This is a genomic window from Streptomyces sp. NPDC048664, from assembly GCF_040650555.1.
Classification (GTDB): domain Bacteria; phylum Actinomycetota; class Actinomycetes; order Streptomycetales; family Streptomycetaceae; genus Streptomyces.
Genome location: NZ_JBEZHK010000034.1, coordinates 1 through 54252, shown reverse-complemented (window position 1 = coordinate 54252; position 54252 = coordinate 1). Strand labels below are relative to the sequence as shown.

The window sequence follows — 54252 nt, the reverse complement described above, 5'->3', positions numbered from 1 at the left end:
CTGACGACCGGGCGGACGATCCCGTTCAGCCCGCCGGGCCGGCCTGTCGGGCGTGCTCCGCCAGCCGGTCGAGGAACTCCCGCTGCGCCGTCACGATCAGCTCGCGGGCCCGGCCCAGGCCGAACCACCCGACCCGGTCCAGTTCGGGGAACTCCCGCGTCCGCCCCGACCTCGGGGGCCACTCCATGGTGAAGGTGCCCGGCACGACCGCGGCCGGGTCGAGGTCCGCCTCGACGGCCCAGGCCGTGACCGTCTTGCCGCCCGTCTGCCGCACCTCGCCGAGCGCGACGGCCCGGCCCGGGGGCGGCGGCAGCCCCAGCTCCTCCCGGAACTCACGGCGCGCGGCGTCCCAGGGTGTCTCCTCGGCGCCGTACTCGCCCTTGGGCACGGTCCACGCCCCGCTGTCGCGCCCGGCGAAGAACGGACCGCCCATGTGCCCGAGCAGGACCTCCGGGCCGTGACCGGTGCGCCGGAACAGCAGCAGACCGGCGCTGCGCCGGCTCCGCCCGCTCACGGCGAGATTCCGGGGTGCGCGGCCAGCAGCGCCTCCACGGTGTCGGCCTCCCGCGGAGTCTTGTCCTCCCGGTAGCGCACGACCCGGGCGAACCTCAGCGTCACACCCGCCGGGTAGCGGGTCGAGCGTTGCAGCCCGTCGTAGGCGATCTCGACGACGAGTTCGGGGCGTACGGTCACCACATGGCCGTCGTCGTGCACGGCCAGCGCGGTGAGCCGCTCGGTCTGCCACGCGAGCATCGCGTCCGTCATGCCCTTGAACGTCTTGCCGAGCATCGCGAGGGACCCGTCCGCCGCCGGCGCGCCCAGATGCAGGTTGGACAGCCTGCCGCTGCGGCGCCCATGGCCCCACTCGGCCGCCAGCACCACCAGGTCCAGGGTGTGCACGGGCTTGACCTTGAGCCAGCCGGCGCCGCGCCGGCCCGCGCTGTAGGGGGCGTCGAGGGCCTTGACCACCACACCCTCATGGCCCCGCTCCAGGGTCCGGGCCAGAAAGTCCTCCGCGGCGGCCACCTGCGCCGGACCGTCCACGACCAGGCGCCGTACCCGCATCGGTTCCGGGACCAGCCGGGCCAGCTCGGCGTGGCGGTCCGCGAAGGCCAGATCGAGCAGGTCGCGGCCGTCCACGGACAGCGCGTCGAAGAACACGGGGGACACGGGGACGGCCGCGGCGGCCGTCGGCACGTCCAGGCGGGAACCGACACGCCCGGCGGTCTCCTGGAACGAGCGCGGGCGCCCCCGCTCGTCCAGGGCGATGACCTCGCCGTCCAGGATGAACCGCTCGCCCGCCAGAGCCAGGGCGGCCGAGGCCACCTCCGGCAGCCGCCCGGTGATGTCGTCCAGGGTGCGGGTGTGCACGCGCACCTCGTCGCCGTCCCGGTGCACCTGGACCCGGACGCCGTCGAGCTTCTCCTCCACGGCGCAGGCGCCCAGCCGTTCGACCGCCTCGGGGACCGAGGACGCGCTCCGGGCGAGCATCGGCTGGACCGGGCGGCCCACCGTGAGCCGGAACTCCGCGAGGGCCGCGGGGCCGTCGCGGAGCAGGGCCCGCGCCACCGCCTGGAGCGAGCCCGCGAGCATCACGGCCCGCCGTACGTGCCCGGGGTCGGCGCCCGTCGCCTCGGCCAGCCCCTCGGCGGCGAGGGCGTCGAGGGCGCCCTGGCGCACCTCGCCGGTGAGCAGGCCCGTCAGGTAGCGCTGCTCGTCCTCGGTGGCCGCCGCCATGAGCGCTTCCACCAGCCGTCCCCGTTCGGCCTGGGAGCCGGTTCCGGTGACGGCGCCGATCCGGGTGAGCAGGGCGTCGACCTCGCGCACCGTGAGGGCGGGCTCGTCCGCGGGTTCCACCCGCCGGCCGAGCAGCTTCCAGCCGAGGCCGAGGCGTCCCTGCGGCAACCGCCCGGCCAGGTAGGGGATGACGACGGGGACGTCGTCCGCCTCGGCGGCCCGGAACAGCTCGGCGAGCAGCGTGATCTTCCTGGATCGCGCCGACGTGGCGGCGACCTCCCGGGACACTCGGGCGAGCCGGCTCAGCAGCATGCCCTCCACGCTACGACGGTGGTCCGTACCGTGCGAGATTGACAAAGCGGGTTGCCGGATCTGCAATGCGGTCATGAGTGCGGACAGCGGTGTCGACAGCGGCACGGACGAGGTGCTGGCAGGTGTGGGCCCCCGGCTGCGCCGCCTGCGCAAGGAGCGGGAGGTGACGCTCGCCGGGCTGTCCGAGGCCACCGGCATCTCCGTCAGCACCCTCTCGCGCCTGGAGTCCGGCCTGCGCAGACCGAGCCTGGAACTGCTGCTGCCGATCGCGCGCGCCCACCAGGTGCCGCTTGACGAACTGGTCGGCGCCCCGCCGGTCGGCGACCCGCGGGTGCGTGCCGAACCGGTGGTGCGCGAGGGGCGCACGCACTGGCCGCTCACCCGTCAGCCCGGTGGGCTGCAGGCCTTCAAGGTCCTCGAACCGAGGCGCAGGCTGGAGCCGGATCCCCGCACGCACGAGGGCTACGAATGGCTGTACGTCCTGTCCGGGCGGCTGCGGCTGGTGCTGGGCGAGCACGACGTGGTGCTGGGCGCGGGGGAGGCGGCCGAGTTCGACACCCGTGTCCCGCACTGGTTCGGCTCGACGGGTGAGGGGCCGGTGGAGTTCCTCAGCCTGTTCGGACCCCAGGGCGAACGGATGCACGTGCGGGCGCGACCCCGCCCGCGACACGCGTGACGGCCCCGGCGGGTCCCGCCTGTTCCCTGATGAGCAAGCGACCGCTTAGTATGCGAGGGATTCCGGTCTGACGACGCCTGGAGGGCCCCCGCGATGCAGGCATGGCAAGTGCACGAGAACGGCGAGCCGAACGACGTGATGCGGCTGAGGGAGGTGGACCGGCCCACGCCCGCGGCGGGTCAGGTCCTGCTCAGGGTGCGCGCCGCGAACATCAACTTCCCCGACGCCCTGCTGTGCCGCGGCCAGTACCAGATCCGGCCCCCGCTGCCCTTCACCCCCGGTGTGGAGGTCTGCGGCGAGACCGAGGACGGACGCCGGGTCATCGCCAACCCCGCACTGCCGTACGGCGGTTTCGCCGAGTACACCGTCGCCGACGCCGCGGCCGTGCTGCCGGCGCCGGACTCGCTGGACGACGCCGAGGCCGCCGCCCTGCACATCGGCTACCAGACCGGCTGGTTCGGCCTGCACCGGCGAGCCGGACTCCAGGCGGGCGAGACGCTGCTCGTGCACGCCGCCGCCGGTGGCGTGGGCAGCGCGGCCGTCCAGCTGGGCAAGGCGGCGGGCGCCGCCGTCATCGGCGTCGTCGGCGGCGCCGAGAAGGCCGCCGTGGCACGCAGGCTCGGCTGCGACGTCGTGGTCGACCGGCGGGCGCAGGACGTCGTCGCCACCGTGAAGGAGGCCACCGGCGGCCGGGGAGTGGACGTCGTGTACGACCCGGTCGGCGGTGAGGCGTACACCCAGTCCACGAAGGTCGTCGCCTTCGAGGGCCGGATCGTCGTGGTCGGCTTCGCCGGCGGCACCATCCCCAGCCCGGCGCTCAACCACGCCCTCGTCAAGAACTACTCGATCCTCGGTCTGCACTGGGGCCTGTACAACACCAGGAACCCGAAGCTGATCGAGCACTGCCACGAGCAGCTCACCGCACTCGCGGCCACGGGCGCCGTCAAGCCCCTCGTCAGCGAGCGCGTGCCGCTCGACGAGGCCGCCGCAGCGGTCCAGCGCGTGGCCGACGGCAGGAGCACCGGCAGGATCGCGATCGTCCCCCAGGACGGAGCCAGGGCATGACCGACACCACCGAACTCCTCCGACTCACACGCGAGTTGCTGGCGGCGCACCCGCCCGCCACCACCGAGCGCCAGGACTTCCTGCGCGCCCGCTTCGACGCCGGGCTCGCCTGGGTGCACTACCCGCCCGGCCTCGGCGGCCTCGGCGCCCCCCGCTCGCTCCAGGCGGTCGTGGACGCGGAACTCCAGGCCGCGGGCGCCCCGGACAACGATCCGCGGCGTATCGGCATCGGCCTGGGCATGGCCGCGCCGACGATCCTCCAGTACGGCACCCAGGAGCAGAAGGAGCGCTATCTCAGGCCCCTGTGGCTGGGCGAGGAGGTGTGGTGCCAGCTGTTCAGCGAGCCGGGCGCGGGCTCCGACCTCGCCGCCCTGCGCACCCGCGCCGTGCGCGACGAGACGGGCGACTGGGTGGTCGACGGCCAGAAGGTGTGGACCTCCAGCGCCCATGTCGCCCGCTGGGCCATCCTCATCGCCCGCACCGACCCGGACGTGCCCAAGCACCAGGGCATCACCTACTTCATCTGCGACATGACCGACCCCGGCGTCGAGGTGCGGCCCCTGCGGCAGATCACCGGGGAGGCGGAGTTCAACGAGGTCTTCCTCACCGGTGTCCGCGTCCCCGACTCCCGCCGCCTCGGCGAGGTCGGCGACGGCTGGCGCGTCGCGCAGACCACCCTGATGAACGAGCGCGTGTCCATCGGCGGCATGCGCCTGCCGCGCGAAGGCGGCATGATCGGCCCGGTCGCCAGGACCTGGCGCGAACGCCCCGACCTGCGCACGCACGAACTGCACCAGCGGCTGCTGACGTTGTGGGTCGAGGCCGAGGTCGCCCGGCTCACCGGCGAGCGGCTGCGCCAGCAGCTGGTGGCCGGCCAGCCGGGTCCTGAGGGCTCCGGTGCGAAGCTCGCCTTCGCCCGTCTCAACCAGGAGATCAGCGGCCTCGAGGTCGAACTCCTCGCCGAGGAGGGGCTGTCGTACGACGACTGGACGATGCGCCGACCCGAACTCGTCGACTTCACCGGCCGTGACGCCGGATACCGCTACCTGCGCTCCAAGGGCAACAGCATCGAGGGCGGGACCAGCGAGGTCCTGCTGAACATCGTCGCCGAACGCGTCCTCGGGCTGCCCGCCGAGCCGCGCACCGACAAGGACGTCGCCTGGAAGGACCTGGCCCGATGACCGATCTGCTCTACTCGCCGGAGGAGGAGGCGCTGCGCACGGCGGTCCGGGGGCTCCTCGCCGACCACTGCGGTCCCGCGGACGTCCTCGCCCGCGTCGAGTCGGACACCCCGCGGGACCCCTCGCTGTGGAAGACACTCGCCACCGACATGGGACTCGCCGGACTCCTCGTGCCCGAGGCCCTCGGCGGTCAGGGCGCCTCGCATCGTGAAGCGGCCGTCGTCCTGGAGGAGCTGGGGCGAGCGGTCGCGCCGGTGCCGTATCTGACCAGCGCCGTCGTGGCGACCGAGGCCCTGCTCGCCTGCCCGGGCGAGGAGGCGGCGGCGCTGCTGGGCGAACTCGCCGCCGGCCGGACGGTCGCCGCGCTCGCGGTCGGCCTGGCGGACCGGCCCGACGGGCCGCACACGCTCGTACGGTCGCGGCAGGGCACCCTGCACGGCCGGGTGACCGCCGTGGCGGACGCCGCCCACGCCGACGTGCTGCTGGTCCCCGCCGAGGACGGCGGGCTGTACGCCGTGTCCACCTCCGACACGGACACGGTGACCCTCACCCCGCAGACCTCCCTCGACCTGACCCGGCCGCTGGCCACGGTCGATCTGGACGGGGCGACCGGGCGCCGCCTCACCGACGACGCGCCGACCGCCGTACGACGCGCCCTGCGCGCGGGGGCCGGGCTGCTGGCCTCCGAGCAACTCGGCGTCGCCGACTGGTGCCTGACCGAGACGGTGCGCTATCTGAAGGAGCGCAGGCAGTTCAACCGGCCCGTCGGCGGGTTCCAGGCGCTCAAGCACCGGCTGGCCCAACTGTGGCTCGAGGTGGTCAACCTGCGGGCCGCGGCTCGCAACGCCGCCGACGCGCTCGCCACCGGCAGCGAGGACACGGACGTCGCGGTCGCGGTGGCCGAGGCGTACGCGGCGCCCGTCGCCGTCCATGTCGCCGAGGAGTGCCTCCAGTTGCACGGCGGGATCGGCATGACCTGGGAGCACCCGGTCCACCTGTACCTGAAGCGGGCGAAGGCGGACTCGATCGCGTACGGGACCGCGGGCGCCCACCGCGAGGCCCTGAGCACGCTCGTCGGTCTGGAACCACCCGCCTGATCCGGGAACAAGCTCAGAACCACTCGTTCGGCGGACACGTCATCCGCCCGGACGAACCCTCCACTGCGCCACACTTGCCGCCGGAAGCCGCGAAAGTGGGCGCGGTGGAGGAGGTTCACGATGGCCGTTTCCGTCTCAGTGGTGCTGTTGCTCCTGTTCATCGCGGTGATCTTCATGCGCAACGGCGCGTTGAAGGTCTCGCACGCCATCATCTGCATGATGCTCGGCTTCTTCCTGGCGAGTTCGAGCATGGCCCCGACGATCCACCAGGGCCTCGCGGCCACGGCCCAACTGGTCAGCGGTCTGCACCCCTGACCTCCCTCACCCCGAGAACACCCCGATCCCGTCGGGCACCGCCCGTTCCACCCCGGTGCTGGGGTGATTGCGCACGACGACCCGGCCGGTGCCGGGCGACCGGGTGACCATCGTCGAGGAACCCCCGCCATCGAGGTTGAACCCCTGCGCCGCTCCCAACCCCCGCAGAACGGCCGCCAGTTCCGCGACGGAGAGCCCCTGCCGGTAGGCGCGCGCACCGTCCAGCGCGAGAAGCATCAGACGGTGCCCGCCGTCCGCGACACCCACCGCCGTGCGCACCGCGGGCGCGGACCCGTCGAGCCCGCCCACCGGCACGCCGTCGCGCAGCACGGGGAAACCGCCGATCGCGAACAGGTACGGCACGCCGGACGACGCGGCGACCAGGCGGGCCGCCACGCGCACCGGGTCCCCCCGCCGCAGCCCCCGCAGCCGCCGCGCTCCTGCCTCGCGGCCCACCAGGACCGTCGTACCGGCCGCGACGGGGCCCCTGCCGGGAGTGCCGGCCGTGGCGACGACCCGGCCGTGCCGGAGCGTCACCTCGTAGGTGTCCCGGTCGCAGGGCGCGCCCCGGTCCTCGTCGGTGCCGCACGCGGCCCGCAGCCGGGAGGCCCTGCCCCAGGCCGAGGTGTACGCCCCGATCGCGTTCCGCGGCAGCGCGTACTGGTTGAGCCCGCGCAGCGTGAGACCGCCTCGTGGCGTGGCGACCGAACCCGCCAGGGACAGCCGGTCGAGGCGGGCGACACGGTCGGTGCCCACCCCCAGCACGTCCTCGGTGGACGCGCCCGACGGCAGCGCGGGCCCGAACCGCTGCCCGCGCGGCACGGCCGACTTGAGCGCGTGCCCGTCCGCGATCGCCGGACCGACGGGGGAGCCGGTCGCCTCGACCCCCGGGTGCTGGATCTCGGAGATGTCGAAGAAGTCGCCGTTGACCCCGGCCACCGCGCGCTGGGCCGCGACCAGCCAGGACACCCTGGCGCGGGCCGCGACGGTCCGCGGGTGCAGCAGGCCGATCCGCACCCGCGGGTCGCGAAGGTCGACGGTGAGCAGATGCGCGCGGGCGACGCCGTGCGCCCCCCGCACGTCGAACTCGCTGTATCTGACGCCCGGCGCGATCGCACGGGCCTCGGGAGTCGAACTGGCCGGTCCGGCCCCGGTGAGGGCCGCGCCGGTCAGCGCGCTCCAGGCTGTCAGGACTGTCAGTGCCGTTCTCAACCGCCGGGCGCGAGATGTCACCGTTCTCCCTGATGTCTCGTCAGCTGTGAGCAGGACTCAGGGAAGTGCAGCAGACCGGGATGTCAGGTTGCGGTCTTCAGCCGTCCACTACGCGAGATCGGATGAGAAATCGCACTCCTTCGGGTGCTTCCAGGGAGAACCCGCTGCCACGGCCGGGCACGACGTCCACGATCAGCCGGGTGTGGCGCCAGGCCTCGTGCTGGGCGCGGGACATCCAGAAGCCCACCGGCTCCTGGACCCCGGTCACGGCGAGCTCCGCGAGCAGCACGTCCGAGCCGCCGGTGCGGAACTCGCCCGCCGGATAGCACATGGGGGCGCTGCCGTCGCAGCAGCCGCCGGACTGGTGGAACATCAGCGGCCCGTGGGCCGCCCGCAGTCGCCGCACCAGCTCGGCGGCCGCGGGCGTCAGCTCCACGCGCGGGTTCGTGTCCATGGTCACGGTCCCCATCCCAGCGCGGTGCACGTTGCAACCACGTTGCGTAGGATCGAAGGCATATAAGATCAAAGGGACATTTTTCCCTGTGTACGAGATGCGCGCCAGGAGTACGAGAGGCGCGCCGCAGCCGAGCGGGGGTGCAGTGGTAGGTGCCATGCCTCGTCCGACCACCGGCGGCCACCCGGACCCGCCCTCGGAGGCCTTCGCCCCGAACGGGGACCCCGTCCTCGCCGCACGGTTCAGCGTGCCCGGGCTGCCGCAGACATTCGTTCGAAGACCCCGGCTGACCGAGCGGCTCACCCAGGGGGTGCGCGGCCCCCTGACGCTGGTCAACGGCCCCGCCGGAGCGGGCAAGACCCTGCTCGTCGCCGACTGGATCGCCCAGGGGCACGCACCCGGCCCGCCCGCCTGGCTCACGGTGGCGGCCGAGGACAACGGCCCCGGGGTGTTCTGGACCTACGTCCTGGAGTCCCTGCGGCGGCACGGGCTCGCCGCACGCGGCGACATCGGCAGCCCGGCCCAGCCGGGCGAGGTGGACCACTCGCTGCTGACCAGGCTCGCCGCGGAGCTGAGCGCACGGGCCGAGCCCGTGGTGCTCGTCCTGGACGAGTTCGACCGGGTCGGCACCTCGGCCGCGGTCGCCGGGGAACTGCAGTTCGTGCTCCGCCACGCCGGGGACGGACTACGCCTGCTGATCATCAGCCGCACCGAGCCGCTGCTGCCGCTGCACCGTTACCGGGCCGCCGGAGAGGCCACCGACATCCGCGGCGCCGACCTGGCCTTCCGCCCCGAGGAGACCGCCGAGCTGCTCGACCGGCACGGCATGCACCTGTCCGACGACGGCACCCGCGCCCTGACCGAGCGCACCGCGGGCTGGGCCGCCGGGCTGCGGCTGTGCACCCTGGCGGCGCAGGGCAGCGACGACCCCGAGGCCTTCCTCAAGGACTTCGAGGCCGGCCGGAGCACGCTCGCGGACTTCCTGCTCGCGGAGGTCCTGGACACCCAGCCCGCCGAGACGCAGAACCTCCTGCTGCGCACCAGCGTGCTGGAACAGATCCACCCCGGCCTCGCGAACGCCCTCACCGGGGGCGACGACGCCGAGGCGATCCTCGCCGGACTGGAACGCGCGAACGCCTTCGTGGAGTCCATCGGCCACTCCTGGTACCGGCTGCACCCCCTGTTCGCCGAGATCCTCCGGGTCCATCTGCGCGTACGCGACCCGGGCCTCGAAGCCGAACTGCACCGCCGGGCCGCACGCTGGCTGAGCCGGGCGGGGCAGCTGGCCGAGGCCCTCCCGCACGCGGCGGACGCGGGCGACTGGGAGCAGGCCGCCACCTGGTTCGTCGACGGCCTGGCCATCGGCCGACTGCTGACCGGGCTGGACTCCGAGCACCTCGACGCGCTCTTCTCCCGGATGCCCCCCGACGCCTCGGGACCGGCCGCGGACCTGGTCCGCGCCGCCCGCGAGCTGGCACATCACGACCTCGAACGGGGCCTGGGCCACCTCGACCGCGCCGAGCGGGCCGTCCCCGAGGGCGACGGCCCCGGCACGCCCGCCCTCCGGCTCAGCTGCGCCCTGCTCAGGGTGCTGGCCGCCCGGATGACCGGCTCCGCCGACCGGGCCGAGGCCGCCGCCGACGACGTGACGGCCGCCGGCCACGGCATCCCCGCCGAGAACCTGGCCCGGCACCCGGAACTGCCCGCCCTCGTGCTCACCGACCTCGGCTCGGCACAGCTGTGGGCGGGACGGCTCGACGCCGCGCGGTCCTCGCTGGCCGACGCGGTGAAGGCGGACGGCGGCCCGGACACCGCCCTGCCCCGGCACGAGTGCCTCAGCCGGCTGGCCCTCATCGACTTCCTGAACGGCTGGCCGGGCCGCGCCGAGTCGCACGCCCGCGAGGCCCTCGCCGAGGCCGAACGCTCGGGACTGCCGCCCGACGCCAGTACCGGTACCGCGCAGCTCGTCCTGGCCGCGGTCGCCATCGACCACGACGACCTGGAGGCCGCGCGCACGCGCCTGGACCACGCGGCCTCCGCCACCCTCCCGCGCGACCCGCTGGTCAGCGCGGGGCTGACACTCCTGAGGTCCCGGCTGCTGCTCGCCCGCGGCCACCCCCGGGCGGCACTGCGGCTCCTGGAGGAGCAGCGGCGGTGCCCGACGCCCGGCGAGCCCTCGCCCTGGGTGAACGACCGCACGGCCCTGACCATGGCCGCGGCCTACCTCGCCGACGGCAGGGCGCAGGCCGCGCGCGAGGTCCTCCAGGAGGCTATGGGGACACCGGGCCCGGAGAACGTGATCGCCGCGGCCCGCGCCCATCTCGCCACCGGGGACGGCGAAGCCGCGCAGGACCTCCTCGACACGCTCCCCGTCGGGCAGGGCGAGGGTCCGGCCATCACGGTCAGGGCGCTGCTGGCGCGGGCCCAGACCGCCGACGCGCTGGGCGACCCTGCCGAGGCCCAGCGGCTGGTCGCCCGGGCCCTCGCCGTGGCCCGTCCGGAGCGGCTCAGACGGCCGTTCCTGGAGTCCGGCCCCTGGCTCAGGCGGCTGACCCGCCGCCGACCCGAACTGACCCGGGGACACGACTGGCTGCCGGAGTGGTTGGCCGGCCACACCCCGGCGGAGCACACGGCCGAGGCCTCGCCGGCGCCGGTGACCGAACCTCTCAGCAGGCGCGAGCAGGAGGTGCTGGAACGGCTCGCGCAGATGATGTCGACCGAGGAGATCGCCGCCGACCTGTACCTGTCGGTGAACACGGTCAAGACGCATCTGAAGAGCCTCTACCGCAAGCTGTCCGCGAGCCGGCGGGGCGAGGCGGTGCGCCGGGCCAGGGAACTGCACCTGCTGTGACGGGTCACTCGGGCAGGCGCCGCATCTCGACGACGTGCAGCCCGAGCGACTGGCAGCGCGCCAGCAGGCCGTACAGATGGGCCTCGTCGACGACCTGCCCGGACAGCACGGTCTGGTCGGGCACGACGACGCTCTCCAGTTCCGGGAACGCCCTGGTCAGCGTCTTCGACATCTGCCCGTCCACACGGATCTCGTATCGCATGAGAACGCTTCCCTCGCGGTCGTGCCGTGCCCGGCGCCGAGCCACCCGCCGCCTACCGCGCGGCGGTGTCCGAGGTGTCCCGCGGAGCCACGCACAGGGCCCAGATGGTGAACCCGAACAGGGCGATGAGGGTGAGGGACCAGACCGGGGAGTACGGGATGGACAGGAAGTTGGTGATGATCAGCAGGGCCGCGATCGCCACGCCGAGGACCCGCGCCCAGGTGGTTCCCATGAACAACCCGATGCTCACGATCACCGCGAGCGCCCCGAGGACCAGGTGGATGATGCCCCAGCCCGACAGGTCGAACTTGAAGACGTAGTTCGGGGTGGCGACGAAGACGTTGTCGCGGGCGACCGCCATGATGCCCCGGAAGACGGCGAGTACGCCGGAGATGAACAGCATCACGGCGGCGAACAGGGTCAGACCGGTCGCGGCCGCCATGGTGCCGGCCGAGCGGTGGTGCGTCGGGGTGGTGGTCATGGGGGGCCTCCGTTCGTTGCGCGGCCGCTGTGCACAGCCGCTCACCTGCGAGCGTGCGCCTCATGAGCCCGGTGTTCCTCACCCGGGAAGGGTGAGGAGGTGGCATTCGCACACCTGCTCGACCAAAGTCCCGGCAGCGGCGCGGGAGTGAGCCCCGTCGGAACTGTGCGGTAGGGTTGACCTGCGTGATCGCGCGTACAGCCCGCGACATGCATCGGGACGTGGCGCAGCTTGGTAGCGCACTTGACTGGGGGTCAAGGGGTCGCAGGTTCAAATCCTGTCGTCCCGACAGATGAGGTCGGAGGTCAGTGGCCGGTTTCGGAGATGTCCGAAACCGGCCCTTGATCATTTTCTGGGGCCCGTGGGGGCCTTCTCGGTGGCCACGTCCCCTTTGAGGTGTTGCCGCGCGCGACGTGCCGTCCGATCGGGCGATATCGACCCCTTTCGCGGGTAGGTCGGGGTGAGCGGGTTTATTCCGCCCTCTCAGGGTCACGCGGCCTGTGGGTACAAGGTGCGTCTTGGCGGTCTCCGCCGACTCCGCGGGTGCGCGGCGAGCGGAGAAGGCGGCAGCCACACCCCACCGATCGGACGTCGGCGCCCGGGGCGCCACGACGTCGCTGCTGACCTGAGCACGAAGGACAGACTCATGACGGAGATCCGACCCGCCACCACGACCGATTCCGGCGCGCCGGTGGAGAGTGACGAACACTCGCTCACCGTGGGCCCCGGCGGTCCGATCCTGCTCCAGGACGCCTATCTGATCGAGCAGATGGCGCAGTTCAACCGGGAGCGGATCCCCGAGCGTCAGCCGCACGCCAAGGGCAGCGGCGCGTTCGGCTACTTCGAGGTGACTCACGATGTCAGCGCCTACACGAAGGCGGCCGTGTTCCAGCCTGGCACCCGAACCGACCTGGTCGTCCGCTTCTCGACCGTCGCCGGGGAGCGCGGCAGCCCGGACACCTGGCGTGACCCGCGCGGCTTCGCGGTGAAGTTCTACACCAGCGAAGGCAACTACGACATGGTCGGCAACAACACGCCGGTGTTCTTCGTGAAGGATCCGATGAAGTTCCAGCACTTCATCCGGTCCCAGAAACGCCGAGCGGACAACAACCTGCGTGATCACGACATGCAATGGGACTTCTGGACCCTGTCCCCGGAGTCCGCCCACCAGGTCACCTGGCTGATGGGAGATCGCGGCATCCCGCGGACCTGGCGGCACATGAACGGGTACACCTCCCACACCTACATGTGGATCAACGCCGACGGCGAGCGGTTCTGGGTGAAGTACCACTTCAAGACCGACCAGGGCGTCGAGTTCTTCACCCAGGACGAGGCCGACCAGATGGCCGCGGTCGACACGGATTACCACACCAGGGATCTGTTCGAGCACATCCGGGACGGCGACTGTCCGAGCTGGACCCTGTACGTCCAGGTGATGCCGTACGCGGAGGCCGCGGGATACCGGTTCAACCCGTTCGACCTCACCAAGGTGTGGCCGCACGGCGACTACCCGCTCATCCCGGTCGGCCGCATGACCCTCGACAGGAACCCCACCGACAACCACGCGCAGATCGAGCAGGCGGCGTTCCAGCCCAACAACTTCGTTCCCGGCATCGGCCCGAGTCCGGACCGCATGCTGCTGGCCCGACTGTTCTCCTACGCGGACGCCCACCGCCACCGTATCGGCGCCAACTACCAGCAGCTGCCGGTGAACGCCCCCGTCGTCGACGTCCACACGTACTCCAAGGACGGCGCGATGGCCTACCGGAACACGAGCGACCCCGTGTACGCCCCGAACTCCAAGGGCGGTCCCGCGGCCGACACCGAGCGCTACGGATCCCCGCCCAGCTGGACCGCCGACGGCGAGATCACCCGCGCCGCCTATGTGTCCCACCCGGAGGACGACGACTGGGGACAGCCCGGCACCCTGGTGCGCGAGGTGATGGACGACGACGCACGTGACCGCCTGGTCGACAACGTCGTCGGACACCTCCTGAACGGGGTGAGCCGGCCGGTGCTCGAGCGGGCCTTCACCTACTGGTCCAACATCGACGAGGAGATCGGTAAGCGTATCGCCGACGGCGTCCGGGCCAAGGCCGACGAGAAGGACCCGAAGGCCGCCCAGCAGGGCAACCCCGCACGGCGCTCCATGCAGCACAAGGCATGAACGAGTCCCAGGACCGGCGCTTGGAACAGACGATCCTGGAGCTGCTGGGCCGTCGTGCCCCGACCGCGTCGATCTGCCCCTCGGACGCCGCGCGGGAGGTGTACGAGGGAGAGGATGACGGATGGCGCGCCCTCATGGAACCGGCCCGCCAAGCTGCCCTGCGGCTGGTCGCGGCGGGCAAGGTGGACATCACGCAGGCAGGGCGCGCCATCCAGCCGGCAGAGGCTCGCGGCCCGATCCGTATCCGCCGCTCCCGCTGACGCACCGCGTGCGCCCCTTGCGGTCCGGGAGACCAGGGGACCGCGAAGGCGCCCGTGGGGAAATGCCTCTGATGCACGTGCTGTGACGCCTCCGGAGACCGCCCCGCACGACCACCGCAAGCTCGGCCGTGAACGGGCCTGTTCGGCGCCGACCCACTCGTCGGCACCGGCCTGCCGCACCGACTGCCCGACCGTACATCCGCAGGGGGACGCAGGCCGGCCCGGCGGCCCCGGGTGCGGTGCCGGGCCGGGCTCGCAGGTCAGGACAGGCAGCCGACGTGGGCCAGGGCCTGCTTGAGCAGGACGCCCTGGCCGCCCGGCATCTCGCCTCGGACCACCTCGGAGGCCGCCTCCTGCGGGCTGAACCACACCAGGTCGAGTGCGTCCTGACGGGGACGGCAGTCACCGGCCACGGGGACGATGTAGGCGAGGGACACCGCGTGCTGACGGGGATCGTGGAACGGCGTGATCCCCAGTGTCGGGAAGTACTCGGCCACGGTGAAGGGCTGGAGGGAGGGCGGCACTCGGGGGAGTGCCACCGGCCCGAGATCCTTCTCCAGGTGGCGCAGCAGGGCGTCCCGGACCCGTTCGTGATGCAGGACCCGCCCCGAGACGAGCGTCCGGCTCACGGTCCCGTCGGGCCCTATCCGCAACAGCAGTCCGATGCTGGTGACTTCACCGCTGTCGTCGACCCGGACGGGCACCGCCTCCACGTACAGGATGGGCATGCGGGCGCGTGCCATCTCCAGTTCGTCGGAAGTCAGCCAGCCGGGCGTGGTTTCGGTCGTGTCAGGCATTGCCTGATCGTACGGTCAACACCTCGCATTGTCCGCGTGTCACTCCAGGTCAGACGCAAGTCACACGGATGGCAGCCCGGCCGGGCGCGCGGGAGGGGGCGGTGGAGAGGATCCGGCCACCCTCCGGAACGGCTCCTCGCGGCCCGGCGCGCGGTCCGCATCCACCCGAACGGAGGGGAGCATTCGGGTCGTGACGATCGCACACTCGTCTGCTGGGTGCGGGGTGTCCGCGGCCCTTCGGACCTCCCGGGCACGTGGGGCCCATCGGCCTGAAGAGCCTTCCCCCGCACGGTCGTCGAGTCGTTCCGAGAGGGAGGATCCACTGTGCCGAGGAGAACACGACGCAAGGGAGCCGGACGCGTACCGGCGCTGGGCGCCGCCGTGGTCGGCTGCGTGCTCGCGCTGACGGGAGCCACGGCGGTACCGGCGAGCGCCGAACCGGCCGGGGCGCGGCACCACCTGGACTACGTCGCTCTGGGCGACTCGTACGCCTCCGCGCCCGGAGTCCCCGACCAGGTGGACACCGCCTGCGCCAGGTCGAGTCACAACTACCCCTCGCTGGTGGCCGCCCGGCAGGGGGCGCGGCTGACGGACGTCACCTGTTCCGGCGCGACCACCGTCGAGATGACCAGCCCGCAGGGCACCGCCCCCGCCCAGTTCGACGCCCTGAGCCGGGGAACGGACCTCGTCACCGTCAGCATCGGCGGCAACGACGCCGGGTTCAGCGCTGTGCTCGGCACCTGCGCCCGGCTGACGCCCACCGACCCCACCGGGGCCCCGTGCCGCGCGCACTTCACCGGCGGCGGCCACGACCAGCTGGAGGAGGCCATCGAGAAGACCGCCGCGAAGGTCGCCCGGGTGGTGCGTGGTGTCCATCAGCGGTCCCCGCACGCCCGGGTGCTGGTGGTCGGCTATCCGGACCTGCTCCCGGACGACGGAGCCGGCTGCACGAGCGCTTCGGTGCCGTTCGCGGCGGGGGACTTCGCGTATCTGCGGGACACCGAGAAGGAACTCGACGCGATGATGGCGAGGGTGGCCCACCGGAGAGGCGCCGGCTTCGTCGACACCTACGGTCCGACCGTCGGCCACGACGTCTGCCGGCCGGCCGGTACGCGCTGGCTGGAGTCCCTCGCCCCGAGCATGCCCGCCGCGCCGTTCCATCCCAACGCGCTCGGCGAGCGGGCCATGGCCGCGGCCGTGGAGCGCGCCCTGGCCTGCCACCGGCCGCCGCGCCGGTGACGCACGGCCCCGGCACGGCGACGCCGGCCTCTGCCCGCGGCCGCCGCCGGACCGCCGGGGCCCGAGTCGGGGCGTCCGGCTGCGTACGCCGCCTGCCCGCCGGGGGCCGGAGTCCGGCGGGCAGGCGGCTTCGCGGCGATCGCCGATCCGCGGATCAGGCCTCCGAGGCCGCCCGTACCGGGTGCTTGCTCATGATCGAGACACGGTTGAACGCGTTGATCGTGATCGCCGCCCAGATCACCGCGGATATCTGGTCGTCCGAGAACACCGCGCGCGCCGCCTCGTAGGCGTACTCCTGGGCGGTCGCGTCGGACGGCGCCGTCACCGCCTCCGCCAGGGCGAGGGCGGCGCGCTCCTCGGGCGAGAACACCTCGGTGTCCCGCCAGGCGGCGAGGACGCCCAGCCGCTGCGTGGTGTCGCCGGCGCGCAGCGCGGCCCTGGTGTGGACGTCGAGGCAGAAGGCGCAGCGGTTGATCTGCGACACCCGGAGGTTGACCAGTTCGACCAGGGTGCGGTCCAGTCCCGCCTCGGTGGCCGTCGCGCGGACCGCCTCGGACGTCTGGAGCAGCGCGTGATAGGCCTTGGGACTCTGCTTGTCGATGAAGATCCGCCGGGCCGTGGACTGCGTCGTACCGGTGCTCAACCTGGGCTCCTTCGAAAGATGTCGTGCGGTGCGCACAACGCGGTGTGCACAACGCGGAGACAGCGGGCGTGATTCCGGGCCGGGCGCACCGCCGGACGTGTCCCCGGTCACCGTCCCCGGAACACGGTTCTCACGATAGAATGGTTGAATATAAAACTACTATCGGAGGTTCAGGTGTCGGAGATCGAGGTCCTCTCCCCGCGTGACGTCCCGCTCGGCGGCCCCCGGGCGATGACCGTCCGGCGCACTCTGCCGCAGCGGGCCCGGACCATGATCGGAGCATGGTGCTTCGCGGACCACTACGGCCCGGACGACGTCGCCGAGAGCGGCGGCATGGTGGTCGCCCCGCATCCGCACACCGGTCTGCAGACGGTGAGCTGGCTGTTCAGCGGAGAGATCGAGCACCGGGACAGCCTGGGCAGCCACGCCCTCGTACGGCCCGGCGAGCTGAACCTCATGACGAGCGGGCACGGCATCAGCCACTCCGAGGTCTCCACCGAGCGGACCACGGTCCTGCACGGTGTCCAGCTCTGGGTGGCGCTGCCCGCCGAACACCGCGACACCGCACGCGACTTCCGGCACCACGTCCCCGAGCCCGTGCGGGTCGACGGGGCCGTGACACGGGTCTTCCTCGGCTCCCTGGCCGGCAGCGACTCCCCGGTGCGGACCTTCACACCGCTGCTGGGCGCCGAGATCCTCCTCGAACCGGGGGCCTCGCTCACGCTCGACGTCGACCCGTCCTTCGAACACGGCCTGCTCGTCGACCACGGCGACGTCCATCTCGCCGGCACCCTGCTGCACCCTGCTGCACCCGGCCGACCTCGGCTACGCACCCCCCGGCACGGGCACCCTGACCCTGGTGAACGAGTCGGCGGTCCCGGCCCGGACGGTCCTGCTCGGCGGAACCCCGTTCGAGGAGGAGATCGTCATGTGGTGGAACTTCGTCGCCCGCACCGGCGAGGAGATCGCCGAGGCCCGCAGGGGCTGGATGGAGGGCACCCGCTTCGGCGAGGTCCACGGCTACGACGGCGCCCCCCTGCCCGCACCGGAACTGCCGAACCTGGCGCTGAAGCCACGAGGAAGGGTGCGTTGACCTGACGGGATGAACAGGGGATCTCTTCGGACGGCACCTGCCTGGGCACTGTGCGATCGGCCGCCCGGGCCCTGATGCTCCTTCAGGGGCGGAAGGTACGGCGGTAGGTGTCGGGTGGGACGCCGACGCTGCGGTGGAAGTGGCGGCGCAGAGTGGTGGCGGTGCCCATGCCGGTGGCCGCGGCGATGGCGTCCACGGTGGCGCCGGTGGTCTCCAGCAGTTCCTGGGCGTGGCGAATGCGCTGGGTGTGGAGCCATTGCAGGGGCGTGGTGCCGGTGAGGTGCTTGAAGTGGCGGCCGAGGTGACGTGAGCTCATGCGGGCCTGGCGGGCCAGGTCCTCCACGGTCAGCGGCTTGTCCAACCGCTCCAGTACCCAGGGGAAGAGCTCGCCCAGCGGGTGGTTGCCCGGGGCGGGGAGGGGCGTGGCGATGAACTGGGCCTGGCCGCCGTCGCGGTGCGGTGGGGTGACCAGGCGTCGGGCGATCTTGTTGGCGTTGGCCGAGCCGTGGTCGAGGCGGACCAGGTGCAGGCACAGGTCCATGGCCGCGGCTTTGCCCGCGGAGGTGAGGACGTCGCCGTTGTCGACGTAGAGGACGTCCGGATCCACCGCGGCCGCCGGGTGGCGCCGGGCCAGTTCCCGCGTGTGGGCCCAGTGCGTGGTGGCGCGCCTCCCGTCGAGCAGTCCTGCCGCGCCCAGGACGAAGGCGCCCGTGCACAGTGAGGCCACGCGGGCACCGGCCGCGTGGGCCGCACGCACCGCCTCGACCAGCTCGGCGGGCGGGTCGCGGTCGGTGTCGGCCCACCCGGGGACGATCACCGTGTCCGCGTGCGCGAGGTGGTCGAGTCCGTGGTCGGGGTCCAGACGGAAGCGGCCGATGTGCACGGGCCCGCTCCCGCAGAGGGAGAAGTCGTACCAGGGATCCACGATGTGGGTCAGGTCGGCTCCGAAGACCTCGACGGCCACGGACAGTTCGTAGGGGAGCATGCCGTCGGTGGCGGCCAGTGCAACAGAAGACATGTCCGAAACTGTACGCGGCATGTCGTTTCCGACGCTCGTGCGGGGCCCTGCCGGAGGGACAGGATGTGGATGTCAGGCCGCGGCGGATCGACCTCGCGGCGGGCGTTCGCGTACAGGGGAGAGTCTCATGGGGTCAGGTCAGCTGGTGACGGTGTTCGGCGCCTACGGTCACACCGGGCGGTTCGTGGTCGCGGAGCTGGCCGCACGCGGGTTCGTCCCGGTGCTCTCCGGGCGCAACGCACAGTCCCTGGAGGAGATGGCCCACGCACACGGGCTGGAGGCCCGGGTGGCGTCGGTCGAGGACCCGGCTTCGCTGGACCGGGCCCTGGCGGGCACGGCGGCGGTCATCAACTGCGCCGGCCCCTTCGCGTCGACCACCGGCCCCGTCATCGAGGCCGCGCTCCGCGCGAAGATCCCCTACCTCGACGTGGCCGCCGAGCTCGAGGCCAACCTCGACACGTTCGCCCACTACCGCGAGCGGGCCCAGGACGCGGGAGCGGTGATCGTCCCGGCCATGGCCTTCTTCGGCGGCCTCGGCGACCTGCTGGCCACCGCGGCGATGGGCGACTGGACCGAAGCCGACGAGGCACACATCGCCTACGCGCTCAGCAACTGGCACCCCACCGCCGGTACCCGGCTCTCGGGCGCGGTCTCCCGCGAGCGACGCGGCGACCACCGCCTGCGCTACAGCGGCGGACGGTGGGAGCGCCGCACCGACGCCGCCCCCACCCTGGAGTGGGCCTTCCCGGAACCGATGGGACCCCGGCCGGTGATCGGGGAGTTCACGATGGCGGACTGCGTCACCGTCCCCCAGCACCTCTCCATCCCCGAGGTGACCACCTACATGAGCGCCGAGGCGGCCCGAGACGTCGCCGCCCCGCACACGCCGGCCCCGACCGCCGCCGACGAGAGCGGGCGCTCGAACCAGACCTTCCTCGTCGACGTCGTCGTCCGCTCCGGCGGAACCGAGCGCCGGGCCACTGCCGTCGGCCAGGACATCTACGCCGTCACCGCGCCCCTCGTCACCGAGGCCCTCGAGCGCGTCCTGACCGGCCGCACCAAGAGCGTCGGCGTCGTCTCCGCCGGCGAGATCTTCGACGCCCCCGACTTCCTGCACGCGCTCGACCCGCACATCGCAGTCGAGCTGCACCCGCAGAAGCGGAACGCCTGACCCGAGCCGTCCGCCCGGCCGTCGGCCGCGTGCCCTCGGTGGCGCGCACCGGTTTCAGAGGAACCTGAGAGGTCCCCGTGCGAGGCTGGCGCCCCCCACCTCCCTCAGGAGCCTCTCGATGAGTCTGATCAACGGTTTGCCCGCCCATGTCCTGCTGGTCCATGTGGTCGTCGTGCTGGTACCGCTCACGGCGGTGGCCCTGGTGGCGGCAGCGCTGTGGCCGCGTGCCGCCCGGCGGCTCGGGCCGTTGCTGCCGCTGCTGGCCCTGGTCGCCCTGGTCAGTGTGCCCTTGACCACGCAGGCGGGCGAGTGGCTGGAACGGCATGTGGACGACGACCCCCTGGTGCGGCGCCACACCGAGCTGGGTGACGGGCTGCTGCCGTGGGTCCTGGGCCTGTTCGCGCTGGCCGTCGTCGTGTGGTGGGCAGGCAGGCGGGCTTCGGCGGGGCCCGAGCGGGACGGCGCCCGGCCGGTCGCCCTGACCGTGCGGATCGTCGTGGGCGTCCTGTCGCTGGCTGTCGCGGCGGGCGCGGTGGTCCAGGTGTATCGGATCGGTGACTCCGGAGCGCGGGCCGCCTGGCATGACGCCTACTCGAAGACGCCGACGCGGTCGGCTCGGCAGCACTGATCCGGCGGGTCCCGCGGTCCGTACCCCCATGAGCTCCCGACGCACCGGAGCCCCTCGCGCGATCCGAGGGGCTCCGGTGCGTCGGGAGCCGAGGTGCGTGGGCGCCGGGGCCGGCGCGCCCGCGCGTGCTCATCGGCCCGCGGAGTCGAGCGCGGACTGGAGCGACTGCCGGTAACCGGTGCTGGTGTACGTGGCTCCCGACACCATGTCGATGTCCGCGCTCTGGGCGGCCAGCGCCTCACGTCGCAGCGCGGGGAGCGCGTAGCCGTCGATCTCCTGGTCGTGAGGATTGTCTCGGGGGTAGTCGACGGCCGTCACGTCGGTGAGCCTGCCGTTCTCGATCGTCACCCGCACTTGTACCGGACCCCAGCGCGTCTGGACGGCGTCGCCGGTGACGGACCGGGAGGCGGCGGTGTGGGTGCCCGAAGCCGCACCGGTCCGGCCGCCCGACGGGCTCGGCTCGGCGGTGGCCGAACCGCGTGACGCGGAAGAAGGGGACTTGGGGGCCGCGAGCGCCGGCAGGGGAGCCGTGTGCGGCTTCAGGGACAGCAGGAGCACCGTGGCGCCGACCGCGGCCGCACTCGCCAGTACGGTCCGCCGGAGGGCGTGGTTCTTCTTCAACGGATGCATGGGTGCTGCCTCACAGCTCGAACGACTCGTGGTGGATACGGCGGTCGGGGACTCCGGCCGCACGCAGCTCGGCGTACACGTCCCGGGCGAAACCGTGGGGGCCGCAGAGATAGACGTCGTGTGCGCGCAGCCCCGGAACGGCGGCACGCAGCGACCGCGCGCCGAGGTCCGGCCGTTCGCCGCCGGGCCCGTCGAGGGCGTACAGCACCCTGGCCCCGCGTCGGCGGGCTATCGCCTCCAGCTCCCCGCCCAGCGCCAGGTCCTCGGCACCACGCGCCCTGTACAGCAGCGTGACCTCGCCGGGCAGGGTCTCGAACAGCGCGCGCAGCGGCGTGATGCCGACCCCGGCGGCGATCAGCAGGGACTGGCGGCCGGTGGCGCGGTCGGCGGTCAGGGAGCCGTACGGGCCCTCTGCCCACACCGGTGTGCCGGGCTGGAGCAGCGCCACCGCCGCGCTGTGGTCGCCGAGTGCCTTGACCGTGATGCGCAGCAGGTCCGCTCGCGGCGGAGCCGACAGGGAGTAGGGCGTCGAGGTCCAGGCCAGGCCGGAGTGGAGGAACCGCCAGCGGAAGAACTGCCCCGGCCGCGCGTTCAGCTCGTCCAGACGGCTGCCGTGGATGACGACCGAGTACACGCCCGGCGCCTCGCGGTGGACCGAGTGCACGCGCAGCCGGTGGCGCCGGTTGAGCCGGACCGGGGTGAGCACGCGGAACCACAGCACCAAGGCCATGACCCCCAGGTACAGCACGTACCAGAGGGCGGTCGCCACCTGCCTGCCGTGGAACTGGTCGCCCAGCGCGAGCTGGTGGAAGAAGGCCAGGAAGACGGCCGCGTAGGTCAGCAGGTGGAGGTGGTACCAGATCTCGTGGCTGATCCGACGCCGCGCCGCTCGGGCGGAGCTGACGCCGACCACGAGGAGCGTCACCGTACCCGCGGTGGCCTTGAGCATGTCCGGGTAGTCCAGGACGACGGTCACCGTCTCGTGCCACAGGGACGCACCGTCCTGCGCCGCGTACCCGGCGAGGATCAGCGCCACGTGCGCGAGAAGGAGGCAGAGCGTGGAGCGGCCGGCCATCGCGTGCCAGCGCGCCACCCGGTCGGAGCCGACCCGGGTCTCCAGCAGCGGCACCCGCGCCATCAGGCCGACCAGCACCGCGCAGGCGTATCCGCACAGCAGACCGGCGATCCGGCCGGCGCCGGTCAGCCAGCCGGCCGTGCCGACCACGGAGGCGGTGTCCGCCCACCAGAGGGCGACCACGGCCGCGGCCCCCGCCCACAGTGCGACCGGCACGGCTGTCGTGAGAGAGCGCCGTGCCGTTCCGGGCGGGTCCGCTCGCCGGGTCTCCACCGTCGCCATCGATCGCCGCCCCCTCGCCGTAGTGCGCCGTGCTGTCGTGCGTCGTGCCCTGCCACTGTGCGTGTCGAAGCTCTCAGTGACCTATGAGCCGGCGCCCGCGCGGGCCCCTGAGACGGAGATCTCACGTGCTTCTCAGGCTTCTCCGGGCGGGGCGGAGCCCGGCTCAGAGGAAATTCAGAGCGGCGAGGGTGGGGGTCACCCCCTGGCAGGGGTGATGCTGGTACACGAGATGAACACCAGCCCTTCCGGCCGCCCGGTCCTGACGCGCCCCGACGGCACCCCGCTGCGCGTCCTCGTCGTCGACGACGACCCGGATCTCGCGGAGGTGCTCAGCGGTGCCCTGCGTTACCAGGGCTGGGACGTGCGCGCCGCCGGTGACGGCGCCACGGCGCTCACCACCGCGCGCGACCTGATGCCCGACGCCGTCGTCCTGGACGTGATGCTCCCGGACACCGACGGCTTCGCCGTGCTGCGCCGCCTCCACGAGGTGAAGCCCGACGTCTGTGTGCTCTTCCTCACCGCCCGTGACGCGGTCGAGGACCGGATCGCCGGGATCACCGCGGGCGGCGACGACTACGTCACCAAGCCCTTCAGTCTGGAGGAGGTCGTCGCCAGACTGCGCGGCCTGCTGCGCCGGGCGGGCATGGCCCGCATGCTGGAGGAGGGGCCACGGCTGGTCGTGGGCGACCTGACGATGGACGTGGAAGCCCGCGAGGTGACCCGGGCGGGCGAGCTGGTCGAGCTGTCGCCGACCGAGTTCGAAGTGCTCCGGCTGCTCATGGACAATCCGCGCCGTGTGCTCAGCAAGACGCAGATCCTGGACCGGGTGTGGTCCTACGACTTCGGTGGTCAGGCGCACGTGGTCGAGCTGTACATCTCCTATCTGCGCAAGAAGATCGACGTCGGCCGCGAACCCATGATCCACACGGTGCGTGGTGCGGGCTACGTACTGAAGCCGGTGGCCCGGTGAGCCGGCTCCCCCGCCGGCGCGACATGCGCCGACTCCCCTGGCCGCGCACCCTGCGCGGCCGCCTCACCGCCGGCCTGGTGGTGCTGCTCGCGGTGAGCTGCGCGGCCGTGGGGCTGGCCGCCGTCGTCGAACTCGACGGCTCACTCACCCAGCGCCTGGACCAGCAGCTCACCCAGACCGGCACCCGGTTCCCGGAGAGCCTGGAACACCACGGCAGGCTCACGGACGACCACGACGGGGACGAGTACGGCGACACCCGCCGCATGGCGACCGGCACCTTCGGCGCCCGCCTGCTGGACGGCACGGTCACCAACAAGGGACTCATCCGCAGCGGTGACCCGTCGGCGGATCTGAGCATCGACCTGACCGCGGCGGACGCGGGGCGCCTGGCCGCGCTGCCGGCCGACGGCGGCGCGCGCACCGTGCACCTCTCCGCGCTGGGCGACTACCGGGCGGTCGCCTCCCCGGGCCGGGACGGCGACGTGCTGATCGTGGGCTTGCCGCTGCAGCCGGTGCAGGCCACCGTGCACCGGTTGGAGCTGGTCGCCGCGATCGTGTTCGGCCTGGCCCTGGTGGCGGCCGGGACGGTCGGAGCCCTGTGGGTGCGCTGGTCGCTGCGCCCGCTCAGCAGGGTCGCCGCCACCGCCGCACAGGTCAGTGAGCTGCCGCTGGCCAGCGGAGAGGTGGTCCTGCCGGCCCGCTCGCCGCAGCCCGACCCGCACGGCGAAGTCGGCCGGGTGGCCGCCGCCTTCGACCGCATGCTCGGCCATGTGGAGGACGCGCTGACCAAGCGCCACACCAGCGAGGAACGGCTGCGCCGGTTCGCCGCCGACGCCAGCCACGAACTGCGCACACCGGTCGCCTCGGTCCGAGGCCACGCCGAACTCGCACTCCTCCACCCGGACCCGATACCACCCGAGATCACGCGCGCCCTGCGACGCATCGCGGCGGAGTCCGCCCGCATGGGGGAGATGGTCGACGACCTGCTGCTTCTGGCCCGCCTCGACGCGGGCCGTCCCCTGGGGCGCGAGCCGGTCGACCTCACCCACCTGGTCCTGGACGCGGTCACCGACGCCCGCGCCGCGGGCCCGGAACACGGCTGGACCCTCGATCTGCCCGAGGAGCCCGTGGTGGTGCCGGGCGATGCCCACCGCCTCCCACAGGTGTTGGCCAACCTGCTGTCCAACGCGCGTGTGCACACACCCGCCGGGACCAAGGTGGAGGTCACCCTGAGGGCCACCGTCGACTCGGCCCTCCTCTCCGTCCGCGACGACGGCCCCGGCGTCCCCGAGGCCGTACGCTCGGGCGTCTTCGAGCGCTTCACCCGAGCCGAACACCACCGCCACCCGAACGCGTCCGGCGCAGGAGCGGGCCTGGGCCTGTCGATCGTGGCGGCGGTGGCGAAGGCGCACGGGGGAGAGGTGAGCCTGGACAGCCGACCAGGCTCCACGGCCTTCACGGTCCGCCTGCCGAGGTGAGGGAGGTACCGGGGGTCAGGCGAGGTCGGTGGCGGGCTCGGTCGCGTAGCGGCTCATCGCGTCGATGTTGGCCTGCGGCGTCAACGGCCGACCGTCGGCGAGCACCTTCTGGAGGTCCCGGAAGTACTGCACGTACAGGTCGGGGGTGAACGTGCTGAGCATGACGGCGGGTTGGTCGGACGGGTTGGCGAAGGTGTGCGGGGTGCCGGGCGGAACCATCACCAGCGTGCCCGCGGTGGCGTCGTGGTCCTCGTCCCCGACGGTGAACCGCACGGTGCCGGAAAGGACGTAGAAGCCCTCGTCGTGTTGGGAGTGGCGGTGCTGCGGCGGCCCCTGGGTGTGCGGAGCGAGGACGGACTCGGCGATCGCGAGGCGGTGCCCGGTGCGGCTGCCGTCCTCCAGGACGCGCATGCGTGTGGTGCCCAGAACGATCGTCTCGCCGTCGCCGGGCCCCACCACCGACACGGCGGGAACGGTCTGCGACTCGCTGGTCCTCTTCGCTTCTTCGGTCATGCCCCCAGTGCACCGCCGAGGTCCCACGGCTGTCCAAGACCTGTCCCGCCGCGCCGATACGCCATGGGTATCGTTGCAGCGTGGAGCTACGGATCCTGCGCTACTTCGTGGCGGTCGCCGAGGAACTCCACTTCGGCCGGGCCGCCATCCGCCTGCACATGAGTCAGCCGCCGCTGAGCCGGGCGATCAAGCAGTTGGAGGCCGACGTCGGGGCCCTCCTGCTCACCCGTTCTCCGGCCGGCGTCACGCTCACCTCCGCGGGCGCGGTGCTGCTCGACGAGGCGCGGGCCCTGCTCGCCCACGCCGACCGCGTCCGGGTACGCGTGGGCGCGGCAGCCGGCGCCGCGCCCCTCACCGTCGGCATCCTGGGCGACGGCACCGACCCGGGAGTGGCCAGGCTGGCCTCCGCCTACCGCCGAAAGCACCCCGGTATCGACATCCGCATCCGCGACACCGATCTCACCGACCCGACGTGCGGGCTGCGCGCCGGGCTGGTCGACGTCGCCCTGACCCGGGCGCCGTTCGACGAGACCGCCCTGACGGTGTGGGCGCTGCGCACCGATCCGGTCGGCGTGGTCCTGCGCGCCGACGATCCCCTGGCCTCCCGCGACCGACTGCGGCCGGCCGAGCTGAGCGACCGCCGCTGGTTCCAGTTCCCGCGGGGCACCGACCCCGTCTGGCAGTCGTACTGGAACGGCGGCACGCCGCGCGAGGGTCCGGTGGTGCGCTCCGTCCAGGAGTGCCTGCAGGCCGTGCTGTGGAACGGCACGGTCGGCCTGGCCCCGCTCGGCCACGACCTGCCCGCGGAGCTGTCCGTGGTACCGCTGACCGGCATGGCGCCGAGCCGCGTGGTTGCGGTGTGGAACGAAGGCGACACCAACCCGTTGATCCGATCCTTCGTCGAGATCGCGACAGCCGCGTACCGGCGCTGAGTACGAGACGGCCCGGAACCGGATGCCCCGCGTGGCCGGGGCGGGGGCGGAAGGCGCTGGGAGGTTACGCGGGTTCCGGCACGTACGCGCCCCGCCCCCGACACAGCACGCCTACCCCGGGCTCGTCCGGTGACTCCTTCGGCCGGTTCCGTGGAGTCGTGTCTTTGTTCACCGGGCATACGTGTGGGGCCCGGCCGTCGCGACGGCCGGGCCCCACACACAAGCGGTACGCGTGATGTCAGGTCACCATCGGTACCAGCGGCCGCGGCCACCACCCGCGTTGGTGGATCGCATGACGAAGCCGAGCAGCCACAGCACCAGGACCGCCACGGCCACCCACCAGAGAATCTTGATGGCGAAACCGGCACCGAAAAGGATCAGGGCGAGGAGCAGAACAAGAAGCAGGGGAACCATAGTTATCAACCTCCTGACCGCCGTGTGCCCTGCCGATGGAGTCCCAATCACCAAACGATCCTTGTTTGTGAAGGAATCCCCGGGGCAGCAGGGGTCTACCGCGAGAGCGGAATCCGAAGCGACGAGGAGGCGTGTTTCATGAGTACCGGCGAGAAGGCCAAGGCGAAGACCGAGCAGGCCCAGGGCAAGGCCAAGACGGTCCTCGGACGCACCCTCGGCAACGAGCGCATGACTGCTGAAGGCCAGGCGGAAAAGAGCACGGGCGACGCCCGTGAGGCCAAGGAAAAGGTCAAGGACGCTTTCAAGGGCTGACGCTCTTTCTCGGCGAGGGCTTTTCCGGAGTTGTTCCGGGAAGGCCCTCGCCCTGTGTCGCCCTGTGTGTTCGGTGCTCGCGTCCGGTCCGCGGACGGACGCGACCAGGCGTCACCTGGGCGAGCGCGCGATGCGGAATCCGACGTCGTCGACCTGGAAGGTCGGGTGGCTGCGGCGACGCGCGGAGGCCCGGCAACTCCAGTGTTCATCGAACCAACCACCGCCACGGAGCACCCGGTAGGTGCCGTAGGCCTCGGCGTCGTAGACGTCCCAGCACCAGTCCCAGACGTTGCCGAGCATGTCGTGGAGCCCCCAGGGATTCGGGCGTTTGCCGCCCACACCGTGGATGCGTTCGTGCGAGTTGCCGCGGTACCAGGCGATGTCGTCGAGCTCCCCGTAACGGGGGCCCGCCGTACCGGCACGGCAGGCGTGCTCCCACTCGGCTTCGGTCGGCAGTCGGTACCCCTCGGCGGACGTGTCCCACTCGATACCTTCACCGTCGGCATGCAGGTGGTAGGCAGGTGCGAACCCGTCTCGTTGGGAGAGCGTGTTGCAGAACCGCACCGCGTCCCACCAGGAAACGCTCTCGACGGGCAGCCGGTCACCATGGGCGGCACTCGGCCGTTGGCCCGTGATCTGTGCGTACAGCGCCTGGGTGACCGGGAACGCCGCGAGCTCGTAGGACGCGAGCTCGACCGACCAACTGCGCCGCGTTCGCCGGTCCGACAGCGTGACCCGCCCCGGAGGGATGGTGATCATCTCGTTCCCCGTCATGACGTCCATGATCGGAACATCTTAACGAGACCTGCCGGGCGTGCGTCCTCGGAGCCGAACCGGTTCATCCATCGACGACCCGGCCTCGTGCCCGTCCGAGGGCGCCCCGGGTGCGGTGGAGGAGCCGCCCCCGCCCGCGCGTCAGGTCGTGCTTGGCTGGGGCGTTGCGGAGGAGTGGGCCGACCGGACCCGGAACAGGCGGGGTTGGACGTCCGTCGCGATGGTAGCGGCCTGCCTCATGTGGACACGGGCCTCGGGGTTGGCGAGCATCGCCCTGTAGTGCTCCTCCGTCTCCCACTGCGCGTAGTTGATCACGCGTTCGCCGTCGAGGGAGGCGTGGAAGTTGGCGTGGACGAAGCCGGGTTGGTGCCTCATCGTCTCCTCCGTGGCGCGGGAGAGCAGCGCGATCAACTCGTCCTGCCGGTCCGGGGACACGGTGAAGACGTTGATGAGGGTTATCACGGGGCGGGTCGTGTCGACCTGGACGGTAACGGTCATGTCGGTAGGTGTCCCCTTGCCGGTGGTCGGTTCGTCGCGGGCGGCGGTTCTTTCGCCCGATCGGAGGGTAGATCCAACACCTCTGCTTTCGGGCAGAGTTGTCGCAGCGCTGTCCAAACTGTGCCGCAGTTGACCCGGCGTGCGGACGGGGTCGCGGGAGAGCGGGCGGATGTCCGTCAGGCCGCCGCCGCTCCGGCCGCCACGGGGTGCAGGGCCGCGTACTCCAGCGGGGCGGAGGGGTCGATCGACACGTCCAGCGGGGCCGGTTCGGCTCCGGCGCGCACGAGCAGGTCGCCCACCGCCGCGATCATCGCGCCGTTGTCCGTGCACAGGCGCAGCGGCGGCACCCGCAGTTCGATACCGGCCGCGCGGCAGCGCTCCTCGGCCAGCGACCTGACGCGGGAGTTCGCGGCGACCCCGCCGACCACGACCAGGGTTCCCACCCCGTACTCGGCGCAGGCGGCCACCGCCTTGCGCGTCAGGACGTCGGCGACCGCCTCCTGGAGCGATGCCGCCCCGTCGTGCACGGGCAGATCGCGGCCGGCGTGCCCTTCGGCCCAGCGCGCGGCCGCCGTCTTCAGGCCCGAGAAGGAGAAGTCGTAGGTGCCGGGCAGCGGGCGGGGGAAGGGGACGGCGCGCGGGTCGCCCGCGCGGGCCGCCCGATCGACGGCCGGGCCCCCGGGATAGGGCAGGCCGAAGACCCGCGCGACCTTGTCGAAGCATTCACCGGCCGCGTCGTCGAGGGTGTCGCCCAGGTGGGAGATCGGGTCGCGGGCCAGGTCGCGCACCAGGAGGAGGGACGTGTGCCCGCCGGAGACGATCAGCACCACGCAGGGGTCGGGGAGAGGCCCGTGTTCGAGCGTGTCGGCCGCGACGTGCCCGGCGAGGTGGTGGACGCCGAACAGCGGCACGCCGAGCGCGTAGGCGATGCCCTTCGCCCCGGCCAGGCCCACCTGGAGCGCGCCGGACAGGCCCGGCCCCGTGGTGACGGCGACGGCACCGATGTCGGACAGCCCCAGCCCCGCCCGGTCCAGTGCCTGGCGGACCACCGGGCGCAGCGCGTGAAGGTGGGCGCGGGAGGCGATCTCCGGCACCACTCCGCCGTAGCGGGCGTGCTCGTCCATGCTCGACGCCACGGCGTGACCGAGCAGGCGTCCGTCCCGAACCAGCCCCGCTCCGGTCTCGTCGCACGACGACTCGATCCCGAGCACGATCGGCGAGCCCATGCCCACCCCTTCCTGCCAGAAATAAGTTGTTGCCAACAGTGTGCAATAAGTTCCGTCCGGATGTGAACCTGGACTGGGGCACGAGGGTGACCGCCCAGTAGAGTGCGCCACTGCAGCCCCCTGAACCCCGAGGTGTCGAACAGTGACCCCCGCCCCACCAGGCCCGCCTTCCGCCGTCAGCGTCGTCGGAATCGGCGCCGACGGCTGGGACGGCCTGCCCGAGCCCTCCCGCACGGCGCTGCGCGAGGCCGAGGTCCTCCTCGGAGGCGCGCGCCAGCTGGACCTGCTGCCGCCCGAATGCGGCGGCGAGCGCGTCACCTGGCCCTCGCCCCTGCGCCCCGCCGTCCCCCGCCTGCTCGCCGCGCACGCGGGCCGCCGCATCGCCGTACTGGCGAGCGGCGACCCGATGTTCTACGGCATCGGCCGCGCCCTCGCGGAGGAGGCCGCCGCGCCGCGCGTCCTCCCGCACCCGTCGTCGGTGTCCTATGCCGCGGCCCGCCTCGGCTGGCCCCTGGAGGACGTCGAGGTCCTCACCCTGGTGGGCCGCCCCGCCGCGCGCCTCGCCCGTGCCCTGCACGACGGCCGGCGCCTTCTGGTGCTCAGCGCCGACGCCACCACTCCCGGCGAGGTCGCCGCACTCCTCAGGGAGCGCGGCTTCGGGCCGAGCCGCATGCGGGTGCTGGAACAGCTCGGCGGCGACCGGGAGCGGACGACCGCGGAGGCCACCGCGGACGACTGGGGGCGCGAGGAAGCGCCCGGCGATCCGCTCAACATCGTGGCCGTCGAGTGCCGTCGCGCACCGGACGCGCTGCGACTGGGCGCCGTGCCCGGTCTGCCCGACCAGGCGTACGAGCACGACGGTCAGCTCACCAAGCGGCACATCCGCGCCGCCACGCTCGGCGCGCTCGCCCCCGCGCCCGGCGAACTGCTCTGGGACATCGGCGGCGGCTCCGGCTCGATCGCCATCGAGTGGATGCGCACCCACCCCTCCTGCCGGGCCGTCACCGTCGAACGCGACCCGGTGCGCGCCGCGCGCATCACACGCAACGCCGAACGGCTCGGGGTGCCCGGACTCGTGGTGATCGGCAAGGAGGCTCCCGCCGCCCTCGCCGAACTCCCCGTGCCCGACGCCGTCTTCGTCGGCGGCGGTCTCACGGCACCCGGTCTGCTCGACGCCTGCTGGGACGCGCTGCCCGTCGGCGGACGGCTGGTCGCCAACACCGTCACGCTGGAGTCCGAGGCGCTGCTCGCCGAGGCCCACCGCAGCCATGGCGGCGAACTGGTGCGGCTGGCGGTGGCGCACGCCGTGCCCGTAGGCGGCTTCACCGGGTGGCGCCAGGCCATGCCGGTCACCCAGTGGTCCGCAGTGAAGACCGTCAACCCCCTTCCAGGAGCAGTCACATGACCGTGTACTTCATCGGTGCCGGGCCCGGTGCCGCCGATCTGATCACGGTGCGCGGCGCCCGCGTGCTCGCCGCCGCTCAGGTGTGTCTGTACGCGGGAAGTCTCGTGCCGCGTGAACTGCTGGCCGAATGCCCGCCCGGCGCCCGCCTGGTGGACACCGCCCGGCTCGACCTGGACGAGATCACGGCCGAGTCGGTGCGCGCCCACGAGGCGGGCCATGACGTGGCCCGGCTGCACTCGGGTGACCCTTCCGTGTTCAGCGCCGTCGCCGAGCAGATGCGGCGCCTGGACGCGGCGGGGGTGCCCTACGAGGTGGTGCCGGGCGTACCCGCGTTCGCCGCCGCGGCGGCCTCCCTGAAGCGGGAGCTGACCGTGCCGACCGTCGGCCAGACCGTCATCCTCACCCGCGTCGCCGAGCGCGCCACCGCCATGCCGGACGGGGAGGACCTGGCCACCCTGGGCCGCAGCGGCGCGCTGATCGTGCTGCACCTGGCGGCCAGGTACGTGGACCGGGTGGTCGACGAACTCCTCCCGCACTACGGCGCCGACTGCCCGGCGGCCGTCGTCGCCTACGCCTCCCGCCCCGACGAGCTGATCATCCGGGGCACCCTGGACGAGATCGCCGAGAAGGTGAGGGAGGCGGGCGTGCTGCGCACCGCGGTGATCATGGTGGGGCGCACGCTCGGGGCGAAGGAGTTCCGGGACAGCCACCTGTACTCACCGGAGCGGGACCGGCACCTGTGCTGAGACGGCCCGCCCCCGCGGGCCGTCAGGTCGGTGCCGCGGCGGGCGGGGTCCGCCCCGTCGCGGCACCCGGCACGCTCACCCGAGCTCTGCGAGCAGGAGGAACCCTCACTCGCCGCGCCGGCCGACACCCCGGGGACGTCCCGTACACGGGCTTCCGGCCGGCACGCCGCGAGCACGGACCGGGCTCCGTTCTTCGACGGGCGCACGCCGTCCGCCGCGGCGCTAGCGCGCCGTGCAGCGTCCCACGACGGTGCCCGCCCGGTCGATGCAGATGACGTCCACGGCGACCGGCGCTCCGCGCAGCACGGCCAGTGCCTCGTCCCGGGCTCGCCGCGCCACCAGGTCGCCGAGGGGCACCCCGGCGGCCTGGCACAGCTGGAGTGCCGCGAGGCCGGTGTTGGCGGCGGCCACCTCGGCGGCGAGCGCTTTCCCGGCCCCGCCCTGCCGGGCCAGTTCGGCCAGGAAGCCCTTGTCGACCTGGGAGCGGCCGGAGTGCAGGTCGAGATGGCCCGCGGCGAGCTTGGACAGTTTGGCGAAGCCGCCGCAGATCGTGAGGCGGTCCACCGGGTGCCGGCGAAGGTACTTGAGCACCGCTCCCGCGAAGTCGCCCATGTCGAGCAGCGCGTCCTCGGGCAGGCCGTGCTCGGCGACGACCGTCTTCTCCGACGTCGAGCCGGTGCATCCGGCGACGTGTGTCCGCCCCGCCGCGCGGGCCACGTCCACGCCCCGCCGGATGGAGTCGATCCAGGCGGAACACGAGTACGGCACGACGATGCCCGTGGTGCCGAGGATGGAGAGGCCGCCGACGATGCCGAGGCGCGGGTTCCAGGTGGAGCGGGCGATCTCCTCGCCGTGGTCGACGGAGACCGTGATCTCCACGTCGCCGCTGCCGCCGTGCCGCTCGGCGACCTCGGCGACATGCTCGCTCATCATCCGGCGGGGAACGGGATTGACGGCCGCCTCGCCGACGGGCAGCGGGAGGCCGGGCCTGGTGATGGTTCCCACGCCGGGACCGGCTCTGAAGACGACGCCGCTCCCCGCGGGCAGCCGCCGGACCGTGGCCCGGATCAGCGCCCCGTGGGTGACGTCCGGGTCGTCGCCCGCGTCCTTCACGATCCCGGCCGTCGCGGAGCCCTCGGCCAGTCGCTCGGCGGCCAGGGCGAACGACGGCGTCTGCCCCTTGGGCAGCGTGATCGTCACCGGGTCGGGGAACTCGCCGGTCAGCAGCGCGGTGTACGCGGCTGTCGTGGCCGCCGTCGCGCAGGCCCCGGTGGTCCAGCCGTGCCGCAGCCCGGTGTGCTCCAGCTGGGCCCGGCGCCCTCCCTTCACCGGGCCGGAACCCGGCGCCTGGCCGGCGCGGCTCGCCTCCTCCATGCCTCGATCCTCGACTCTCCTCATGAACGGACTCGGACTCCCATGCACCTGCTGATCCTCGGAGGCACCACGGAGGCCCGCCGACTCGCCGAACTGCTCGACGACATCACCGGGTTGACGGTGACCAACTCCCTCGCCGGACGCGTCGCCAACCCCCGCCTGCCCCCCGGCCGGACACGCGTCGGCGGCTTCGGCGGAGCGCAGGGGCTGGCCGCGTGGCTGCGCGAGCACGAGGTCGACGCCGTCGTCGACGCCACACATCCCTTCGCCGGAACGATCAGTTTCAACGCGGCACAGGCCGCTGCCGCCACCCATGTTCCCCTGCTCGCCCTGCGCCGCCCCGGGTGGGTCCCCGTCGAGGGCGACCGCTGGCACGAGGTGGGATCGCTGGGGGAGGCGGCCCGTTCCCTGCCCGCACTCGGGCGACGCGTGTTCCTGACCACCGGCCGCATGGGCCTGGAGGCCTTCGCGGCCCTGGACGACCTCTGGTTCCTCGTCCGCTCCGTGGACGCCCCCGAGCCCCCGTGCCCGTCCCGGATGGAGGTGCTGCTCGATCGCGGGCCCTTCGTGCTCGACGGGGAACGCGCACTGCTGCGGCGCCACCGCATCGACGTCGTGGTCACCAAGGACAGCGGGGGAGCGGCCACGGCCCCGAAACTGACCGCCGCCCGCGAGGCCGGACTGCCCGTCGTCGTGGTCCGCAGGCCGCCGACCCCGCAGGGCGTCCCCGTCGTGCCGGATCCCGCGCAGGCGGTCCTGTGGCTTCGCCAACACCTTGACCTGGGGTCCCTTCGAGGCACTGACTGACACCCGGTCCGTGCTCCACCGCGGCCGACCGCTCCGGCCGGGCCGGTCTCACCGTTCAGGAGCACGGCGGGTGGGCGCGGGAGCGGCGCCGTCCCCGGGGCGCGGCGCCGCTCGTGCTCTCACGCCTGCGGATACCGGCGCGGGGTCCAGACGATCTCCTCGCCGCCGCCGCGCCGGACCACCTGGGTCTGGGAGGAGCCCACCAGGAGGATCGTGCGCATGTCGACCTCGGCCGGATCCAGTTCGCCCAGCCGCACCACGCGCACACGCTCCTGCGGACCGCCCACGTCCCGGGCGACCACCACGGGCGTCCCCGGCTCCCGGTACTCCAGCAGCAGCTCCCGGGCCTTGCCCACCTGCCAGGTCCGGCTGTGCGAGCCCGGGTTGTACAGCGCCAGCACCAGATCCGCCGAGGCCGCCGCGCGCAGCCGCTCGGCGATGACCTCCCACGGCTTGAGCCGGTCGGACAGCGACAGGGCGGCGTAGTCGTGGCCGAGAGGGGCACCGACACGGGCCGCGGCGGCGTTGGCGGCGGTGAGACCGGGCAGCACCCGCACCGGCACGTCCAGGTAGGCGGGCTGCGAGGCCACCTCCAGGACGGCGGTGGCCATCGCGAAGACGCCGGGGTCGCCGCCGGAGACGACGGCCACCCGCCGCCCCCGCTGGGCCAGTTGAAGGGCGAACTCGGCGCGTTCGGCCTCCACCCGGTTGTCCGAGCCGTGCCGGACCTGGCCCGGCCGCTCGGGCACCCGGTCGAGGTAGGTCGTGTAGCCGACCAGGTCGTCGGCCGCGGCCAGCGCACCCCGCGTCTCGGGCGTGAGCCACAGGGGGCCGGCGGGCCCCGTGCCGACCACGACCACTTCGCCCCGCTCCCGGGCGGCGGGCCGCTCTGCGTCCACCTGGCTGGGCAGCACCGCCACCGCGAAGTACGGCACCGACTCCGCTTCCACGTCGGCCAGTTCGGCGACGCGCTCCCCGCTCATGGTGGCCCGCTCCACATAGCGGGCCTCGCTCAGGCGCCCCGAACCCTCCAACGCGCGGCGGACCTTGGGGAAGGTGCGGCCGAGCTTCATCACGACGGCCGCGTCCGTCGCGGCGAGCCGCGCGGTCAGCTCCTCCTCGGGAAGCGTGCCGGGCAGGATGGTCAGCACCTCCTCGCCCTCGGCCAGCGGGGTGCCCAGACGGGCGGCGGCGGCGGACACGGAGGTGACACCGGGGACGACCTCGGTGTCGTAGCGGTCGGCGAGCCGCTTGTGCATGTGCATGTAGGAGCCGTAGAAGAGCGGATCGCCCTCGGCGAGCACCGCCACGGTCCGCCCCGCGTCCAGGTGCTTGGCCAGCGTGGCCGCCGCCTCGGTGTAGAAGTCCTCCATCGCGCCCCGGTATCCGCCCGGGTGGTCGGTGGTCTCCGTGGTGACCGGGTAGACCAGCGGCTCCTCGACGTGATCCTCGCGCAGGTGCGCGGCCGCGATGGAGCGCGCGATGGACCGGCCGTGCCGCGCGCTGTGATAGGCGATCACGTCGGCCTCGGAGATGACCTCGACCGCCCGTACGGTCATCAGGGACGGGTCACCGGGGCCGAGACCCACCCCGTACAGCTTGCCGCTCATTCTTCCTCGCTCGCGATCGCGTTGAGCGCGGCGGCCGCGATGGCGCTGCCACCGCGACGGCCGCGCACCACCAGGTGGTCCAGCCCGGACGGATGCGCGGCCAGCGCGTCCTTGGACTCGGCGGCGCCCACGAAGCCGACCGGGACACCGATGACGGCGGCCGGCCGGGGGGCGCCTTCCTCGATCATCTCCAGCAGGCGGAAGAGGGCGGTGGGCGCGTTGCCGACCGCCACCACCGCGCCTTCCAGCCGGTCACGCCACAGTTCCAGCGCGGCGGCGCTGCGCGTGGTGCCCAGCTTCGCGGCGAGTTCCGGGACGGCCGGGTCGGACAGCGTGCAGAGCACGTCGTTGTCGGCGGGCAGCCGCTTGCGGGTCACCCCGCTGGCCACCATCTGCACATCGCAGAGGATGGGCGCGCCCGAGCGCAGCGCCTCCCGGGCGCGGGCCACCACCGCGGGCGAGTAGGACAGGTCCCGAACGAGGTCGACCATCCCGCAGGCGTGGATCATGCGCACCGCCACCTGGCTGACGTCGGCGGGCAGGCCCACCAGGTCCGCTTCGGCGCGAATGGTGGCGAAGGACTCGCGGTAGATCGCCGCACCGTCCTTCTCGTAGACATGGGTGGTCACGGTGTTCTTCTCACTGCTCTCGGTCGACTTGATGCTCATGAGGTGCTCGTCGTCAGCGCGGCGGACACACGGGAGGGATCCCTGACGGAGACGGTCCGCGGGTTCTGGCCCGCCCTGTCGGTCGACACCTGGTACCCGCCGCCGGGTGTCGCGACCACGGAGACGTGATCACCGCGGGGATGCCCGCACCGTCGTTCGCACCCGGACCAGTACAGGGGGAGGCCGGGTCCGCCGGTCGCGTCGAGGGCGCCGGCGGCGTCCGCCCGGACATCGGCGTGCGCCTTGGCGCACCCGGGGCGGCCGACGCAGGCCCCGACCCGGAGCCAGGGCGACGCGGGGTCGCCGACCAGGCCGGTCGCGGTGAGGCGCGCGAGCGTCCCGGCCGCCCGGGAGGCGGCCGCGCCCGCGGTGGGCAGGACGACACCGCGCCAGGGGGTCAGTCGGAGCTCGGTGTCGCAGACACGCGTCAACTCCTCCCACTGGCGGGCCGAGAAACGCCCCAGCGGAACATGGACGGACACGGCACCGTCGAGGACACCTGGCGCGGGGCCGGACGCGGCGCCCACCGGTTCGGGACACTCCTCGTGGCCGATCCCCTCGGCCTCCAGCCGCTGACGGACCAGGCGATCCATCGCACCCTCGGGCAGCGCGAGTTCGGACACCCGCCAGGCTCGCGCTCCCTGCGACCGTGCCGCCTGAAGGAACACCTCGGCGGCCGTCAGCGCCGCGCGGGCCGCGTCGCCGGCACTCACCCGCACCGCCCCCGGCGAGAGCCACGCGCCCCCGTCCGCGACCGCACGCACCAGGACGTCGGCGCCCAGACCGGACACGTCGCCGCGCCCGTCGTCCAGGGCGAACAGGAACCGGCCCGACAGATCCCTGGCCGCCCGGCTCGCGCACAACGCCGCGTCCAGCTCCGTCAGCCAGGGCCGTACGTCGCCGAGGCCGCGGCCGTCGAGGCCCGACAGGGGCGAGGCGACGACGTTGCGCACCCGCTCGTGCTCCCTCGACGGCAGCAGACCGGCCGCGTCCAGCGTCCGTGCCAGCTCCGGCCCGCACCCGTCCTTCAGCGCGCGCAACTGCACGTTGCCGCGGGAGGTCAGGTGCAGGTCGCCGTCCCCCAGCCGTCGGGCCGCGATCCCGAGGGCCCGCGCCTGATCGGCGGTCAGCACGCCGCCGGGCACCCGGACGCGAGCCAGGGCCCCGTCGTCCGCCGTGTGCAGGCGCAGTGTCCCCGGGCAGGCGTCACCGCGCCCCCGCGAAACCGGTGTGGCCTGGGGCGATGGGGAGGGAGCTGCCGTGGGCATGGCGGTGAGCATACCTACCATCACACCCGCTGTATGCCCCACCCTGTTTCCATGGCCCTTACTATGCTTTCCCAGTGGATCACCTGATCCACGAACCGCCACGACGGCGACAAGGGGAGGAAGCCGGTGCGAATCCGGCGCGGTCCCGCCACTGTGAGCCGGCCTTCGACAGCCGTGCGAGTCAGGAACTCCCTTCCCCCGCGTTCGGCTTCGTCCGAGGGGGAGACCCATCTCCCACACTGCCCGGGGCGCGGACCCCGAGGAAGGCCAGGCGACGCATGCCCACTCCGTCCGGGGAACGTGCACCGCACACCCGCCAGATCCTGCTCCTGTCGACGTCCGACACCGATCTGCTCAGCGCCCGCGCGGCCGGTGGTCCGGTCCCCTACCGCTTCGCCAACCCGGCCCGTCTCGCCCTGGAGGACCTCCCGGCCCTCCTGGACGGGGTCGACCTGGTGGTCGTGCGGCTCCTGGGCGGCCTCCGCGCCTGGCAGGACGGTCTCGACCTGCTGCTCGCGGACGGCCGCCCGGTGGTCGTCCTGAGCGGTGAACAGGCCCCGGACGCACAGTTGATGGCCGCCTCCACCGTCCCCGTGGGCCTCGCGGCCGAGGCCCACGCCTATCTGGCCCACGGCGGCCCCGCCAACCTGGAGCAGCTCGCCCGCTTCCTCTGCGACACGGTGCTGCTCACCGGGTACGGCTTCGAGGCGCCCGCGCCCTCCCCGACCTGGGGTGTGCTGCCCCGCGAGGCGGGGACCGCGGACGGCCCGAGCGTGGCCGTCCTGTACTACCGGGCCCACCACATGAGCGGCAACACCGCCTTCGTGCACGCCCTGTGCGACGCCGTCGAGGACGCGGGCGGCCGGCCGCTGCCCCTGTACGTGGCGTCGCTGCGCGCACCCGAACCCGAGCTGATCGAGCGGCTGCGCACCGTCGACGTGATCGTCACCACCGTCCTGGCCGCGGGCGGCACCAAGCCCGCCGAGGCGTCGGCCGGGGGCGACGACGAGTCCTGGGACGCGGGCGCGCTCACCGCCCTGGACGTCCCGATCCTCCAGGCGCTCTGCCTGACCGGCTCACGCGCCTCCTGGGAGGAGAACGACGAGGGCGTCTCCCCGCTGGACGCGGCCAGCCAGATCGCGGTCCCCGAGTTCGACGGCCGCCTGATCACCGTCCCGTTCTCCTTCAAGGAGATCGACGCCGACGGCCTGCCGGCCTATGTCGCCGACCCCGAGCGCGCTGCCCGCGTCGCGGGGATCGCCGTACGGCACGCCCGACTTCGCCACATCCCGGCCGCCGACAAGCGGCTCGCGCTCGTCCTGTCCGCCTACCCGACCAAGCACTCCCGCATCGGCAACGCGGTCGGACTGGACACCCCCGCCAGCGCGGTGGCCCTCCTGCGCCGTCTGCGCGAGGAGGGATACGACTTCGGCGACACGGACGTCCCCGGGCTGGTCTCCGGTGACGGCGACGAGCTGATCCGCGCGCTGATCGAGGCCGGCGGCCACGACCAGGACTGGCTCACCGAGGAGCAACTGGCGCGCAACCCGGTGCGCGTCCCGGCGGCCGACTACCGTCGCTGGTTCGCCACGCTGCCCGAGGAACTGCGCACGGCGGTGGAGGAGCACTGGGGTCCGGCGCCGGGCGAGATGTTCGTCGACCACAGCCGCAACCCGGAGGGCGACATCGTCCTCGCCGCCCTGCGCTTCTCCCACCTGCTGATCCTCATCCAGCCCCCGCGCGGCTTCGGCGAGAACCCGATCGCCATCTACCACGATCCGGACCTCCCCCCCTCCCACCACTACCTGGCCGCCTACCGCTGGATCGCCACCCCCGCCGCCGACGGCGGTTTCGGCGCCGACGCGATGATCCACCTCGGCAAGCACGGCAACCTGGAGTGGCTGCCCGGCAAGAACGCCGGCCTGTCCGCCGCCTGCGGTCCCGACGCGGCCCTCGGCGACCTGCCCCTGGTCTACCCCTTCCTGGTCAACGACCCCGGCGAGGGCACCCAGGCCAAGCGCCGCGTCCACGCCACCCTGGTCGACCACCTCGTCCCGCCGATGGCCCGCGCCGACTCCTACGGCGACATCGCACGCCTGGAACAACTCCTGGACGAGTACGCCCAGATCTCCTCCATGGACCCGGCGAAGCTCCCGGCGATCCGCGCCCAGATCTGGACCCTCATCCAGGCCGCGCGCCTCGACCACGACCTCGGCCTCGAGGACCGCCCCGAGGACGACGGCTTCGACGACTTCCTGCTGCACGTCGACGGCTGGCTCTGCGAGGTCAAGGACGCGCAGATCCGCGACGGACTGCACGTCCTCGGCAACCCGCCCGTCGGGGACGACCGGGTCAACCTGGTCCTCGCCATCCTGCGCGCCCGCCAGATCTGGGGCGGCGCCACGGCCCTGCCCGGTCTGCGCGAGGCGCTCGGGCTGGACGAGTCCGCCGCGACCCGTACGACCGCCGACGAGGCGGAGGCCACGGCCCGCGCCCTGGTCCAGGCCATGGAGGACGCGGGCTGGGACCCGGCCGCCGTCCCGACCGAGCACGGCGAACAGGTCGCCCGCATCCTGCGGTTCGCCGCGGACGAGGTCGTGCCCCGCCTGGCCGCGACCACGGCCGAACTCGACCACACCGTCCACGCGCTGGCCGGTGGCTTCGTCCCGGCGGGGCCCTCCGGGTCCCCCCTGCGCGGCCTGGTCAACGTCCTGCCGACCGGCCGCAACTTCTACTCCGTCGACCCCAAGGCGGTCCCGTCCCGCCTGGCCTGGGAGACCGGCCAGGCGCTCGCCGACTCCCTCCTGGAGCGCTACCGCGCCGACAACGGCGAGTGGCCCACCTCCGTCGGCCTCTCCCTGTGGGGCACGAGCGCCATGCGCACCGCCGGCGACGACGTGGCCGAGGCCCTCGCCCTGCTCGGCGTCCGCCCGGTCTGGGACGACGCCTCGCGCCGCGTGACGGGCCTGGAGCCCATCCCCCAGGAGGAGCTGGGCCGCCCCCGCATCGACGTCACCCTGCGCATCTCCGGCTTCTTCCGCGACGCGTTCCCACACACCGTCGGCCTGCTGGACGACGCCGTACGCCTGGCCGCGTCGCTGGACGAGCCGGCCGAGGCGAACCACGTGCGGGCCCACGTCCAGGCGGACCTGGCGGCCCACGGCGACGAACGCCGTGCCACCACCCGCATCTTCGGCTCCCGCCCCGGCACCTACGGAGCCGGACTGCTCCAGCTCATCGACTCCCGCGACTGGCGCACCGACGCCGACCTCGCCGAGGTCTACACGGTCTGGGGCGGTTACGCCTACGGCCGTGAACTCGACGGCCGCCCGGCCCGCGAGGAGATGGAGACGGCGTACCGGCGGATCGCCGTGGCCGCCAAGAACACGGACACCCGAGAGCACGACATCGCGGACTCCGACGACTACTTCCAGTACCACGGCGGCATGGTCGCCGCGGTCCGCGCCCTGCGCGGCACGGCCCCCGAGGCGTACATCGGCGACTCCACCCGCCCCGAGACGGTCCGCACCCGCACCCTCGTCGAGGAGACCTCCCGCGTCTTCCGCGCCCGTGTCGTCAACCCGAAGTGGATCGAGGCGATGCGCCGCCACGGCTACAAGGGTGCCTTCGAACTCGCCGCCACGGTGGACTACCTGTTCGGCTACGACGCCACGACGGGCGTGATCGCCGACTGGATGTACGACAAGCTCACCGAGACCTACGTCCTGGACCCGGCCAACCGAGAGTTCCTGCACCAGGCCAACCCCTGGGCCCTGCACGGCATCGCCGAGCGCCTCCTGGAGGCCGAGTCGCGGGGGATGTGGGCCAAGCCCGATCCGGCGGTGCTGGAGCAACTGCGGCAGGTGTACCTGGACACGGAAGGGGACCTGGAGGGCGAGGACTGACCGGAGCCCGGCCCGACCCGGCCGGCCCGTCCGTGCGTGGCAGCGTCCCCGGGGCGCTGCCACGCACTTGTTTGTCCCGGGCGCCTGATCGCAAGGTGGAGTTCCTACTGCTAACGTGCACTTGCATAAGATTCGCAATAACGTCGGAGGACGTTGGACATGGCGCTTTACACGCTCCCGGAGCTTCCGTACGACTACTCGGCGCTCGCCCCCGTGATCAGTCCCGAGATCATCGAGCTGCACCACGACAAGCACCACGCGGCGTACGTGAAGGGCGCGAACGACACGCTGGAGCAGCTGGCGGAGGCGCGGGACAAGGAGTCCTGGGGCTCCGTCAACGGCCTGGAGAAGAACCTGGCCTTCCACCTCTCCGGCCACATCCTGCACTCCATCTACTGGCACAACATGACCGGTGACGGCGGCGGTGAGCCGCTGGAGAAGGACGGCGTGGGCGAACTCGCGGACGCCATCGCCGAGTCGTTCGGCTCGTACGCCGGATTCAAGGCCCAGCTGACCAAGGCCGCCGCCACCACGCAGGGTTCGGGCTGGGGCGTCCTCGCCTACGAGCCGCTCAGTGGGCGGCTGATCGTGGAGCAGGTCTACGACCACCAGGGCAACGTCGGCCAGGGCTCGACCCCGATCCTGGTCTTCGACGCCTGGGAGCACGCCTTCTACCTCCAGTACAAGAACCAGAAGGTCGACTTCATCGAGGCGATGTGGGCCGTCGTCAACTGGCAGGACGTGGCCAGGCGCTACGCCGCCGCCAAGGAGCGCGGCGACAGCCTGCTGCTCCGTCCCTGACGGCGCCGGCACCCGGATGTCCTGCCCGTGATCGTCTTCTCACCCTTCACCGGCAGGCGCGCGGAGGTTCCCACCGGCTCCTCGCCGGTGGGAACCTCCTGTGTTCTCCGGACACCGGATGACCCTGCCGGTCGCCCGACGCGCGGGCGAAGATGGGCACATGACAGGAGAAGCGAGCGAGATCGCTCTGAGCAAGCAGGACCTTCGCGCGATCACCGCGTTCGCCGCGGCGTGCGCGGAGGAGGCGCTCACGGTGTTCGAGGCCGATCAGCCGGACGACTCGCGGCCCCGGGAGGCCGTCGGTGCCGCGTGGGAGTTCGCGCGGGGCGGCGAGCGCGGGAAGTCCCTGCGCGACACTGCGTCGGCGGCCCTCAAGGCGGCCAAGGGCACGGACACGGCGGCCGCGCGCGAGGCGGCATGGGCGGCGATGTCCGCGGCAGGCGCCGCGTATCTGCATCCGCTGGCCAAGGCCACCCAGGTCAAGCACATCCTCGGAGCCGCCGCCTACGCGGCCAGGGCGGCCGAACTCGTCGCCGGCGACGATCCGGGCGTGGGCGCCGAACACCTCGAACGAGCGGTGCGCCGTGCGACTCCCACCGTCGTCGACGTGCTCGGACGATTCCCGGCGGCACCCGGTGGGGGCGGAAGGGTGGGGGAGTTGATCCGTACGCTGGACGCCGACCTGCGGTCACCCACCCTCTTCGAGTGACGTTCCGGCGCGACGGGCGCGGGAGGCGAGGCGGTCGGCGAACGCGGTGACGAGGCCGCGCAGTTCCTCGGGGCGCTCGATGACGAACGGCCGGTCGAGGGAGGCGAGCACCGGCGGCAGCCAGTCGAGTTCCTGCACCCGCAGTTCGACGCGCAGCCAGCGTTCGGCCGCCGGATCCGCTCCTGCCGGAGGCTCCTCCAGGCTCGCCACGCCGGCCGGAAGGCGGGCGCGGATCCGATCGGCCGTCCCGTGGATCCGCAGGGACACCTCGTAGCGGTACGCGGCCGTGGCGAACCCCGACAACACGCGCTGCGCCGGATCGAGTCCGGCGGGCACCTCGAACGAGCCGGGCAGGGTCCGCGCGGACGTGATGCGGTCGAGCCGGAAGGTCCGGTCCTCGCCGATGTCGGGGTCCGTGCCCGTGACGTACCACCGGCCCCCATGGGCGACGATCCCGTACGCGTGCAGCGGGCGTTCGCTGCGCCGGCCGTCGCGGTCGGTGTACCTGATCGAGACCGGCCGCCGGCTGCGCACCGCGTCGGCGACGGTGAGCAGTACCTCGGCGTCCGGGTGCGCGAACCGGCCGGGCGCGGTCGTGAAGGCGAGGGAGTCCAGGACCGTGTCGAGCCTGCGGGACAGGCGCTCGGGCAGCACCCTGCGGATCTTGGCCGCCGCCGTCTCGCTCGCCGTGTCCGACGTCGTCGTCAGCCCTTCCCGGCGGCCGGCGACCAGGCCGAGCAGCACGGCGAGCGCCTCGTCGTCGCTGAGCATGAGCGGAGGCAGGCGGTATCCGGCGGCGAGCCGGTAGCCGCCGTAGCGGCCCCGCACCGCCTCCACCGGCACGTCGAGGTCGACCAGCCGGTCCACGTACCGCCGCACGGTCCGCCCGTCGACGCCGAGCCGGTCGGCGAGTTCGGCCACCGTCCGGATGCCGCCCGACTGCAGCAGCTCAAGAAGGGTCAGCACGCGCACGGTGGGTCGGGACATGATCCCAGTCTACGGAGAATAGCGGACCGATTCTGTCCTCTATCTGTCCTAGCCTGCGGAGTACAGCGGCTCCACCAACCTGGGAGAACACCATGGACTTCGTCTCGATCCGCGTCATCACCAGCGACGTCGCACGCCTCGTCGGGTTCTACGAGAAGGCCACGGGGGTGCAGGCGGCCTGGGCCGGCGAGGACTTCGCCGAACTCCGGACCGCCACCGCCACCCTCGCGATCGCCGGCACCCGCACCGTCCCCCTGTTCGCTCCGGGCTCGGCCCGACCGGCGGACAACCACAGCGTGATCATCGAGTTCCTCGTCGACGACGTGGACCGCGTGCACGAGAACCTGACCGGCGTCGTCGCCGACTTCGTCCAGGAGCCCACCACGATGCCCTGGGGCAACCGGTCGCTGCTCCTGCGCGACCCCGACGGCACCCTGGTCAACTTCTTCACGCCGGTCACCCCGGCCGCCATCGAGAAGTTCGCCCGCTGACCCTCTCCGCGCCCCTGTCCGTCCGGGTCCGTACGCTGCTGCACGAGGCATCCGCGCCCGCCGCGGCGTCGACCCGCAGACAGAAAGGCTCCCCCATGAACGATCCGTCCTCCGAGACGTCCCCCGAGCCCTCCTTGGGTGCGAATGTGTCGGTCGAACGGGACGACGCCCGGCACCGGTACGAGATCCTGGTCGACGGTGAGCGGGCCGGTCTGGCCGCCTACCGCGACCGGGGCGCGCAGCGCGTCTTCCATCACACGGTCGTCTTCGACGCCTTCGCCGGACGGGGCCTTGCGGGGCGGCTGGTCCAGCAGGCGCTGACCGACACCCGCGAGGCCGGGCTGCGTATCGTGCCCGTCTGCCCCTACGTGGCCAAGTACCTGGTCAAGCACGGGGAGTTCGCCGACATCACCGACCCCGTCACCCCGGAGGTCCTCACGTGGCTGGAGACGGAACTCGGCTGACGCCCCCCGGACCCGCACAGCCCTCGCGGCGGACACGCGAACCGCCCCGGCCGGATCGGATCCGGCCGGGGCGGCTGTCGTACGGCTGTGCCGCGCGGGGGTGGCTCAGACGAGGGACGCCAGCGCCTGGTTCCAGGTGGCCGACGGGCGCATGACGGCGGCGGCCTTGGCCGGGTCGGGCTGGTAGTAGCCGCCGATGTCGGCGGGCTTGCCCTGGACGGCGTTCAGCTCGTCGACGATCGTCTGCTCGTTCGCGGTGAGCGTCTCGGCCAGCGGCGCGAAGGCCTTGGCCAGCTCCGCGTCGTCGGTCTGCCCGGCCAGCTCCTGCGCCCAGTACAGGGACAGGAAGAAGTGGCTGCCGCGGTTGTCGATGCCGCCGAGGCGACGGGTCGGGGACTTGTCCTCGTTGAGGAAGGTCGCCGTGGCGCGGTCGAGGGTGTCCGCGAGCACCTGGGCACGCTGGTTGCCCGTGGTCTTCGCGTACTGCTCCAGGGACGGCACCAGGGCGAAGAACTCACCGAGGGAGTCCCAGCGCAGGTAGTCCTCCTTGACCAGCTGCTGGACGTGCTTGGGGGCGGAGCCGCCCGCGCCCGTCTCGAACAGGCCGCCGCCCGCCATCAGCGGGACCACCGACAGCATCTTGGCGCTGGTGCCCAGCTCCAGGATCGGGAACAGGTCGGTGAGGTAGTCGCGCAGCACGTTGCCGGTGACGGAGATGGTGTTCTCGCCGCGGCGGATGCGCTCCACGGACAGCTTGGTCGCCTCGACCGGGGACAGGACGCGGATGTCCAGGCCCTCGGTGTCGTGCTCGGTCAGGTACTGGCGGACCTTGGCGATCAGGTTGGCGTCGTGGGCGCGGGTCTCGTCCAGCCAGAAGACCGCCGGGTCGCCGGTGGCGCGGGCGCGCGTGACCGCGAGCTTCACCCAGTCCCTGATCGGGGCGTCCTTGGTCTGGCAGGCCCGGAAGATGTCGCCCGCCGAGACCGCCTGCTCCAGGACGACCTCGCCGGCCTGGTCGACCAGGCGGACCGTGCCGGTGACCGGGATCTCGAACGTCTTGTCGTGGCTGCCGTACTCCTCGGCCTTCTGCGCCATGAGACCGACGTTCGGGACCGAGCCCATCGTGGCCGGGTCGTAGGCGCCGTTGGCGCGGCAGTCCTCGATCACGGCCTGGTAGACGCCCGCGTAGGAGGAGTCCGGCAGGACCGCGAGGGTGTCGGCCTCCTGGCCGTCCGGGCCCCACATGTGGCCGGAGGTGCGGATCATGGCCGGCATCGAGGCGTCGACGATGACGTCGGAGGGGACGTGCAGGTTGGTGATGCCCTTGTCGGAGTCCACCATGGCCAGCGCCGGGCCCTCGGCCAGCTCGGCCTCGAACGACGCCTTGATCTCGGCGCCCTCGGGCAGGTTCTCCAGGCCCTTGAAGATGCCGCCCAGACCGTCGTTCGGGGTCAGGCCGGCGGCGGCGAACGTCTCGCCGTACCGCGCGAAGGTCTTCGGGAAGAAGGCGCGCACCACGTGGCCGAAGACGATCGGGTCCGAGACCTTCATCATCGTGGCCTTCAGGTGCACGGAGAAGAGGACGCCCTCCTCCTTGGCGCGCGCGACCTGGGCGGTCAGGAACTCGCGCAGCGCGGCGACGCGCATCACGGAGGCGTCCACGACCTCGTCGGCGAGCACCGGTACCGACTCGCGCAGCACCGTGGTGGAGCCGTCGTCGCCCTTCAGCTCGATGCGCAGCGCACCGGCCTCGGACATCACCACGGACTTCTCGGTGGAGCGGAAGTCGTCCACGCCCATGGTCGCCACATCGGTCCTGGACTCGGCGGTCCAGGCGCCCATGCGGTGCGGGTGGGTCTTGGCGTAGTTCTTCACCGAGGCGGGGGCGCGGCGGTCGCTGTTGCCCTCGCGCAGGACCGGGTTCACGGCGGAGCCCTTGACCTTGTCGTAACGGGCGCGGATGTCCCGCTCCTCGTCGGTCTTCGGCTCGTCCGGGTAGTCCGGCAGCGCGTAGCCCTGGCCCTGGAGCTCGGCGACGGCGGCCTTCAGCTGCGGGACGGAGGCCGAGACGTTCGGCAGCTTGATGATGTTCGCGGCGGGGGTCTTCGCCAGCTCGCCCAGCTCGGCGAGGTGGTCGTCGATCCGCTGGTCCGCGCCCAGGTACTCGGGGAAGAGCGCGAGGATGCGCCCGGCCAGCGAGATGTCCCGGGTCTCCACGGCGACCCCCGCCTGCGCGGCGTAGGCCCGGACCACCGGCAGGAAGGAATACGTCGCCAGGGCCGGGGCCTCGTCAGTGTGTGTGTAGATGATGGTCGAGTCAGTCACCGGGTGCTCCGCTCCACGTCTGCAACATTGCTCGACATCAAGATATCTCGTGACGGACCCGGGTTCGACAGGGGTCGCTCACCTGTCCAGCAGCGCGGCGGTGCCCATGCCCTCCTGCCCCGCGGCCGGCATGCCCACGCCCGCCCGCTGGTGCGGTATCACGGCGGAGTGCTGCTGGAGCGCGACCGTCCGCGCGGGTGCCGGGATGCGGATGCCCTCGTCCCGGTAGCGCCGGTGCAGGCGCTTGATGAACTCGTGCTTGATCCGGTACTGGTCGCTGAACTCGCCGACGCCGAGGATCACCGTGAACCCGATGCGGGAGTCGCCGAACGTGTGGAAGCGGATGGCCGGCTCGTGGTCCGGGATCGCACCGGTGATCTCCGCCATCACCTCGGCGACGACCTCGGTGGTGACCTTCTCGACCTGGTCCAGATCGCTGTCGTAGCCGACCCCCACCTGCACGAGGACCGTCAGCTTCTGCTCGGGACGGGTGTAGTTGATCATGTTCGTCCGGGCGAGCTGCCCGTTGGGGATGACGACGAGGTTGTTGGAGAGCTGGCGGACGGTGGTCTGGCGCCAGTTGATGTCCACGACATAGCCCTCCTCGCCGCTGCTCAGCCGGATGTAGTCGCCGGGCTGCACGGTCTTCGAGGCCAGGATGTGGATGCCCGCGAAGAGGTTCGCGAGGGTGTCCTGGAGAGCGAGCGCGACCGCCAGACCGCCCACGCCCAGCGCGGTGAGCAGCGGCGCGATGGAGACGCCGAGCGTCTGCAGCATCACCAGGAAGCCCATGGCCAGCACCACGACCCGGGTGATGTTCACGAAGATCGTGGCCGAACCGGCGACCCCGGACCGCGACTGGGTGACCGTGCGCACCAGACCGGCGATCACCCGGGCCGCGGTGAGCGTCACCACGAAGATCAGCGCGACGCTCAGGATCTGGTCGACGTGGTGCCGCACCGTCCGGGTCAGCGGCAGCACCGCCGCCGCGGCGGCCGCGCCGCCGGCGACGGCGGCCCACGGGACCACGGTCCGCAGCGCGTCCACGATCACGTCGTCGCCGCCCCACCTGGTGCGGCTCGCGTGCCTGCCCAGCCAGCGCAGCAGCATGCGCAGCAGGAACGCGGCCACCAGGCCGGCGGCCAGGGCGATCGAGGCGACGATCAGGTCGTCGAGGGTGACGGCGCGGTTCACCGGCCACCTCCCATGCCGAAGGGAGGGCCCCAGGGCCGGATGTGAGGATTCGTCACTTGCCACCTGCTCGGATCACGGAACGTACGCCTGCGCCTCCGGCGGGTGTCGACGGCCGGGGCGGGTCACTCATCCTGCCGTATCCCGCCGGCGGTTCGTCACCGGGTGGGCCCCCGCCGCCACTTGGCGCGCGCGTCACAGATCGGTGAACGACCCGTGCCGTCCCGCACCCGCGGCGAACCGGGCGGCGCCCTGAAGGCCCTTCGCCAGCACGTCCGTCCCGTACCGCAGTTCACCCCGCAGTGCCGTCCGCTCGTCCAGGCCCTCCTGGTCGAGCACGGAGGCGCGGTCGCCGCGCAGGCAGTCCTGCGGGAAGCGGCCGATCCGCTCGGCCAGTTCCTCCGCCTCGGCCCGGGCGCGGCCCGTGGGCACGACACGGTTGGCGAGCCCGATCTCCCGCGCCTCCCTGGCCGTGACCGGGCGCCCGGTGAGGATCATGTCCATCGCGCGGCTGGTCCCGATCAGCCGGGGCAGCCGCACCGTCCCGCCGTCGATGAGCGGGACGCCCCAGCGGCGGCAGAAGACGCCGAACACCGCGTCCTCCTCGGCCACCCGCAGATCGCACCACAGTGCCAGCTCCAGGCCGCCGGCCACCGCGTGCCCGGCGACCGCCGCGATCACCGGCTTCGACAGCCGCATCCGGGTCGGCCCCATCGGGCCGTCCCCGTCCTCGGCCACCCGGTTGCCGCGCTCGGACCCGACCGCCTTGAGGTCCGCGCCCGCGCAGAACGTCCCGCCCTCGCCCCACAGCACCGCCACCCGCGCCGTGTCGTCCGCCTCGAACGCGCGGAAGGCGTCAGCGAGCGCGGCGGCGGTCGGCCCGTCCACCGCGTTGCGCGCCTCGGGGCGGGAGAGGACGACGGTGGTGACGTGTCCCTGGCGTTCGATCCGGACCGGCATCGGCTGTCCCTTCGGAGGGTGGGAGGGCTGGCCCGCCGAGGCTACTCGCCAGTAGTGGCCGTCCGGTGTCAGATCACCTTCAGCCGCACCAGCGCCCCCAGCGTGAGCGCGCCCGGCAGCAGCGGCAGCCACACCGTGATGATGCGGAACGCCAGCACCACGGCCGTCGCCACGGCCGCCGGGCCGCCCGCCGCGACGAGGGCCACCACCAGGGCCGCCTCCACCGAGCCGATCCCGCCCGGCGTGGGCACGGCCGCGACCGCGAGCGTCGCCGCGAGGTAGGCGATCGCCATGTGCGCGGGCGGCACCGGGAGCTCCAGCGCCCGCCCCACCGCGGCCAGCCCGGCAGCCTGGAGCACCGGGAAGGCCAGCGATCCGCCCCACAGGGCCAGCGCCCTGGCGGGCCGGGTGTGCACCGTGCGGGCCTCGCCCAGCGCCGTGCGCAGGAAGGCCAGCACCGCCGTCCGCAGTCGCCGTACCGCGACGATCACGGTGGCTGCGGCGCACACCGCCCCGGCCGCGGCGAACAGCAGCGGACCGGCGGCCGAGGACGGGAGGACTCCGCCGAGACGCAGCGCGCCCGGGAAGGCGAGGACCAGGCCGAGGAGCAGGGCGGTCCGGGTGATGGCCTCGGCGAGCATGTAGAGCGCGAGGGCCGCCGACGAACGGGCCAGCGGTACCCCGCACACCGTCATGAAGCGCAGGTTGACCGCGCCGGCGCCCAGGCCGGTGGGGAGCAGGTGGTTCGCCGCGCCCGCCGCGAACTGGGTGGCGAGCAGCCGGCGCGCGGGCAGCCGCTGCACCACCGCGCCCTGCCGGGTGAACGCGGCGGCGACCCAGGTCAGACAGGTCGCGCCGGCGGCCACCAGCAGCCACGGCCATTCCGCCGTCCGCAGATGCCCGAACCCCTGTGCGAGCACCGACCGCTGTCGTACCGCGACCACGAGCACGAGCGCGAGCGGGAGAAGGCACAGGATCCGGCGGACGGGGACACGTCCGGGGAGTCCCTGGGGGAGGCGTACGGCAGTCACACCGGGAGAGGTTCTCCGCGCCGCACCAACACGAGGTTGCGTCCGCGCGGACGCGGCCTGACGCCTGTGCCATAGGTCGGGCTCGAAGCCGTCGCACGCGCCGGGGGTGCCGGGTTCGATCATGCGCGCCGCGCGCGGGTCGCGTTGTCCATGCGTACTCGTACGGCCGCGCCCGCCTCCCGTCTCAACGGCACCCGGGGGTTTCTCCCTGACGCCGCCGGGATCCGCGCGAGGCTCCCTGAGGCGGGCGGCGGCGGGAAGGGGCGATAGTGGGGGAGGGGCGGCTCAGGAAGGAGGCGGTCACGATGCCGGTGATGGACTACGCGGCCCTGTTCGCCGCCACGCCGAGCCCCTACCTCGTGCTGACCCCCGACCTGGTGATCGCGGAGGTCAACCAGGCCTATCTGGACGCGACCAACCGCAGCCGCGAGGAACTGCTGGGACAGCACATCTTCGAGGCCTTCCCCGACAACCCGCAGGACCCGGACGCCGACGGGGTGCGCAACCTGAGCGCCTCGCTGCACCGGGTGCTGATCTCCCGGCGGCCCGACACGATGGCGCTCCAGAAGTACGACATCCCGGTGGTGGGCCGGCCCGGTGTCTTCGAGGAACGCTGGTGGTCGCCCGTCAACACGCCGATCCTCGACGAGAACGGCGGCGTGGCGTGGATCATCAACCGCGTCGAGGACGTCACCGCCTACATGCAGACCCACGCCAGGGACGGCTGGAGCCCGTCCAAGCAGCTCACCGAGCGTGAGGCCCTGGAGGCCGAGCTGTACGCGCGCGCCCGTGAGCTGCAGCGGCTGAACGAGGAGCTGCGGCTCGCGCACACCCGTGAGCGCAAGGTGGCGGTCGCCCTTCAGGAAGCCATGCTCCAGGCGCCCGACCTGGCCCGGCACGAGAACGTGGCGGTGCGCTATCTGCCCGCCACCGGCTCGCTGAACGTCTGCGGCGACTGGTACGACCTGATCGACCTGTCCGAGACCCGCTTCGCGGTGGCGGTCGGTGACGTCGTGGGCCACGGCCTGGAGGCCGCGGCGGTGATGGGGATGCTCCGCAGCGCGCTCAGCGCGGCCATCCGCGCGCTGGAACGGCCCGCCCAGGCCCTGGAGGTGCTGGGCCTGTACGCCCGCTCGGTCGAGGGCGCGCTGAACACGACCGCGGTCAAGGCCATGGTCGACACCCGCAGCGAGTTGATCATCTACAGCAGCGCCGGCCATCCGCCTCCCGTCCTCGTCCACGCGGACGGGACGCACGATCTGCTCGACCAGGCCACCGATCCGCCGCTCGGCGCCCGGCCCCAGCACGTGCCCCGGCCGCAGGCCGGTCAGACCTACACCCCCGGCGACACCCTGGTGCTGTACACCGACGGCCTGATCGAGCGGCGGGGCGAACACCTGGAGACCGGGCTGAACCGGCTGACCGAGGCCCTGTGCCGCTACCGGGGGCTGGATCCGGAGCGCCTGGCGGACGTCCTGCTGGCGGAGCTGGGCGTGGCCGGGGGCGCCCGGGACGACATCGCCCTGGTCGTCGTCCGTCTGTGACGGCGCGCGGGCGGTGTCACGTGACCAGGATCTCCCGGTCACTCTGTCTGAAAATCCCCCTTTCCTTGATAGAAAGGTCGAATACCTGACCGATTTGATGTTGGAAAGTCCGTTTCATGCCCCCTGAGAACACCCCCGACCAGCACCTGTTCGAGATGGACCTCTCCGTCGACGAAGCACGTCGGCGAGCGGAGTTCTTCGCGGCGATGGGACCCGACTGGGACCCGGTCGCGCGGCTGAGGGACGAGAACGAGGCGTACCGGATGCTCTACTCCGGTCTTGACGCCGAGCAGCAGGAGATCTACGACCGCCTGGTGGCGGCCGGGGTGCTGCCTCCCGGTCTCGGAGGCGCCCGTGCTTCCGATTGATCCGCACGCCGACAGGGCGCGGCGCGCCTGGCTGCCCTGCCCGCACTGCCGTGACCAGGACGGCTGCGAGGCCTGCGGTGCGGGCCGCACCTGCCATGTCCACTGGCGGTACCTGCTGTCCAGCGCGGGCCACGTGGTCCATCTGCAGTGCCCCACCTGCGCCCACATTTGGGACCAGGACACCTCCCGCTGACCCCGCCCGGCGGTGGGGTCAGCGGTCCTCGAGCCGGAAGGTGTGCAGTTCGGCGACGACCTCGTCGAAGTCCGTGTCCAGGTGCCGGGCGAACTGCTCGTCCAGATCCGCGATCCGCCCCTGCGTCCGCTGCCGATGGGCGATGCTGACCAGCGCGATCCGCTGGCAGGTGTCCACGAAGGGGCGCATCCGGCGCTCGTACGCCGTGAACGCGCCGCGGTGGTCGCCCGCGGCGGCCCTGAGTTCGTCCGCCAGCACGTAGGCGGCGGCCATCGCCATGGTGGTGCCCATGCCGGAGGCCGGGGAGGCGCAGTACCCCGCGTCGCCGAGGAGCGCGACGCGGCCGCGGGACCAGGAGTCCATGCGGATGTGCGCCACGGAGTCGAGATGGAAGTCGGTGGCGTTCCACATCTCCTTGAGCAGCCGCGGCATCTCCCACCGCGCGTGCGCGTAGGCGTCCGCCACCAGGCGCTTCTGCTCGACGACGTCGCCGGGCAGGAAGCGGGAGGGCGGCTCGGGCGAGTCGATGCCGATGAAGACGCGGGCCTCCTTGTTGTCCCGTGCGGTCATCACCAGCGCGCCCAGCAGGCCGCTGCCCGGTATCTCGTACGCCACCTCCCAGCGGTCCAGGCCGAGATGGTTGGGTGCCGACCACACGCCGAGATAGCCGCCGAGGTGGTGCAGATGGTCCTCCTCCGGCCCGAACACCAGCCGCCGGGTGGTGGAGTGCACCCCGTCGGCGCCGACGACGAGGTCGAAGGCGCGTGCCGTGCCGCTGCGGAAGACGACCCGGACCTCCCTGTCGTCCTGCTCCAGGACGTCGATGGAGTCGTCGAAGAGGTACTCGATGCCGCTGCCGCCCGCGTCGACCAGGATCCGGGCGAGGTCGTCGCGCAGGATCTCGATGTCGGGGCTGTCGATCTGGCCGCCGCTCGCGGTGTACTCGGTGGTGCGGGACAGCTCGTTGCCCTCGTCGTCGACGGTGGACATGCCCCGCAGGTCGGTGCACCGGGCGCGGACGGCGTCCAGCACCCCCATGCGCGCGGCCACCTCGAGGCCCGGGCCCCGCACGTCGATCGCCTGGCCGCCCATCCGCAGGCCGTCGGCCCGCTCCACCACGGTGACGTCGAACCCGTACCGGTGCAGCCAGTAGGCGAGGGTGGGGCCGGCGATGCTGGCGCCGGAGATCAGGACACTCGGCCGCTTCGGGCTCCGGGCTGTCGACTGCTCGCTCATGGTGGGCTCCTCATCGGCCGTCAGGTCTTGGTGCACCCAGCCTGGGCGATGCCACCGACAGATCGCCGACGGACCCGCACGGGAACCGACACGCCGCCGACACGACTGCCGGCGGCGCCCGTCGGCTACTCGGTGCCGAGACCTGCGTCGCCCGGGGTGTCCTCGCCCTCGGACCTGAGGATCCTGTCGAGCGGCCTGAGGTCGTAGATGCCCTTCAGGTTCGGCTTGTCCAGCAGGCCGGCCTTCACCGCGTGGTCGGCCTCGGTGGTCAGCGTCGAGGCCAGCGGGTCGTCCAGGAAGGTGATGGACCTCCAGGCCGGGTCGATGACGTCGGCGGGCAGCGCCTTGCCCGACAGCCCCTTGAGCGCGGCGTTCGCGGACGCCTTCGCCGCCTCGGGGTTGGCGTTGATCCACTTGTTGGTCCTGACGGAGCCGCGCAGCACGGCTTCGACGACGTCGGGGTGGG

General features: G+C 72.7%; 52 protein-coding genes, 1 tRNA gene, 2 pseudogenes and 1 riboswitch. Of the genes and pseudogenes, 28 read left to right on the top strand and 27 right to left on the bottom strand.

Annotated features, from left to right (window positions below):
* Nucleotides 1-25: 25 nt before the first annotated feature.
* Nucleotides 26-514: an NUDIX domain-containing protein gene (locus tag AB0C59_RS29285; protein ID WP_363009851.1), complete on the bottom strand. Its 489-nt coding sequence runs from the start codon at nt 512-514 to the stop codon at nt 26-28.
* Nucleotides 511-2049: an ATP-dependent DNA ligase gene (locus AB0C59_RS29280; RefSeq protein WP_363009903.1), complete on the bottom strand. Its 1539-nt coding sequence runs from the start codon at nt 2047-2049 to the stop codon at nt 511-513. The genes AB0C59_RS29285 and AB0C59_RS29280 overlap by 4 nt, the downstream gene beginning before the upstream one ends.
* 73 nt (nt 2050-2122) lie before the next feature.
* On the opposite strand from AB0C59_RS29280, the gene AB0C59_RS29275 reads away from it, so the two are divergent.
* The 5 genes from AB0C59_RS29275 (at nt 2123) to AB0C59_RS29255 (ending at nt 6383) form a co-directional block, all read left to right on the top strand.
* The gene (locus tag AB0C59_RS29275; RefSeq protein ID WP_363009849.1) at nt 2123-2725 is read left to right on the top strand and encodes a cupin domain-containing protein; all 603 of its coding nucleotides are present in this window, start codon (nt 2123-2125) and stop codon (nt 2723-2725) included.
* 93 nt (nt 2726-2818) lie between these two features.
* Nucleotides 2819-3790, top strand: a complete 972-nt coding sequence (locus tag AB0C59_RS29270; protein ID WP_363009847.1) for an NADPH:quinone oxidoreductase family protein — start codon at nt 2819-2821, stop codon at nt 3788-3790.
* Nucleotides 3787-4971 (top strand): acyl-CoA dehydrogenase family protein, encoded by a 1185-nt coding sequence (locus AB0C59_RS29265; RefSeq protein ID WP_363009845.1) that lies wholly within the window; start codon nt 3787-3789, stop codon nt 4969-4971. Before AB0C59_RS29270 ends, AB0C59_RS29265 begins: the two co-directional genes overlap by 4 nt.
* A complete protein-coding gene (locus tag AB0C59_RS29260) occupies nt 4968-6068 on the top strand; it encodes an acyl-CoA dehydrogenase family protein (RefSeq protein WP_363009843.1) in 1101 nt (366 codons plus the stop codon). The genes AB0C59_RS29265 and AB0C59_RS29260 overlap by 4 nt, the downstream gene beginning before the upstream one ends.
* A 120-nt stretch (nt 6069-6188) precedes the next feature.
* The gene (locus AB0C59_RS29255; RefSeq protein ID WP_363009841.1) at nt 6189-6383 is read left to right on the top strand and encodes a hypothetical protein; all 195 of its coding nucleotides are present in this window, start codon (nt 6189-6191) and stop codon (nt 6381-6383) included.
* 6 nt (nt 6384-6389) lie between these two features.
* On the opposite strand, the gene AB0C59_RS29250 is transcribed toward AB0C59_RS29255, so the two are convergent.
* Nucleotides 6390-7616 carry a phosphodiester glycosidase family protein gene (locus tag AB0C59_RS29250; protein WP_363009839.1) on the bottom strand — a complete coding sequence of 409 codons (1227 nt, stop codon included), beginning with the start codon at nt 7614-7616 and terminating at the stop codon, nt 6390-6392.
* 76 nt (nt 7617-7692) lie between these two features.
* On the bottom strand, nt 7693-8049 hold the full coding sequence (locus AB0C59_RS29245) for a DUF779 domain-containing protein (RefSeq protein ID WP_363009837.1): 357 nt from the start codon (nt 8047-8049) through the stop codon (nt 7693-7695).
* Between the two features lie 157 nt (nt 8050-8206).
* Between AB0C59_RS29245 and AB0C59_RS29240 the strand changes: the two genes are divergently transcribed.
* Nucleotides 8207-10900: a LuxR C-terminal-related transcriptional regulator gene (locus AB0C59_RS29240; protein WP_363009835.1), complete on the top strand. Its 2694-nt coding sequence runs from the start codon at nt 8207-8209 to the stop codon at nt 10898-10900.
* A 4-nt stretch (nt 10901-10904) separates the two neighbouring features.
* Here the strand turns inward: AB0C59_RS29240 and AB0C59_RS29235 are convergent, their stop codons facing one another.
* Nucleotides 10905-11102 carry a hypothetical protein gene (locus tag AB0C59_RS29235; protein WP_363009833.1) on the bottom strand — a complete coding sequence of 66 codons (198 nt, stop codon included), beginning with the start codon at nt 11100-11102 and terminating at the stop codon, nt 10905-10907.
* A 52-nt stretch (nt 11103-11154) separates the two neighbouring features.
* Entirely contained in the window at nt 11155-11583 is a 429-nt protein-coding gene (locus AB0C59_RS29230; RefSeq protein ID WP_363009831.1) for a hypothetical protein, read from the bottom strand.
* A 215-nt stretch (nt 11584-11798) separates the two neighbouring features.
* Here AB0C59_RS29230 and AB0C59_RS29225 point away from each other — a divergent pair.
* The 3 genes from AB0C59_RS29225 to AB0C59_RS29215 all read left to right on the top strand — a co-directional run bounded on the left by AB0C59_RS29225 (nt 11799) and on the right by AB0C59_RS29215 (nt 14010).
* Nucleotides 11799-11872, top strand: a tRNA-Pro gene (locus AB0C59_RS29225).
* Nucleotides 11873-12229: 357 nt separating this feature from the next.
* Entirely contained in the window at nt 12230-13750 is a 1521-nt protein-coding gene (locus AB0C59_RS29220; protein WP_363009829.1) for a catalase, read from the top strand.
* Nucleotides 13747-14010, top strand: a complete 264-nt coding sequence (locus AB0C59_RS29215) for a DUF3253 domain-containing protein (RefSeq protein ID WP_363009827.1) — start codon at nt 13747-13749, stop codon at nt 14008-14010. The genes AB0C59_RS29220 and AB0C59_RS29215 overlap by 4 nt, the downstream gene beginning before the upstream one ends.
* Nucleotides 14011-14270: 260 nt before the next feature.
* Here AB0C59_RS29215 and AB0C59_RS29210 read toward each other — a convergent pair whose 3' ends face one another.
* Complete coding sequence (locus AB0C59_RS29210) at nt 14271-14807, bottom strand: NUDIX hydrolase family protein (protein ID WP_363009825.1); 537 nt, start codon at nt 14805-14807, stop codon at nt 14271-14273.
* 324 nt (nt 14808-15131) lie between these two features.
* Here AB0C59_RS29210 and AB0C59_RS29205 point away from each other — a divergent pair, with 324 nt between their 5' ends.
* The gene (locus AB0C59_RS29205) at nt 15132-16046 is read left to right on the top strand and encodes an SGNH/GDSL hydrolase family protein (protein WP_363009823.1); all 915 of its coding nucleotides are present in this window, start codon (nt 15132-15134) and stop codon (nt 16044-16046) included.
* A 154-nt stretch (nt 16047-16200) separates the two neighbouring features.
* Here the strand turns inward: AB0C59_RS29205 and AB0C59_RS29200 are convergent, their stop codons facing one another.
* Complete coding sequence (locus AB0C59_RS29200) at nt 16201-16689, bottom strand: carboxymuconolactone decarboxylase family protein (protein ID WP_363009821.1); 489 nt, start codon at nt 16687-16689, stop codon at nt 16201-16203.
* A gap of 135 nt (nt 16690-16824) precedes the next feature.
* On the opposite strand from AB0C59_RS29200, the pseudogene AB0C59_RS29195 reads away from it, so the two are divergent.
* Nucleotides 16825-17782 (top strand): annotated as a pseudogene (locus AB0C59_RS29195) (pirin family protein).
* Between the two features lie 82 nt (nt 17783-17864).
* On the opposite strand, the gene AB0C59_RS29190 reads toward AB0C59_RS29195, so the two are convergent.
* Nucleotides 17865-18800: a helix-turn-helix domain-containing protein gene (locus tag AB0C59_RS29190; RefSeq protein ID WP_363009819.1), complete on the bottom strand. Its 936-nt coding sequence runs from the start codon at nt 18798-18800 to the stop codon at nt 17865-17867.
* 127 nt (nt 18801-18927) lie between these two features.
* On the opposite strand from AB0C59_RS29190, the gene AB0C59_RS29185 reads away from it, so the two are divergent.
* Together AB0C59_RS29185 and AB0C59_RS29180 are read left to right on the top strand one after the other, a co-directional pair.
* The gene (locus tag AB0C59_RS29185) at nt 18928-19971 is read left to right on the top strand and encodes a saccharopine dehydrogenase NADP-binding domain-containing protein (protein WP_363009817.1); all 1044 of its coding nucleotides are present in this window, start codon (nt 18928-18930) and stop codon (nt 19969-19971) included.
* A gap of 118 nt (nt 19972-20089) precedes the next feature.
* Nucleotides 20090-20599 carry a DUF2231 domain-containing protein gene (locus tag AB0C59_RS29180; protein WP_363009815.1) on the top strand — a complete coding sequence of 170 codons (510 nt, stop codon included), beginning with the start codon at nt 20090-20092 and terminating at the stop codon, nt 20597-20599.
* Between the two features lie 129 nt (nt 20600-20728).
* Here AB0C59_RS29180 and AB0C59_RS29175 read toward each other — a convergent pair whose 3' ends face one another.
* Together AB0C59_RS29175 and AB0C59_RS29170 are read right to left on the bottom strand one after the other, a co-directional pair.
* Nucleotides 20729-21229: an FMN-binding protein gene (locus tag AB0C59_RS29175; protein ID WP_363009813.1), complete on the bottom strand. Its 501-nt coding sequence runs from the start codon at nt 21227-21229 to the stop codon at nt 20729-20731.
* A gap of 10 nt (nt 21230-21239) precedes the next feature.
* On the bottom strand, nt 21240-22586 hold the full coding sequence (locus AB0C59_RS29170) for a ferredoxin reductase family protein (RefSeq protein ID WP_363009811.1): 1347 nt from the start codon (nt 22584-22586) through the stop codon (nt 21240-21242).
* A 229-nt stretch (nt 22587-22815) separates the two neighbouring features.
* Here AB0C59_RS29170 and AB0C59_RS29165 point away from each other — a divergent pair, with 229 nt between their 5' ends.
* Both AB0C59_RS29165 and AB0C59_RS29160 read left to right on the top strand, forming a co-directional pair.
* Complete coding sequence (locus tag AB0C59_RS29165) at nt 22816-23556, top strand: response regulator transcription factor (RefSeq protein ID WP_363009809.1); 741 nt, start codon at nt 22816-22818, stop codon at nt 23554-23556.
* Nucleotides 23557-23579: 23 nt separating this feature from the next.
* The gene (locus AB0C59_RS29160; protein ID WP_363009901.1) at nt 23580-25034 is read left to right on the top strand and encodes a HAMP domain-containing sensor histidine kinase; all 1455 of its coding nucleotides are present in this window, start codon (nt 23580-23582) and stop codon (nt 25032-25034) included.
* Between the two features lie 15 nt (nt 25035-25049).
* Here AB0C59_RS29160 and AB0C59_RS29155 read toward each other — a convergent pair whose 3' ends face one another.
* Entirely contained in the window at nt 25050-25547 is a 498-nt protein-coding gene (locus tag AB0C59_RS29155) for a cupin domain-containing protein (RefSeq protein WP_363009807.1), read from the bottom strand.
* 80 nt (nt 25548-25627) lie between these two features.
* Here AB0C59_RS29155 and AB0C59_RS29150 point away from each other — a divergent pair, with 80 nt between their 5' ends.
* Nucleotides 25628-26479 carry a LysR substrate-binding domain-containing protein gene (locus AB0C59_RS29150; protein WP_363009805.1) on the top strand — a complete coding sequence of 284 codons (852 nt, stop codon included), beginning with the start codon at nt 25628-25630 and terminating at the stop codon, nt 26477-26479.
* Nucleotides 26480-26722: 243 nt separating this feature from the next.
* On the opposite strand, the gene AB0C59_RS29145 is transcribed toward AB0C59_RS29150, so the two are convergent.
* The gene (locus AB0C59_RS29145; RefSeq protein WP_171154443.1) at nt 26723-26893 is read right to left on the bottom strand and encodes a hydrophobic protein; all 171 of its coding nucleotides are present in this window, start codon (nt 26891-26893) and stop codon (nt 26723-26725) included.
* A gap of 138 nt (nt 26894-27031) precedes the next feature.
* Here AB0C59_RS29145 and AB0C59_RS29140 point away from each other — a divergent pair, with 138 nt between their 5' ends.
* On the top strand, nt 27032-27205 hold the full coding sequence (locus AB0C59_RS29140; RefSeq protein WP_363009803.1) for a CsbD family protein: 174 nt from the start codon (nt 27032-27034) through the stop codon (nt 27203-27205).
* Between the two features lie 111 nt (nt 27206-27316).
* Here AB0C59_RS29140 and AB0C59_RS29135 read toward each other — a convergent pair whose 3' ends face one another.
* From AB0C59_RS29135 to tsaD, 3 genes are all read right to left on the bottom strand, one after another.
* Nucleotides 27317-27988 carry an SUMF1/EgtB/PvdO family nonheme iron enzyme gene (locus AB0C59_RS29135; protein ID WP_363009800.1) on the bottom strand — a complete coding sequence of 224 codons (672 nt, stop codon included), beginning with the start codon at nt 27986-27988 and terminating at the stop codon, nt 27317-27319.
* 132 nt (nt 27989-28120) lie between these two features.
* Entirely contained in the window at nt 28121-28477 is a 357-nt protein-coding gene (locus AB0C59_RS29130) for an antibiotic biosynthesis monooxygenase family protein (protein WP_363009798.1), read from the bottom strand.
* A 176-nt stretch (nt 28478-28653) separates the two neighbouring features.
* Nucleotides 28654-29703 (bottom strand): tRNA (adenosine(37)-N6)-threonylcarbamoyltransferase complex transferase subunit TsaD, encoded by a 1050-nt coding sequence (gene tsaD, locus AB0C59_RS29125; RefSeq protein WP_363009796.1) that lies wholly within the window; start codon nt 29701-29703, stop codon nt 28654-28656.
* A gap of 142 nt (nt 29704-29845) precedes the next feature.
* On the opposite strand from tsaD, the gene cbiE reads away from it, so the two are divergent.
* Entirely contained in the window at nt 29846-31108 is a 1263-nt protein-coding gene (gene cbiE / locus AB0C59_RS29120) for a precorrin-6y C5,15-methyltransferase (decarboxylating) subunit CbiE (RefSeq protein ID WP_363009794.1), read from the top strand.
* Nucleotides 31105-31854 (top strand): precorrin-4 C(11)-methyltransferase, encoded by a 750-nt coding sequence (cobM, locus tag AB0C59_RS29115; RefSeq protein WP_363009792.1) that lies wholly within the window; start codon nt 31105-31107, stop codon nt 31852-31854. The genes cbiE and cobM overlap by 4 nt, the downstream gene beginning before the upstream one ends.
* Nucleotides 31855-32076: 222 nt before the next feature.
* Here cobM and AB0C59_RS29110 read toward each other — a convergent pair whose 3' ends face one another.
* Nucleotides 32077-33228: a cobalt-precorrin-5B (C(1))-methyltransferase gene (locus AB0C59_RS29110; protein ID WP_363009790.1), complete on the bottom strand. Its 1152-nt coding sequence runs from the start codon at nt 33226-33228 to the stop codon at nt 32077-32079.
* Nucleotides 33229-33270: 42 nt separating this feature from the next.
* Here AB0C59_RS29110 and AB0C59_RS29105 point away from each other — a divergent pair, with 42 nt between their 5' ends.
* Nucleotides 33271-34035 carry a cobalt-precorrin-6A reductase gene (locus AB0C59_RS29105; RefSeq protein ID WP_363009789.1) on the top strand — a complete coding sequence of 255 codons (765 nt, stop codon included), beginning with the start codon at nt 33271-33273 and terminating at the stop codon, nt 34033-34035.
* A 119-nt stretch (nt 34036-34154) separates the two neighbouring features.
* Here AB0C59_RS29105 and AB0C59_RS29100 read toward each other — a convergent pair whose 3' ends face one another.
* Genes AB0C59_RS29100 through AB0C59_RS29090 form a run of 3 tightly spaced genes read right to left on the bottom strand, consistent with a single transcriptional unit; the run spans nt 34155 to nt 37593 of the window.
* Nucleotides 34155-35645 (bottom strand): precorrin-2 C(20)-methyltransferase, encoded by a 1491-nt coding sequence (locus AB0C59_RS29100; protein WP_363009787.1) that lies wholly within the window; start codon nt 35643-35645, stop codon nt 34155-34157.
* Entirely contained in the window at nt 35642-36313 is a 672-nt protein-coding gene (locus AB0C59_RS29095; protein WP_363009785.1) for a precorrin-8X methylmutase, read from the bottom strand. The genes AB0C59_RS29100 and AB0C59_RS29095 overlap by 4 nt, the downstream gene beginning before the upstream one ends.
* On the bottom strand, nt 36310-37593 hold the full coding sequence (locus AB0C59_RS29090) for a cobalamin biosynthesis protein CobG (RefSeq protein WP_363009783.1): 1284 nt from the start codon (nt 37591-37593) through the stop codon (nt 36310-36312). The genes AB0C59_RS29095 and AB0C59_RS29090 overlap by 4 nt, the downstream gene beginning before the upstream one ends.
* 46 nt (nt 37594-37639) lie before the next feature.
* A riboswitch (cobalamin riboswitch) is annotated at nt 37640-37796 on the top strand.
* A gap of 63 nt (nt 37797-37859) precedes the next feature.
* On the opposite strand from AB0C59_RS29090, the gene cobN reads away from it, so the two are divergent.
* From cobN to AB0C59_RS29075, 3 genes are all read left to right on the top strand, one after another.
* A complete protein-coding gene (gene cobN / locus AB0C59_RS29085; protein WP_363009782.1) occupies nt 37860-41486 on the top strand; it encodes a cobaltochelatase subunit CobN in 3627 nt (1208 codons plus the stop codon).
* 159 nt (nt 41487-41645) lie between these two features.
* Entirely contained in the window at nt 41646-42287 is a 642-nt protein-coding gene (locus AB0C59_RS29080; protein ID WP_363009780.1) for a superoxide dismutase, read from the top strand.
* 160 nt (nt 42288-42447) lie between these two features.
* Nucleotides 42448-42996: a putative immunity protein gene (locus AB0C59_RS29075; RefSeq protein ID WP_363009778.1), complete on the top strand. Its 549-nt coding sequence runs from the start codon at nt 42448-42450 to the stop codon at nt 42994-42996.
* Here the strand turns inward: AB0C59_RS29075 and AB0C59_RS29070 are convergent.
* The gene (locus tag AB0C59_RS29070; RefSeq protein ID WP_363009776.1) at nt 42976-43983 is read right to left on the bottom strand and encodes a YafY family protein; all 1008 of its coding nucleotides are present in this window, start codon (nt 43981-43983) and stop codon (nt 42976-42978) included. The genes AB0C59_RS29075 and AB0C59_RS29070 overlap by 21 nt on opposite strands.
* Before the next feature lie 92 nt (nt 43984-44075).
* On the opposite strand from AB0C59_RS29070, the gene AB0C59_RS29065 reads away from it, so the two are divergent.
* Both AB0C59_RS29065 and AB0C59_RS29060 read left to right on the top strand, forming a co-directional pair.
* Nucleotides 44076-44474 (top strand): VOC family protein, encoded by a 399-nt coding sequence (locus tag AB0C59_RS29065; RefSeq protein WP_363009774.1) that lies wholly within the window; start codon nt 44076-44078, stop codon nt 44472-44474.
* Nucleotides 44475-44569: 95 nt separating this feature from the next.
* Nucleotides 44570-44938: a GNAT family N-acetyltransferase gene (locus AB0C59_RS29060; protein ID WP_363009772.1), complete on the top strand. Its 369-nt coding sequence runs from the start codon at nt 44570-44572 to the stop codon at nt 44936-44938.
* Between the two features lie 105 nt (nt 44939-45043).
* Here the strand turns inward: AB0C59_RS29060 and AB0C59_RS29055 are convergent, their stop codons facing one another.
* The 4 genes from AB0C59_RS29055 to AB0C59_RS29040 form a co-directional block, all read right to left on the bottom strand.
* Nucleotides 45044-47263 (bottom strand): NADP-dependent isocitrate dehydrogenase, encoded by a 2220-nt coding sequence (locus tag AB0C59_RS29055; RefSeq protein ID WP_363009770.1) that lies wholly within the window; start codon nt 47261-47263, stop codon nt 45044-45046.
* A 78-nt stretch (nt 47264-47341) separates the two neighbouring features.
* Nucleotides 47342-48457, bottom strand: coding sequence for a mechanosensitive ion channel family protein (locus tag AB0C59_RS29050; RefSeq protein ID WP_363009768.1), 1116 nt, complete (start codon nt 48455-48457; stop codon nt 47342-47344).
* 192 nt (nt 48458-48649) lie between these two features.
* A complete protein-coding gene (locus tag AB0C59_RS29045; RefSeq protein ID WP_363009766.1) occupies nt 48650-49414 on the bottom strand; it encodes a crotonase/enoyl-CoA hydratase family protein in 765 nt (254 codons plus the stop codon).
* A gap of 68 nt (nt 49415-49482) precedes the next feature.
* Nucleotides 49483-50445: a lysylphosphatidylglycerol synthase transmembrane domain-containing protein gene (locus tag AB0C59_RS29040; RefSeq protein WP_363009764.1), complete on the bottom strand. Its 963-nt coding sequence runs from the start codon at nt 50443-50445 to the stop codon at nt 49483-49485.
* A 305-nt stretch (nt 50446-50750) separates the two neighbouring features.
* On the opposite strand from AB0C59_RS29040, the gene AB0C59_RS29035 reads away from it, so the two are divergent.
* From AB0C59_RS29035 to AB0C59_RS29025, 3 genes are all read left to right on the top strand, one after another.
* Nucleotides 50751-51989 (top strand): SpoIIE family protein phosphatase, encoded by a 1239-nt coding sequence (locus AB0C59_RS29035; RefSeq protein WP_363009762.1) that lies wholly within the window; start codon nt 50751-50753, stop codon nt 51987-51989.
* A gap of 116 nt (nt 51990-52105) precedes the next feature.
* Nucleotides 52106-52357, top strand: a complete 252-nt coding sequence (locus AB0C59_RS29030; protein ID WP_363009760.1) for a DUF6400 family protein — start codon at nt 52106-52108, stop codon at nt 52355-52357.
* Nucleotides 52344-52550, top strand: coding sequence for a hypothetical protein (locus AB0C59_RS29025; protein WP_363009758.1), 207 nt, complete (start codon nt 52344-52346; stop codon nt 52548-52550). Before AB0C59_RS29030 ends, AB0C59_RS29025 begins: the two co-directional genes overlap by 14 nt.
* Before the next feature lie 18 nt (nt 52551-52568).
* On the opposite strand, the gene AB0C59_RS29020 is transcribed toward AB0C59_RS29025, so the two are convergent.
* Together AB0C59_RS29020 and AB0C59_RS29015 are read right to left on the bottom strand one after the other, a co-directional pair.
* Entirely contained in the window at nt 52569-53786 is a 1218-nt protein-coding gene (locus AB0C59_RS29020) for an FAD-dependent monooxygenase (RefSeq protein ID WP_363009756.1), read from the bottom strand.
* 125 nt (nt 53787-53911) lie between these two features.
* A pseudogene (locus tag AB0C59_RS29015) lies at nt 53912-54252 on the bottom strand (sulfate ABC transporter substrate-binding protein); the annotation flags it as partial.

Bases quoted from the DNA above. Each gene is read 5' to 3' on its own strand.
- AB0C59_RS29105 (WP_363009789.1), top strand. From the start codon at position 33,271: ATGCACCTGCTGATCCTCGGAGGCACCACGGAGGCCCGCCGACTCGCC.
- AB0C59_RS29165 (WP_363009809.1), top strand. From the start codon at position 22,816: ATGAACACCAGCCCTTCCGGCCGCCCGGTCCTGACGCGCCCCGACGGC.
- AB0C59_RS29160 (WP_363009901.1), top strand. From the start codon at position 23,580: ATGCGCCGACTCCCCTGGCCGCGCACCCTGCGCGGCCGCCTCACCGCC.
- AB0C59_RS29260 (WP_363009843.1), top strand. From the start codon at position 4,968: ATGACCGATCTGCTCTACTCGCCGGAGGAGGAGGCGCTGCGCACGGCG.
- AB0C59_RS29230 (WP_363009831.1), bottom strand. From the start codon at position 11,583: ATGACCACCACCCCGACGCACCACCGCTCGGCCGGCACCATGGCGGCC.
- AB0C59_RS29255 (WP_363009841.1), top strand. From the start codon at position 6,189: ATGGCCGTTTCCGTCTCAGTGGTGCTGTTGCTCCTGTTCATCGCGGTG.
- cobN (WP_363009782.1), top strand. From the start codon at position 37,860: ATGCCCACTCCGTCCGGGGAACGTGCACCGCACACCCGCCAGATCCTG.
- AB0C59_RS29075 (WP_363009778.1), top strand. From the start codon at position 42,448: ATGACAGGAGAAGCGAGCGAGATCGCTCTGAGCAAGCAGGACCTTCGC.
- AB0C59_RS29190 (WP_363009819.1), bottom strand. From the start codon at position 18,800: ATGTCTTCTGTTGCACTGGCCGCCACCGACGGCATGCTCCCCTACGAA.
- AB0C59_RS29235 (WP_363009833.1), bottom strand. From the start codon at position 11,102: ATGCGATACGAGATCCGTGTGGACGGGCAGATGTCGAAGACGCTGACC.
- AB0C59_RS29070 (WP_363009776.1), bottom strand. From the start codon at position 43,983: ATGTCCCGACCCACCGTGCGCGTGCTGACCCTTCTTGAGCTGCTGCAG.
- AB0C59_RS29175 (WP_363009813.1), bottom strand. From the start codon at position 21,229: ATGCATCCGTTGAAGAAGAACCACGCCCTCCGGCGGACCGTACTGGCG.
- AB0C59_RS29275 (WP_363009849.1), top strand. From the start codon at position 2,123: ATGAGTGCGGACAGCGGTGTCGACAGCGGCACGGACGAGGTGCTGGCA.
- AB0C59_RS29145 (WP_171154443.1), bottom strand. From the start codon at position 26,893: ATGGTTCCCCTGCTTCTTGTTCTGCTCCTCGCCCTGATCCTTTTCGGT.
- AB0C59_RS29215 (WP_363009827.1), top strand. From the start codon at position 13,747: ATGAACGAGTCCCAGGACCGGCGCTTGGAACAGACGATCCTGGAGCTG.
- AB0C59_RS29140 (WP_363009803.1), top strand. From the start codon at position 27,032: ATGAGTACCGGCGAGAAGGCCAAGGCGAAGACCGAGCAGGCCCAGGGC.
- AB0C59_RS29170 (WP_363009811.1), bottom strand. From the start codon at position 22,586: ATGGCGACGGTGGAGACCCGGCGAGCGGACCCGCCCGGAACGGCACGG.
- AB0C59_RS29245 (WP_363009837.1), bottom strand. From the start codon at position 8,049: ATGGACACGAACCCGCGCGTGGAGCTGACGCCCGCGGCCGCCGAGCTG.
- AB0C59_RS29100 (WP_363009787.1), bottom strand. From the start codon at position 35,645: ATGAGCGGCAAGCTGTACGGGGTGGGTCTCGGCCCCGGTGACCCGTCC.
- AB0C59_RS29280 (WP_363009903.1), bottom strand. From the start codon at position 2,049: ATGCTGCTGAGCCGGCTCGCCCGAGTGTCCCGGGAGGTCGCCGCCACG.
- AB0C59_RS29185 (WP_363009817.1), top strand. From the start codon at position 18,928: ATGGGGTCAGGTCAGCTGGTGACGGTGTTCGGCGCCTACGGTCACACC.
- AB0C59_RS29210 (WP_363009825.1), bottom strand. From the start codon at position 14,807: ATGCCTGACACGACCGAAACCACGCCCGGCTGGCTGACTTCCGACGAA.
- AB0C59_RS29265 (WP_363009845.1), top strand. From the start codon at position 3,787: ATGACCGACACCACCGAACTCCTCCGACTCACACGCGAGTTGCTGGCG.
- AB0C59_RS29065 (WP_363009774.1), top strand. From the start codon at position 44,076: ATGGACTTCGTCTCGATCCGCGTCATCACCAGCGACGTCGCACGCCTC.
- cobM (WP_363009792.1), top strand. From the start codon at position 31,105: ATGACCGTGTACTTCATCGGTGCCGGGCCCGGTGCCGCCGATCTGATC.
- AB0C59_RS29130 (WP_363009798.1), bottom strand. From the start codon at position 28,477: ATGACCGTTACCGTCCAGGTCGACACGACCCGCCCCGTGATAACCCTC.
- AB0C59_RS29030 (WP_363009760.1), top strand. From the start codon at position 52,106: ATGCCCCCTGAGAACACCCCCGACCAGCACCTGTTCGAGATGGACCTC.
- AB0C59_RS29060 (WP_363009772.1), top strand. From the start codon at position 44,570: ATGAACGATCCGTCCTCCGAGACGTCCCCCGAGCCCTCCTTGGGTGCG.
- AB0C59_RS29035 (WP_363009762.1), top strand. From the start codon at position 50,751: ATGCCGGTGATGGACTACGCGGCCCTGTTCGCCGCCACGCCGAGCCCC.
- AB0C59_RS29095 (WP_363009785.1), bottom strand. From the start codon at position 36,313: ATGAGCATCAAGTCGACCGAGAGCAGTGAGAAGAACACCGTGACCACC.
- AB0C59_RS29155 (WP_363009807.1), bottom strand. From the start codon at position 25,547: ATGACCGAAGAAGCGAAGAGGACCAGCGAGTCGCAGACCGTTCCCGCC.
- AB0C59_RS29180 (WP_363009815.1), top strand. From the start codon at position 20,090: ATGAGTCTGATCAACGGTTTGCCCGCCCATGTCCTGCTGGTCCATGTG.
- AB0C59_RS29020 (WP_363009756.1), bottom strand. From the start codon at position 53,786: ATGAGCGAGCAGTCGACAGCCCGGAGCCCGAAGCGGCCGAGTGTCCTG.
- AB0C59_RS29240 (WP_363009835.1), top strand. From the start codon at position 8,207: ATGCCTCGTCCGACCACCGGCGGCCACCCGGACCCGCCCTCGGAGGCC.
- AB0C59_RS29045 (WP_363009766.1), bottom strand. From the start codon at position 49,414: ATGCCGGTCCGGATCGAACGCCAGGGACACGTCACCACCGTCGTCCTC.
- tsaD (WP_363009796.1), bottom strand. From the start codon at position 29,703: ATGGGCTCGCCGATCGTGCTCGGGATCGAGTCGTCGTGCGACGAGACC.
- AB0C59_RS29270 (WP_363009847.1), top strand. From the start codon at position 2,819: ATGCAGGCATGGCAAGTGCACGAGAACGGCGAGCCGAACGACGTGATG.
- AB0C59_RS29220 (WP_363009829.1), top strand. From the start codon at position 12,230: ATGACGGAGATCCGACCCGCCACCACGACCGATTCCGGCGCGCCGGTG.
- AB0C59_RS29090 (WP_363009783.1), bottom strand. From the start codon at position 37,593: ATGCTCACCGCCATGCCCACGGCAGCTCCCTCCCCATCGCCCCAGGCC.
- AB0C59_RS29135 (WP_363009800.1), bottom strand. From the start codon at position 27,988: ATGGACGTCATGACGGGGAACGAGATGATCACCATCCCTCCGGGGCGG.
- AB0C59_RS29080 (WP_363009780.1), top strand. From the start codon at position 41,646: ATGGCGCTTTACACGCTCCCGGAGCTTCCGTACGACTACTCGGCGCTC.
- AB0C59_RS29110 (WP_363009790.1), bottom strand. From the start codon at position 33,228: ATGGAGGAGGCGAGCCGCGCCGGCCAGGCGCCGGGTTCCGGCCCGGTG.